At 73.0% G+C, this 55,939-nt stretch carries 51 protein-coding genes and 1 pseudogene (1 of these 52 cut by a window edge); 23 read left to right on the top strand and 29 right to left on the bottom strand.

Annotation, left to right across the window (positions count from 1 at the left end; all coding sequences use genetic code 11):
- Window positions 1-489, top strand: the final stretch of a protein-coding gene (locus E4U92_RS19745; protein WP_137301770.1) for a tetratricopeptide repeat protein. It extends 2,076 nt beyond the left edge of the window; only the last 489 of its 2,565 coding nucleotides appear in the window; its start codon lies beyond the left edge, outside the window; the stop codon is at window positions 487-489.
- A 263-nt stretch (window positions 490-752) separates the two neighbouring features.
- On the opposite strand, the gene nucS is transcribed toward E4U92_RS19745, so the two are convergent.
- Complete coding sequence (gene nucS, locus E4U92_RS19740; RefSeq protein WP_168725159.1) at window positions 753-1,424, bottom strand: endonuclease NucS; 672 nt, start codon at window positions 1,422-1,424, stop codon at window positions 753-755.
- A 330-nt stretch (window positions 1,425-1,754) separates the two neighbouring features.
- Here nucS and E4U92_RS19735 point away from each other — a divergent pair, with 330 nt between their 5' ends.
- Window positions 1,755-2,147, top strand: a complete 393-nt coding sequence (locus E4U92_RS19735) for an SCO5389 family protein (RefSeq protein WP_067237180.1) — start codon at window positions 1,755-1,757, stop codon at window positions 2,145-2,147.
- Between the two features lie 80 nt (window positions 2,148-2,227).
- Here E4U92_RS19735 and E4U92_RS19730 read toward each other — a convergent pair whose 3' ends face one another.
- Entirely contained in the window at window positions 2,228-3,256 is a 1,029-nt protein-coding gene (locus E4U92_RS19730) for an LLM class flavin-dependent oxidoreductase (RefSeq protein WP_137301768.1), read from the bottom strand.
- Between the two features lie 232 nt (window positions 3,257-3,488).
- Between E4U92_RS19730 and E4U92_RS19725 the strand changes: the two genes are divergently transcribed.
- Complete coding sequence (locus E4U92_RS19725; RefSeq protein ID WP_137301767.1) at window positions 3,489-3,824, top strand: ATP/GTP-binding protein; 336 nt, start codon at window positions 3,489-3,491, stop codon at window positions 3,822-3,824.
- 3 nt (window positions 3,825-3,827) lie between these two features.
- On the opposite strand, the gene E4U92_RS19720 is transcribed toward E4U92_RS19725, so the two are convergent.
- The 7 genes from E4U92_RS19720 to mce all read right to left on the bottom strand — a co-directional run bounded on the left by E4U92_RS19720 (window position 3,828) and on the right by mce (window position 13,686).
- Entirely contained in the window at window positions 3,828-4,700 is an 873-nt protein-coding gene (locus E4U92_RS19720) for an ABC-2 transporter permease (RefSeq protein ID WP_137301766.1), read from the bottom strand.
- Window positions 4,697-6,028, bottom strand: coding sequence for an ABC transporter ATP-binding protein (locus E4U92_RS19715; RefSeq protein WP_137301765.1), 1,332 nt, complete (start codon window positions 6,026-6,028; stop codon window positions 4,697-4,699). Before E4U92_RS19715 ends, E4U92_RS19720 begins: the two co-directional genes overlap by 4 nt.
- 125 nt (window positions 6,029-6,153) lie before the next feature.
- A complete protein-coding gene (locus E4U92_RS19710) occupies window positions 6,154-6,924 on the bottom strand; it encodes an ABC transporter permease (protein WP_137301764.1) in 771 nt (256 codons plus the stop codon).
- 2 nt (window positions 6,925-6,926) lie between these two features.
- Window positions 6,927-7,877, bottom strand: a complete 951-nt coding sequence (locus E4U92_RS19705) for an ABC transporter ATP-binding protein (RefSeq protein WP_137301763.1) — start codon at window positions 7,875-7,877, stop codon at window positions 6,927-6,929.
- A gap of 132 nt (window positions 7,878-8,009) precedes the next feature.
- Window positions 8,010-8,948, bottom strand: a complete 939-nt coding sequence (locus E4U92_RS19700) for a coiled-coil domain-containing protein (RefSeq protein ID WP_137301762.1) — start codon at window positions 8,946-8,948, stop codon at window positions 8,010-8,012.
- A 183-nt stretch (window positions 8,949-9,131) separates the two neighbouring features.
- On the bottom strand, window positions 9,132-13,013 hold the full coding sequence (gene scy, locus E4U92_RS19695) for a polarized growth protein Scy (RefSeq protein WP_137301761.1): 3,882 nt from the start codon (window positions 13,011-13,013) through the stop codon (window positions 9,132-9,134).
- Between the two features lie 232 nt (window positions 13,014-13,245).
- Entirely contained in the window at window positions 13,246-13,686 is a 441-nt protein-coding gene (gene mce / locus E4U92_RS19690) for a methylmalonyl-CoA epimerase (RefSeq protein WP_137301760.1), read from the bottom strand.
- Between the two features lie 150 nt (window positions 13,687-13,836).
- Here mce and E4U92_RS19685 point away from each other — a divergent pair, with 150 nt between their 5' ends.
- The gene (locus E4U92_RS19685; protein ID WP_137301759.1) at window positions 13,837-15,036 is read left to right on the top strand and encodes an acetyl-CoA C-acetyltransferase; all 1,200 of its coding nucleotides are present in this window, start codon (window positions 13,837-13,839) and stop codon (window positions 15,034-15,036) included.
- 62 nt (window positions 15,037-15,098) lie between these two features.
- Entirely contained in the window at window positions 15,099-16,055 is a 957-nt protein-coding gene (meaB, locus tag E4U92_RS19680) for a methylmalonyl Co-A mutase-associated GTPase MeaB (protein ID WP_137302002.1), read from the top strand.
- 84 nt (window positions 16,056-16,139) lie between these two features.
- On the opposite strand, the gene E4U92_RS19675 is transcribed toward meaB, so the two are convergent.
- The 4 genes from E4U92_RS19675 to E4U92_RS19660 all read right to left on the bottom strand — a co-directional run bounded on the left by E4U92_RS19675 (window position 16,140) and on the right by E4U92_RS19660 (window position 18,785).
- The gene (locus E4U92_RS19675) at window positions 16,140-16,616 is read right to left on the bottom strand and encodes a MarR family winged helix-turn-helix transcriptional regulator (protein WP_067237209.1); all 477 of its coding nucleotides are present in this window, start codon (window positions 16,614-16,616) and stop codon (window positions 16,140-16,142) included.
- A gap of 92 nt (window positions 16,617-16,708) precedes the next feature.
- Window positions 16,709-17,464, bottom strand: coding sequence for an AIM24 family protein (locus E4U92_RS19670; protein ID WP_137302001.1), 756 nt, complete (start codon window positions 17,462-17,464; stop codon window positions 16,709-16,711).
- 38 nt (window positions 17,465-17,502) lie between these two features.
- Window positions 17,503-18,153 (bottom strand): AIM24 family protein, encoded by a 651-nt coding sequence (locus E4U92_RS19665; protein WP_137301758.1) that lies wholly within the window; start codon window positions 18,151-18,153, stop codon window positions 17,503-17,505.
- The gene (locus tag E4U92_RS19660) at window positions 18,153-18,785 is read right to left on the bottom strand and encodes an AIM24 family protein (RefSeq protein WP_137302000.1); all 633 of its coding nucleotides are present in this window, start codon (window positions 18,783-18,785) and stop codon (window positions 18,153-18,155) included. The genes E4U92_RS19665 and E4U92_RS19660 overlap by 1 nt, the downstream gene beginning before the upstream one ends.
- Before the next feature lie 165 nt (window positions 18,786-18,950).
- Between E4U92_RS19660 and E4U92_RS19655 the strand changes: the two genes are divergently transcribed.
- Together E4U92_RS19655 and E4U92_RS19650 are read left to right on the top strand one after the other, a co-directional pair.
- Window positions 18,951-19,295, top strand: a complete 345-nt coding sequence (locus E4U92_RS19655) for a DUF3817 domain-containing protein (protein WP_137301757.1) — start codon at window positions 18,951-18,953, stop codon at window positions 19,293-19,295.
- Window positions 19,292-19,585 carry an MTH1187 family thiamine-binding protein gene (locus E4U92_RS19650; RefSeq protein WP_030187368.1) on the top strand — a complete coding sequence of 98 codons (294 nt, stop codon included), beginning with the start codon at window positions 19,292-19,294 and terminating at the stop codon, window positions 19,583-19,585. Before E4U92_RS19655 ends, E4U92_RS19650 begins: the two co-directional genes overlap by 4 nt.
- Window positions 19,586-19,647: 62 nt before the next feature.
- On the opposite strand, the gene E4U92_RS19645 is transcribed toward E4U92_RS19650, so the two are convergent.
- From E4U92_RS19645 to E4U92_RS19630, 4 genes and pseudogenes are all read right to left on the bottom strand, one after another.
- Window positions 19,648-20,301: a TetR/AcrR family transcriptional regulator gene (locus E4U92_RS19645; RefSeq protein ID WP_137301756.1), complete on the bottom strand. Its 654-nt coding sequence runs from the start codon at window positions 20,299-20,301 to the stop codon at window positions 19,648-19,650.
- Window positions 20,298-20,993, bottom strand: coding sequence for a DUF4166 domain-containing protein (locus E4U92_RS19640; RefSeq protein ID WP_137301755.1), 696 nt, complete (start codon window positions 20,991-20,993; stop codon window positions 20,298-20,300). The genes E4U92_RS19645 and E4U92_RS19640 overlap by 4 nt, the downstream gene beginning before the upstream one ends.
- Window positions 20,990-21,762: pseudogene (locus E4U92_RS19635) on the bottom strand (hypothetical protein). The gene E4U92_RS19640 and the pseudogene E4U92_RS19635 overlap by 4 nt, the downstream one beginning before the upstream one ends.
- 113 nt (window positions 21,763-21,875) lie before the next feature.
- The gene (locus tag E4U92_RS19630; protein WP_137301754.1) at window positions 21,876-22,859 is read right to left on the bottom strand and encodes an ArsR/SmtB family transcription factor; all 984 of its coding nucleotides are present in this window, start codon (window positions 22,857-22,859) and stop codon (window positions 21,876-21,878) included.
- Between the two features lie 94 nt (window positions 22,860-22,953).
- On the opposite strand from E4U92_RS19630, the gene E4U92_RS19625 reads away from it, so the two are divergent.
- The 4 genes from E4U92_RS19625 (at window position 22,954) to E4U92_RS19610 (ending at window position 27,088) form a co-directional block, all read left to right on the top strand.
- Window positions 22,954-24,312: an MFS transporter gene (locus E4U92_RS19625; protein ID WP_137301753.1), complete on the top strand. Its 1,359-nt coding sequence runs from the start codon at window positions 22,954-22,956 to the stop codon at window positions 24,310-24,312.
- 86 nt (window positions 24,313-24,398) lie between these two features.
- Window positions 24,399-24,908, top strand: coding sequence for a MarR family winged helix-turn-helix transcriptional regulator (locus tag E4U92_RS19620; protein ID WP_067237229.1), 510 nt, complete (start codon window positions 24,399-24,401; stop codon window positions 24,906-24,908).
- A 66-nt stretch (window positions 24,909-24,974) separates the two neighbouring features.
- A complete protein-coding gene (locus tag E4U92_RS19615) occupies window positions 24,975-25,313 on the top strand; it encodes a DUF3817 domain-containing protein (protein ID WP_137301752.1) in 339 nt (112 codons plus the stop codon).
- Window positions 25,314-25,387: 74 nt separating this feature from the next.
- Entirely contained in the window at window positions 25,388-27,088 is a 1,701-nt protein-coding gene (locus tag E4U92_RS19610; protein ID WP_137301751.1) for a coenzyme B12-dependent isobutyryl-CoA mutase large subunit, read from the top strand.
- Between the two features lie 12 nt (window positions 27,089-27,100).
- On the opposite strand, the gene E4U92_RS19605 is transcribed toward E4U92_RS19610, so the two are convergent.
- A complete protein-coding gene (locus tag E4U92_RS19605; protein ID WP_137301750.1) occupies window positions 27,101-27,721 on the bottom strand; it encodes a TetR/AcrR family transcriptional regulator in 621 nt (206 codons plus the stop codon).
- A gap of 254 nt (window positions 27,722-27,975) precedes the next feature.
- On the opposite strand from E4U92_RS19605, the gene E4U92_RS19600 reads away from it, so the two are divergent.
- From E4U92_RS19600 to E4U92_RS19585, 4 genes are all read left to right on the top strand, one after another.
- Complete coding sequence (locus E4U92_RS19600) at window positions 27,976-28,947, top strand: tetratricopeptide repeat protein (RefSeq protein ID WP_168372458.1); 972 nt, start codon at window positions 27,976-27,978, stop codon at window positions 28,945-28,947.
- Between the two features lie 645 nt (window positions 28,948-29,592).
- Window positions 29,593-30,225 (top strand): DUF6230 family protein, encoded by a 633-nt coding sequence (locus E4U92_RS19595; RefSeq protein WP_137301749.1) that lies wholly within the window; start codon window positions 29,593-29,595, stop codon window positions 30,223-30,225.
- Between the two features lie 121 nt (window positions 30,226-30,346).
- Window positions 30,347-30,991: a DUF6114 domain-containing protein gene (locus E4U92_RS19590; protein ID WP_137301748.1), complete on the top strand. Its 645-nt coding sequence runs from the start codon at window positions 30,347-30,349 to the stop codon at window positions 30,989-30,991.
- Window positions 30,981-32,474: a hypothetical protein gene (locus tag E4U92_RS19585; RefSeq protein ID WP_137301747.1), complete on the top strand. Its 1,494-nt coding sequence runs from the start codon at window positions 30,981-30,983 to the stop codon at window positions 32,472-32,474. The genes E4U92_RS19590 and E4U92_RS19585 overlap by 11 nt, the downstream gene beginning before the upstream one ends.
- 104 nt (window positions 32,475-32,578) lie before the next feature.
- Here E4U92_RS19585 and pyk read toward each other — a convergent pair whose 3' ends face one another.
- From pyk to pta, 3 genes are all read right to left on the bottom strand, one after another.
- Window positions 32,579-34,009, bottom strand: a complete 1,431-nt coding sequence (gene pyk / locus E4U92_RS19580) for a pyruvate kinase (RefSeq protein ID WP_137301746.1) — start codon at window positions 34,007-34,009, stop codon at window positions 32,579-32,581.
- A 73-nt stretch (window positions 34,010-34,082) separates the two neighbouring features.
- Window positions 34,083-35,303, bottom strand: coding sequence for an acetate kinase (locus E4U92_RS19575; RefSeq protein WP_137301745.1), 1,221 nt, complete (start codon window positions 35,301-35,303; stop codon window positions 34,083-34,085).
- Window positions 35,300-37,390 (bottom strand): phosphate acetyltransferase, encoded by a 2,091-nt coding sequence (gene pta, locus E4U92_RS19570; protein WP_137301744.1) that lies wholly within the window; start codon window positions 37,388-37,390, stop codon window positions 35,300-35,302. Before pta ends, E4U92_RS19575 begins: the two co-directional genes overlap by 4 nt.
- Window positions 37,391-37,579: 189 nt before the next feature.
- On the opposite strand from pta, the gene E4U92_RS19565 reads away from it, so the two are divergent.
- Window positions 37,580-38,605, top strand: a complete 1,026-nt coding sequence (locus tag E4U92_RS19565; RefSeq protein ID WP_137301743.1) for an ATP-dependent 6-phosphofructokinase — start codon at window positions 37,580-37,582, stop codon at window positions 38,603-38,605.
- A 12-nt stretch (window positions 38,606-38,617) separates the two neighbouring features.
- On the opposite strand, the gene E4U92_RS19560 is transcribed toward E4U92_RS19565, so the two are convergent.
- The 3 genes from E4U92_RS19560 to E4U92_RS19550 all read right to left on the bottom strand — a co-directional run bounded on the left by E4U92_RS19560 (window position 38,618) and on the right by E4U92_RS19550 (window position 41,788).
- Window positions 38,618-39,343, bottom strand: a complete 726-nt coding sequence (locus tag E4U92_RS19560) for an XRE family transcriptional regulator (RefSeq protein ID WP_373311574.1) — start codon at window positions 39,341-39,343, stop codon at window positions 38,618-38,620.
- A 109-nt stretch (window positions 39,344-39,452) separates the two neighbouring features.
- Window positions 39,453-40,151, bottom strand: coding sequence for a response regulator (locus E4U92_RS19555; protein ID WP_137301742.1), 699 nt, complete (start codon window positions 40,149-40,151; stop codon window positions 39,453-39,455).
- A complete protein-coding gene (locus E4U92_RS19550; RefSeq protein WP_137301741.1) occupies window positions 40,148-41,788 on the bottom strand; it encodes a sensor histidine kinase in 1,641 nt (546 codons plus the stop codon). The genes E4U92_RS19555 and E4U92_RS19550 overlap by 4 nt, the downstream gene beginning before the upstream one ends.
- Window positions 41,789-41,959: 171 nt before the next feature.
- Here E4U92_RS19550 and E4U92_RS19545 point away from each other — a divergent pair, with 171 nt between their 5' ends.
- Window positions 41,960-43,351 (top strand): cation:dicarboxylate symporter family transporter, encoded by a 1,392-nt coding sequence (locus E4U92_RS19545; protein ID WP_241681780.1) that lies wholly within the window; start codon window positions 41,960-41,962, stop codon window positions 43,349-43,351.
- Between the two features lie 83 nt (window positions 43,352-43,434).
- Here the strand turns inward: E4U92_RS19545 and E4U92_RS19540 are convergent, their stop codons facing one another.
- A complete protein-coding gene (locus E4U92_RS19540) occupies window positions 43,435-43,731 on the bottom strand; it encodes a DUF7489 domain-containing protein (protein ID WP_137301740.1) in 297 nt (98 codons plus the stop codon).
- A gap of 155 nt (window positions 43,732-43,886) precedes the next feature.
- Window positions 43,887-44,513, bottom strand: coding sequence for a TetR/AcrR family transcriptional regulator (locus tag E4U92_RS19535; RefSeq protein WP_137301739.1), 627 nt, complete (start codon window positions 44,511-44,513; stop codon window positions 43,887-43,889).
- A 194-nt stretch (window positions 44,514-44,707) separates the two neighbouring features.
- Between E4U92_RS19535 and E4U92_RS19530 the strand changes: the two genes are divergently transcribed.
- The 5 genes from E4U92_RS19530 to E4U92_RS19510 all read left to right on the top strand — a co-directional run bounded on the left by E4U92_RS19530 (window position 44,708) and on the right by E4U92_RS19510 (window position 50,760).
- Complete coding sequence (locus E4U92_RS19530) at window positions 44,708-46,495, top strand: MFS transporter (RefSeq protein ID WP_137301738.1); 1,788 nt, start codon at window positions 44,708-44,710, stop codon at window positions 46,493-46,495.
- Between the two features lie 173 nt (window positions 46,496-46,668).
- Entirely contained in the window at window positions 46,669-47,589 is a 921-nt protein-coding gene (locus E4U92_RS19525) for an ADP-ribosylglycohydrolase family protein (RefSeq protein ID WP_137301996.1), read from the top strand.
- A gap of 29 nt (window positions 47,590-47,618) precedes the next feature.
- Window positions 47,619-48,005: a MerR family transcriptional regulator gene (locus E4U92_RS19520; RefSeq protein ID WP_137301737.1), complete on the top strand. Its 387-nt coding sequence runs from the start codon at window positions 47,619-47,621 to the stop codon at window positions 48,003-48,005.
- Window positions 48,006-48,007: 2 nt separating this feature from the next.
- Window positions 48,008-48,322: a thioredoxin family protein gene (locus E4U92_RS19515; RefSeq protein WP_137301736.1), complete on the top strand. Its 315-nt coding sequence runs from the start codon at window positions 48,008-48,010 to the stop codon at window positions 48,320-48,322.
- 194 nt (window positions 48,323-48,516) lie between these two features.
- On the top strand, window positions 48,517-50,760 hold the full coding sequence (locus E4U92_RS19510; protein ID WP_137301735.1) for a HelD family protein: 2,244 nt from the start codon (window positions 48,517-48,519) through the stop codon (window positions 50,758-50,760).
- A 49-nt stretch (window positions 50,761-50,809) separates the two neighbouring features.
- Here E4U92_RS19510 and glgB read toward each other — a convergent pair whose 3' ends face one another.
- On the bottom strand, window positions 50,810-53,419 hold the full coding sequence (gene glgB / locus E4U92_RS19505; RefSeq protein WP_229862848.1) for a 1,4-alpha-glucan branching enzyme: 2,610 nt from the start codon (window positions 53,417-53,419) through the stop codon (window positions 50,810-50,812).
- Here glgB and E4U92_RS36685 point away from each other — a divergent pair.
- The gene (locus E4U92_RS36685; RefSeq protein WP_168725158.1) at window positions 53,382-53,987 is read left to right on the top strand and encodes a hypothetical protein; all 606 of its coding nucleotides are present in this window, start codon (window positions 53,382-53,384) and stop codon (window positions 53,985-53,987) included. The genes glgB and E4U92_RS36685 overlap by 38 nt on opposite strands.
- 14 nt (window positions 53,988-54,001) lie before the next feature.
- On the opposite strand, the gene E4U92_RS19495 is transcribed toward E4U92_RS36685, so the two are convergent.
- Window positions 54,002-55,390 (bottom strand): maltokinase N-terminal cap-like domain-containing protein, encoded by a 1,389-nt coding sequence (locus tag E4U92_RS19495; RefSeq protein WP_137301734.1) that lies wholly within the window; start codon window positions 55,388-55,390, stop codon window positions 54,002-54,004.
- A gap of 110 nt (window positions 55,391-55,500) precedes the next feature.
- Window positions 55,501-55,939, bottom strand: a 439-nt coding sequence (locus E4U92_RS19490; protein ID WP_174863944.1) for an alpha-glucosidase C-terminal domain-containing protein, incomplete at its 5' end; no start/stop codon positions are given.

Genomic DNA, 55,939 nt, shown 5'->3' with positions numbered 1-55,939 from the left:
ACCGGCCTCGACGACGGCAACCCGGGCACGGACACCCCCGGCGACGACACGGGGACCGGCGACACGGGCCTCGCCACGAGCCGCCCCACGGACCCGGGCCCCGACGGCACCCTCGGCACGTCGGACGACCCGACCCCGACGGGAACGACGGAGCCGACACCGGGGACGAACAGCCCCTCGGGCACCCATGACACCCCGACCCCGTCCGCGTCCCACAGCACGTCCCGGCCGCCGTCCGGACATCCGTCGACCTCGTCCCCGTCCACCCCGACCGGCACCCCGAGCGGCTCGTCGACACCTCCGACGAACACCCCGTCCGACTCGGGCACGCCGACCGGGAGCCCGACGAGCAACACCTCGGCGACGGCGGGCGGCGCGGTCACCTCGGTGCCGACCGCTTCCTCGGGTTCCTCGGGCAGCGCGCCCGAGGACGGCGCCGGGACACCTAGCCCGGCGGGCTCGTCAGGGTCCGGCGAGCCGGTGATCTAGGGGGTGTCTCGGGCCGCCACGCGGAGGGCCGGCCGCGGGGGCCGGCCGCGAGGCCCGCGAGCCTCGCCCGGCCGTCGGCGCCGCCCGCCCCGCGGCGGCGCACCACGGCCCCGGGCCCGTTCGGCACCCGCCGGGCACCGTCACCGTGGCGGAGCGCAGTCTCGGCGACAGGGTGAGCCGCGGACACGGTGGGTCGGCACAGCGGCCGCCGGGAACCGGGCGGTCCGCTGGACGGGCCGTCAGGGGGCGCGCCGCGTGTCCGGTCAGAACAGCCGCAGTTTGTCGTCCTCGATGCCGCGGAGGGCGTTGTAGTCCAGGACGTGGCAGCCGATGCCGCGGTCCGTGGCGAGGACGCGGGCCTGGGGCTTGATCTCCTGGGCCGCGAAGATGCCGCGCACCGGCGCGAGGTGCGGGTCGCGGTTCAACAGCTCGAGGTAGCGCGTGAGTTGCTCCACGCCGTCGATCTCGCCGCGCCGCTTGATCTCCACGGCCACCGTGCGGCCCTCGTCGTCCCGGCACAGGATGTCGACCGGGCCGATCGCCGTCATGTACTCGCGGCGGATCAGCGTGTAGCCCTCGCCGAGGGTGTCGATGCGGTCGGCGAGCAGCTCCTGGAGGTGCGCTTCCACGCCGTCCTTGATCAGGCCCGGGTCGACGCCCAGTTCGTGCGAGGAGTCGTGGAGGACCTCCTCCATCGTGATGATCAGCTTCTCGCCGGCCTTGTTGACGACCGTCCACACGCCCTCGTCGTCGCCGGTGCCCTCCTTCAGCGTGCAGGGCGGCGACATCCAGTTCAGGGGCTTGTAGGCGCGGTCGTCCGCGTGGATCGAGACGCTGCCGTCCGCCTTGACCAGGATCAGGCGGGGCGCGGTGGGGAGGTGGGCGGTGAGCCGACCCGCGTAGTCGACGGAGCACCGGGCGATGACGAGACGCATGGTCGGCAACGCTACTCGACACCCCGGGCGGCGCGCGATTCGCCTCCGCCGCCCCGCATGCCCCGTCACCCCCGTCGCCGGAACGCGTCCCCGCCCGTCCCGCCGATCACTCCCTTTCCTCCCTGTACACGGACGTTTCGGGTGTGGCCGATTGTGTGCCTACCTGGGGTTCCCTTTGTTCGCATTCTCCTGGTGCCGCTCCCGGCAGTTGCCTACGGTGGGAACGGGAGGTCGCGATGCGTGTACTCAGCGTGCGCGTGTTGTCTGTGTGGCGGTCTCCCTTTCCCTGTCCGGCAACCCCTGTTCTTCCGGGGTGCGAGAGGAGAACCCATGTCGCTCGACGTCTCACCGGCCCTACTCGAACAGGCCGAGCGAGGCGAGGTCGACGACGCAGCCTTCGTCGACTGCGTCCGGACCTCCCTGCCCTACGCATGGGAGATGGTCAGCTCCCTGGTGGCCCAGCTGAAGGTCGACGGCGGTCCGTTCGCCGACAACCAGACGCCCCCGCCGGACGAGCAGGCACGCGGTCAGCTGCTGCGAGCGCTCGCGAGTGACGCGATACGCGGCGCCCTGCAGCGGCACTTCGGTGTACGGCTGGCCTTCCAGAACTGCCACCGGGTGGCGGTGTTCCCGCTGGACCCCTCGGTCGACGAGACGCTCACCCGCTTCACCTCGGTGCGCAGCCAGTTGCTGAACCAGTCCCCGGAACTCCGGGACTGCTGACGCGGACCCGTCGCTTGCCGCCCCCGCCCGGGGGGTGCCGCCAGTACGGGAGCGGCAAGCGTCCCTCGGCGCGGGGGAGTTCACCCCAGCCGGGGCAGCACCTCGGCGCCCAGCCGCCGCACGTTCTCCTCCGTCGCCGCCAGGTCGCCGGAGCCCTCCACGAGCAGGGCGAAGCGGGAGATGCCGGTGCGCTCGCAGGTCGCGGCGAGCCGGTCCGCGCACACCTCGGGCGTACCCACCGGGTGCAGCCCGCAGAGGAGTTCGGTGTAGGCCACCGGGTCCCGCATCCGGCGGGAGCGGCCGTCCACCGTGACGTGCGCGTCGAGCCCCTGCCGCAGCCAGCCCGGCATCGCCTTCACGAGCGTCTCCACGGCGTCCGTGCGCCGGTCCGCGATCTGGCAGACGCCCGCCGACACGTGGGCCGCGCCGCGGATCTCGTCCGCGGACCGTCCGGCCGCGCGCGCGTGCTGCCGCCACAGGGCGACCATCTCGGCCTTCTCCTCGTCCCCGACGTGCATCCCGAGCAGCATCGGCAGCCCCCGCTCGGCCGCCAGCCGCACACTCGCCGGCGAGGTGCACGCCACGACCACCTCCGGCCCCGCGGTGTCGGTCAGCGCCTCCGACGGCCGGGGCACCACGGGCACCTCGCGGAAGCGGAACCGCTCGCCGTCCGCCCCGACCCGGGCCTCGCGCAGCCAGCGCACCAGCAGATCGAGTGATTCCGGGAACCCGGACTCGTACGCCGCGAGACCGCTGCCGAACACCTCCAGGTCCACCCAGGGCCCGCCGCGCCCCACGCCGAGCGAGAAGCGGCCGCCGCTCGTCAGGTGCAGCAGCGCGGCCTGCTCGCCGAGCGCCACCGGGTGGGCGGTGGACAGCACGCTGACCGCGGTGCCGACCCGGATGCGCCGGGTGCGGCCCAGCAGCAGCGCGGCCAGGGTGACGGCGGACGGGCACGTGCCGTACGGCACGAAGTGGTGCTCGGCCAGCCACACCGACTCCAGCCCCGCCTCCTCGGCCACCTCGGCCGAGCGGACCGCCCGGTGCAGGGCCTCCCCCTGCCCCTGACCCGGGAACTGGGCCGCCAACACGAAACTTCCTACGCGCATGGCACTTTCCTGCTTCCTCGGCTCCGACGCGGAGCTCCCCCACGGGGCATAACCGTCCGACACGTGCCGAGGACACGGGCGGCGGGGGGATTTGCGGATTGTCGGGAGAACCGACCCGGATCCGGCGCCCCGGAAGGGGACTTGTGAGGGGTGACGCCCTCCGCGTACCCGGCCCGGCGCCGCGTAGGCTGGACCCGAGCCCCGCTTCCTGTATAGCCCCGAGAGGTGTCCCGTGTCCCCGCGTCGCAATCGGCCCAAGGGTGCCGACTCCGCGTCCGGCCGCAGCGCCGAGGACGACCGGGCGGGCCGCTACGGCGGCTGGCAGTCCACGGTGAGCTGGCAGGGCGAGGAGTGGAGCGTGCGGCACGTGGCCGGGGCGAGCGCCCAGGGCAAGGCGTACCGCTGCCCCGGGTGCGACCAGACCATCCCCGACGGGGTGCCGCACGTGGTGGCCTGGCCGGAGCACGCGGGCGTGGACGACCGCCGGCACTGGCACAAGGCCTGCTGGAACGCACGGGACCGCCGCACCCCGGGGGTACGGCGGTCCCGCGGCACGCCGAGGTTCTGACCGCTACACGTCGCGCTTCTCCAGCACGAAGAAGGCGAAGCCCAGCACCACCGCGGTGGCGCCGAGCGCGATCCACAGCGGGTCCCAGCCGCTGGGGCCGCTGTCGGTGAGCGACGAGGAGTAGAAGACCCCGAGCTGGCTGGGGATCGAGTACTCGAACAGCGCCTCGCGCAGGTCCTGCAGGGACTCCGAGAACATGAACAGGGCGATCACCAGCGGGGCCAGCAGCACGCCGATCATGATGGTGATGGCGCCCGCGGAGTGCCGGATCACCGAGCCGACCGCGAGGGAGACCAGGCCGAGCAGCGCCAGGTAGAGGGAGACGCCGACGGTGGCTTTGAGCCACTCGCCGCCGGACGGCTCCCGCGCCTCGGTCAGCACCGCGGTGTCGACCAGCGCGACCAGGAACGTCGACACCAGGGTCACCACGAACGCCACGGCGAAGAACACGATCGACTTCGCGGCGAGGACCCGGCCGCGCGAGGGGCACGCCACGGTCGTCGTGCGGATCATGCCGGTGCCGTACTCCGAGGCCGTGGTCAGCACGCCGAGGGTGATGACGCACATGCTGCCCAGGAGCAGCCCGAAGAAGCCCATGGACAGGGGGTTCTCGCCGTCCAGGCTGCCGTCGGAGGCGTTCGCCGCGACCAGCAGCGCGGTCATCAGGCCGATGCCGATGACCAGCAGCACGTACACGCCCAGCGTCCACATCGTGGAGCGCACGGACCGGATCTTCGTCCACTCCGAGGCGACGGCGTGCCCGAGGTGCGTGCGCACCACCGGGATCGGCGAGGTGTAGCCGGGGTACGGCGCTCCGCCCGGGGCCTGCTGGAGGACGGGCGCGGCCTGCGGCGAGGGGGACTGGGGGCTGCTCATCGGTCGTCCTCGGGCTGGGTCGGGGCGTCGTGCGGAGCGGAGGCGGCGGCCGGGGCGGCGGCGGGCGACGCCACGGGCTGCGCGACGGGCGTCGCGGGCGCCTCCACGGGGGCCGCGGGCGCCTGGGCCGGCTGCTGCGGGGCCGGCTGGGCGTACGGGTTGCCGGTGTGCGGCACCGGGCCGGTGCCCGGGGCGACGGGGGCGCCGTAGCCGGGCGCGGGGGCCGCGGGACCGCCGTAGCCGGGCGCCGGGGCGGCCGGGGCGCCGTAGCCCGCGTAGGGGCCGCCGGGCGGGGTCTGGCCGGGCTGGGGCGGCGGCGGGGCGTACCAGCCGGGCTGGCCCTGGCCGGGCACCGGCACGGGCGGCGCGGCGCCCGGCGGCAGCGGCTGCATCAGGCCGGACTTCTGGTCGGCCGTCGAGCGGTAGTCCACGGCGCCCTGCGTCATCCGCATGTACGCCTCCTCGAGCGACGCCTGGTGCGGCGACAGCTCCCACAGCCGTACGTCGGCCTCGTGGGCGATCGCGGAGATGCGCGGCAGCGCCAGTCCGGTCACGCGCAGCGCGCCGTCCTGCTCGGGCAGCACGTGCCCGCCCGCCTCGGTCAGCGCGGAGGTCAGCTTCTCGCGCTGCTGCGGCTCGCTGTCGGGGGTGCGCACCCGGGCGAAGCCCGCGGAGTTCGCCTCGATGAAGTCCCGCACGCTCATGTCGGCCAGGAGCTGGCCGCGCCCGATCACGATGAGGTGGTCGGCGGTCAGCGCCATCTCGCTCATCAGGTGCGAGGAGACGAAGACCGTGCGGCCCTCCGCCGCGAGGGCCTTCATCAGGTTGCGCACCCACAGGATGCCCTCGGGGTCGAGCCCGTTGACCGGCTCGTCGAACAGCAGCACCTGGGGGTCGCCGAGCAGCGCGGCGGCGATGCCGAGCCGCTGGCCCATGCCCAGGGAGAAGCCCTTGGAGCGGCGCCGGGCCACGTCCTGCAGGCCCACCACGCCCAGCACCTCGTCGACCCGCCGGGCCGGGATGCCGGAGAGCTGGGCCAGGGACAGCAGGTGGTTGCGGGCCGTGCGGCCGCCGTGCACGGCCTTGGCGTCCAGCAGGGCGCCGACGTGCCGGGGCGCGTTGGGCAGCCTGCGGTACGGGTAGCCGCCGATCGTCACCGAGCCCGCGGTGGGGTTGTCCAGGCCGAGGATCATCCGCATCGTCGTCGACTTGCCCGAGCCGTTCGGCCCGAGGAAGCCGGTCACGGCACCGGGCCGGACCTGGAAGGACAGGTTGTACACAGCGGTCTTGTCGCCGTAGCGCTTGGTCAGGCCGACTGCTTCGATCATGCTCCGCACCCATCGAAAGGTTCAGGACAGCGGGCGCACGCGCCCCCGTAAGGGTTAGGAGGATATCCAGCCGCTGACGGTTCCGCCCAAGGGGAAGTAAAACCCCGGCGTCCGGGGCCGCCGGGTCACGCGTCCCGCTTCTTCAGCAGCACGAGGCCGCCGAGCAGCGCCGCGAGCACCCACAGCCCCATGATCCCCAGCCCGCCCCAGGGCCCGTACGGGGTGTCGTCGTCGAGCGGGGTCACCACCTGCATGATCTTGCTGCCGGCCTGGTCGGGGAGGTACCGGCCGACCTTCTTGGTCGCGCTCACGTTGCCGAGGATGGTGGAGATCAGGAAGAAGAACGGCATCAGGATGCCCAGGGAGAGCATCGGCGAGCGCAGCATCGTGGCGACGCCCATGGAGAACACGGCGATCAGGGTCATGTAGAGACCGCCGCCGATGACCGCCCGCAGCACCCCGGGGTCGCCGATCTGCGCCCGGTGCGGGCCGAGCATCGCCTGGCCGAGGAAGAACGCCGCGAAACTGGTCGCCAGGGCCACCACCAGTGCCAGCCCCGTGGCCACCGCGATCTTGCTCAACAGGAACGAGGCGCGCTGCGGCACCGCGGCGAGCGAGGTGCGGATCATGCCGGTGCTGTACTCGTTGGAGACCACGAGCACCCCGAACACGATCATCGCGAGCTGCCCGAGGCTCATCCCGGCGAAGCTGATGAACGTCGGGTCGAAGGACAGCCGGTCCCGCCGGCTCATGCTGTCGAACTCGTTCTTCGACAGCGCGGAGATCAGCATGCCGAGCGCGATGGTCACGACCACGGCGAGGGACAGCGTCCACACGGTGGACGCGACGGAGCGGATCTTCGTCCACTCGGACCGGACGACCTGGGTCACCGCCATGCTCAGCCCTTCTTCCAGTCGTCGCCCCACTGCGGCGCCGACGGCGCGTCGCTGTGCGCGTGGTACTCCACCGACTCCGCGGTGAGCTGCATGAACGCCTCCTCCAGCGACGCCTGCTGAGGACTCAGCTCGTGCAGCACGACGCCGTGCCGGGCGGCCAGTTCGCCGAGCTGCTCCGCCTTGCCCCCGTCGACCTCCAGCGCCCCACCGCCCGCCTCCACCACGGTGACGCCCGCCTCGTGCAGCACGTCGAGCAGCCGCTCGCGCTGCGGGGTGCGGACGCGGACGTAGGAACGGGAGTTGCGCGCGATGAAGTCGGCCATGGAGGTGTCGGCGAGCAGCCGGCCCTGGCCGATCACGACGAGGTGGTCCGCGGTGAGGGCCATCTCGCTCATCAGGTGCGAGGAGACGAAGACGGTGCGGCCCTGCGCGGCCAGGGATTTCATCAGGGTGCGGATCCAGTGGATGCCCTCGGGGTCGAGCCCGTTGACCGGCTCGTCGAACATCAGGATGCGCGGGTCACCGAGCAGCGCCGCGGCGATGCCGAGCCGCTGGCCCATGCCCAGCGAGAAGCCCTTGGCCTTCTTCCGGGCGACCGCGGTCAGGCCGACCGTGTCGAGCACCTCGTGCACCCGGGCCCGGGGGATGCCGTTGCTCTGCGCCAGGCACAGCAGGTGGTTGAAGGCGCTGCGGCCGCCGTGCACGGCCTTGGCGTCGAGCAGGGCGCCGATGTACGTCAGCGGGTCCTTGAGCTGGTCGTAGTGCTTGCCGTCGATCCGTACGTCACCCGCGGTGGGCCGGTCCAGGCCCAGCATCATGCGCATGGTGGTGGACTTCCCGGCCCCGTTGGGCCCGAGGAAGCCCGTGACGATGCCGGGTCTGACGGTGAAGGTGAGGTCGTTCACCGCCATCTTCCCGCCGTACCGCTTGGTCAGCCCCTCGAGCTCGATCATGCGGCCACGCTATGACCCGCGTTCGCCCGATGCCACCCGGGCGGGTGGAGGGAGACCGGCTTCGGCCGCGACGGCCGGGTACGACGAAGGCCCGCGCCCCCGGGAGGGAGGCACGGGCCCACGGTCGGTCGTTTACCGCGTCTGCTGGGCCGGGACCCCGCGGGAGATCGGCTCGTCGTCCGTGGCCGGCGTGCCGGCCGCGGCCACCGCGGCGCCGGTCAGCGTGGCGAGCATCTCGCGGACGTTCGTGAGCTGGGCGTTGATGGAGTCGCGACGGTTCGTCAGCGCCGCCAGCTCGCGCTCGGATTCCGAACGGATCCGGTCGGCCTTGGCGTTGGCGTCGGCCACGATGTCCTCGGCCTGGCGCTGGGCGGTCTCCACCGTCTGGCGGGCGCGGCGCTCGGCGTCGGTGCGCAGCTTCTCGGCCTCCAGGCGGAGCTGCTCCGCGCGGTGCTCGATCTCCGCGAGGCGCTTCTCGGCCTTGGCCTGACGGGACGCCAGGTCACGCTCGGACTGCTCGCGGCGCTTGGCGAGGTTCGTCTCGAAGTCGGCGGCGGCCTGCGCGGCCTTGGCGCGGGTCTCCTCGAAGAGGGCGTCGGCCTCCTCGCGCTTGGACTGCGCGTCCTTCTGGGCCTCGGAGCGGAGCTGCGAGGCGTCGCTCTTGGCCTTCTCGACGATCCGGACGCCCTCGTCCTCCGCCTTGGCCTTGCGCTCCGCGGCGAACGACTCCGCGTCGTTGCGGACCTGCTGGGCCGCCGACTCGGCGAGCTCGCGGTGCTGCTCGGCCGCGCGGCGGGCCTCCTCGCGCAGGTCCTTGGCCTCTTCCTCGGCCAGCCGGAGGATCTTCTCGACGCGTGCGCCGAGACCCGCGTACGACGGCTCCGCGTCGCTGACGGCGGCCTGGGCGTTCTGCGTCTCGAGGTGGAGCTCCTCGATGCGCTTCTCCAGGGCGGTGATGCGGGCCAGAGCACTGTCACGGTCGGAGACGAGCTTGGAGATCCGTTCGTCCACCTGAGCGCGGTCGTACCCACGCCGCACAAGCTCGAAGCCGTAGGGGGAAGTGTCGCTCATGGGGTTCCTGTCGAATGAGACCGGTGAGGTGATAGGTGGAATCCTAGGCGCCGATGCGGTGTGTCATCGAGCGGATGCAGTTTTGATCTGGAGAATGACACCCCTTTAGGGTGGCTCGCCGCCGGACGGCTTGCCAATGACGTGGGCAAAGGCCCCAGACTTCAACGGAATGGGCATCCACCGCTAGTTCTCCGGCGACTTGCCACCCGATCGGGGGGCGCCGACCGTCGCGCCGGCCTTGACCCCGCCGTCCTTGCCGGCCGCCGGCGCCTCGAACGACTCCAGCGCCTCCAGGACGTCCTGCACCCGGGAGATCTCGGCGTTGATGTCCTCGCGCCGGCGCACCAGGATCTCCAGCTCGCGCTTGCCCTCCTCGACCGTGCGCCGGGCCTCGCGGATCGCCTCCGCCTTGAGCTCCTCGGCCTCCCTGACCAGGGTGGCCTTCTTCTGCTCGGCCTCCTTCAGGAGCCCCTCGGCCTTCTTGACCGCGGCGATGCGCACCTTGCCCGCCTCGGAGTTGGCCTCCGAGACGATCTCCTTGGCCTTCGCCTGCGCCTTGGCGAGCTGCTCCTCGGCCGCCTTGATCAGCGCGTCGCAGCGGTCGCCGGTCGACTTCATCGTCTCGGCGGCCTCCCGGCGGGCCCGCTCGTGCAGCTCCTCGATCTCGGACGTGAGCCGCTCGCGCAGCTCCTCCGCCCGCTCCCGGATGGCCGTCGCGTCCCGGCGGGCCCCGACCAGCAGCTCGTCGGCGTCCGTACGGGCCTTCTCCACCAGGGAGTTGCCCTCCACGGTCGCCTCGGACACGATCCGGTCGGCCTCCGTGCGGGCCGCGCCGACCATCGTGTCGGCCTGCGACTCGGCGTCCGCCGTGGTCTTCAGCGCCTGCTGCTGGGCCTCGGTGAGCAGCTTGTCGGCCTCGGCCGTGGTCTCGGAGATGAGCTTGTCGACCTGCTCGGCGGCCTCCGAGCGGCGCTTGTTGGCCTCCCGGCGCGCCTCGTCCAGCGTGCGGTCGGCCTCCTGGCGCGCGGAGTTGACGAGGCGTTCGGCCTCGGTGCGCGCCTCGGTGCGCACCCGGTCGGCCTCGGTGCGCAGCCGCTCCGCGTGCGCCTGCGCGGAGCCGACCGTCTCGGCGGCCTCGGCCCGCAGCCGCTCCGCCTCGTCGGTGGCCTCCCCGATGAGCTGCTCGGCCCGGGCGACGGAGTCGGCCCGCACCCGCTCCGCCTCGGCGGCCGTCTCCGACTGGAGCCGCTCGGCCTCGGCGAGGGTGTCGTTCTGCAGGCGCTCCGCCTCGGCGCGCGCTTCGGTGATGAGGGTGTCCGCCTGGGTCGCCGCGTCGGAGCGGATCCGGTTGGCGTCCTCGCGGGCGTCCGCCCGGGTGCGCGCGGCGGCCTGGTCGGCCTCGGCGAGCGCGTCCGAGGCCTCGGTGCGCACCCGCTGGGCGTGCGCGGACGCCTCCGAGCGCAGCCGGTCGGCCTCCGTGATCGCCTCCCCGACGGTCCGCTCGGCCAGGGCCTTGGCGGCCTCGGTCTCCTCGCTCGCCTCGCGCCGCAGCCGGGTGGCGTCCTCGCTGGCCCGCTCCCGCTCGGCGTAGGCGTCGGCGCGGACCCGGTCCGCCTCCTCCTCGGCCTCCCGGCGCGTGCGGTCCGCCGCGTGCTCGGCGGCGGAGCGCAGCCCGGCGATCTCCTCCTGGGCCTGCTCGTGCAGCCCGGCCACCGAGTCGCGCACCTGCTGGGCGTGCAGCTCGGCCGCCGACACCATCTCGGTGGCGCGCCGGTCGGCCTCCTCCACCAGGCGGATCGCCTCGGCCTGCGCCTCCTCCACGCGGGTGCGCGCCGACGCCAGCAGCTCCTCGCTCTGCTCGCGGGCCCGCTCGCGCTCCTGGTCCGCCTCCTGGCGGGCGGCGCCGAGCAGTTCCTCGGCCTCCCGCCGGCGGCGGGCGGCCTCCTCCTGGGCGGCGGCCAGCGTCTCGGACGCCTCGGCGGCCAGCCGCTCGGCGGCGGCCTGGGCCTCGGCGCGCACCCGGTCGGCGGTGTCCTGGGCCTCCGACTTCAGCCGCTCGGCCTCCCCGGCGGCCTCCGAGCGCAGCCGTACGGCGACGGCCTCGCCCTCGGCGCGCGAGGCGGACGCGTCGGCGGCGGCCTCGTCGCGCAGCCGCTGGGCCTCGGCCTCGGCCTGCTCCTGCAGCGCGCGGATCCGCTCGGCGGCCTCCGAGCGCAGCCGGTCGATCTCCTCGCCGGCCTCGTGGCGGATGCGGGCCGCCTCCTCGCGGGCCTCGGTCAGCGCCTGCTCGGCGGAGGCCAGCCGGGTCTCGGCCTCGCCGTGCAGCCGGGTCAGCTCGGCGGCGGCCTCGGCCTGCCGGGCCTCCACGGCCCGCTCGGCCTCCTCGCGCAGCTCGCGCGCGGCCCGCTCGGCGTCCGCGGTGAGCGCCTCGGCCTGCTCGGCGGCCTCGGCGCGGTGGCGCTCGGCCTCCTTGCGGGTGCGCTCCAGGGTGTCCTCGGCCTGCCGGCGCAGCGTGGTGGCGCGCTCGATGGCCTCGGTGCGGACCTTCTCGCTGTCCGCCGTCGCCTTCTGGCGCAGCTCGTCGGCGTCCGCCTTGGCCTTGGCGAGCAGTTCCTCGGCGGTCCTCGCCGCCTCCTCGATCTGCTGGACGGCCTCCTTGCGGGCCTCCGCGCGGATCTTCTCGCCCTCGGCGACCGCGTCCGAGCGAAGCTGCTCGGCCTCGCCGCGCAACCGCCGTGCCTCCTCCTGGAGTTCGACGGTCTTGGCGCGGTACTCCTCGGTGTCGTCCTTCGCCGCGCCCTTGAGCTGCTCGGCGATGTCGTGCGCCTCGGCGCGCAGCCGGTCCGCCTCGGCCTCGGCCTCGGAGCGGATCCGCTCGGCCTCCTCGGCGGCGGCCCGGGTGGTGCGCCGGGCGTCCTCCTGCGCCTTGTTGAGGACGTCCTCGGCGGTCCTCGCCGCCTTCGACAGCTGGGTCGCGCTCTCCTCGGCGGTGATCGTGCGGGCCTTCTCGGCGGCCTCGGCGACCAGCTTCTCCGCCTCGGCGCGCGCGTCGGCGAGGGCCTGCTCGGCCTCCGCCTTGGTGACCTCGGCCTCCTTGGTGGCCTCCTCGACCAGCCGGGCGACCTGCTCCTTGGCGGTCCGGGTACGCGTCTCGTTGGCGGCCTCGGCGGTGGTGAGGGCCTTGGCGGCGGCCTCCTTGGCCTCGGCGAGGACCTTCTCGGCCTCGGCCTGCGCCTTGCGCAGCGCCTCCTCGGCCTCGGTCATGCGCTGCTCGGCGGCGCGGCTGAGCTCCTGGGCCTGGCGGCGGGCGGTGTCGGACTCGCTCACCGTGGAGGAGCGCAGCGCCTCGGCGTGCTCGGTGGCCTCCTGGGCCTGGGTGGAGGCCGCGTTCAGCAGGCGCTCGGCGTCCGTGCGGGCGCGGCGCAGGATCTGCTCGGCCTCGGTGCGGGCCGACTCGGCCTCGCTCTGGAGCCGCTCGCGGGCCTCCCGGGTCAGCCGCTCGGCCTCGGCGCGGGCGGCCGCCATGGCCTGCTCGGCCTCGGCGCGGGACTCCTCGAGCAGCCGGCGGGCCTGCGACTCGGTGCGGGCGCGGAGCTGCTCCGCCCACGCCACGTTCTCGTTGACGTGCGACTCGACGGTCTGGCGGCGCTCGGCGAGCTCCTGGTCGAGCTGCTGGCGCCGGGCCACCGCCTCGGCGTGCAGCTCCGCCTGGAGGCGCGCGGCCTGCTCGGCGTGCTCCTGGAGGATGCGCTGGGTCTGCGCCCGGGCCTGGCTCAGCTCGCGCTCGGCGTCGGCGCGGATCTGGTCGGCCTGCATCTGCGCGTTGCGCAGCAACTGCTCGGCCTGCCAGCCGATGTCGCCCCCCTCGAAGGAGGGCCGGGACATGATGGTGCGCCGCGCCTCGTGCAACTTGGCGCGCAGCACCTCGACCTGGTAGCCGAGGTCCTCGGCGTGCTGGATCGCCTTTTCCCGCTCGGTCTTCAGCCGCTTCATCTCGGCTTCGAACCGAGTGAGGTGGTCGACGTCAGCCGCCGGCTCCCGCTCCTGGCTCTCGTAGCCCCGCACTGCGCGGTCCCATCCGTCCCCTGGTCGCAAGCATTCCAACGAGCCTCGTCCATCCGCCGGACGGGGCCCCCGGGGGAATGGTGTCAGATCAACGGCGGAACCTGGGCTGCTGCCCGCCGCTCGTACCCCCGAAACCCGGACCCCGGCACGGTCCCGCCGTCGCGGACGGGACCCGGTCGCCCGCGTGGTGGCGACGACCGCCCCCAACCCTACCGGCCCTTATGTACGAGGGTCAGTGCTCAGCCGACTCAACAGGGGCCGAAGTGACCAGTTCTGTCAGGACTCCGTGGCAGTCCTTGGGGTGCAGGAAGGTGATCCGTGACCCCATGGAGCCGCGCCGCGGCTCTTCGTAGAGCACGCGCACGCCCTTGTCCCGGACGGACGCGGCGTCGGAGTCGACGTCCGCCGTGCCGAAGGCGATGTGGTGCACCCCCTCGCCGTTCTTGGCGAGCCACTTGGCGACGGTGGAGTCCTCGCGGGTCGGCTCCAGGAGCTGGAGGTAGGAGGAGCCGCCGTCGGAGGTGTCGTTGATCTTGAGCATGGCCTCGCGCACGCCCTGCTCCTCGTTGACCTCCTCGTGGAACACGGTGAAGCCGTAGGTCGAGGTGTAGAACTCGACGGTCGCGTCGAGGTCGTGGCAGGCGATCCCGATGTGGTCGATTCGCGTCAGCATGGATTCAGTGCAGCGCCCATGCCCTGGTTACGCAACGTGCGCGCGATCACACCGATGGCCCGATGACGCCGTGGACCGCACGTCAGTACATTCGAAGTAAACCCTCGTTCACTCCTCGGCCCGTGCAGGCCGGTAAGGGGATCGCAGCTCATGTCTTCTGCAACGAACACCTCTGTGATCGTCGCGGGCGCGCGCACGCCCATGGGCCGGTTGCTCGGCTCGCTCAAGTCCTTCTCCGGAGCCGACCTCGGCGGCTTCGCGATCAAGGCCGCCCTCGACCGTGCGGGGATCGGCGGCGACCAGGTGCAGTACGTGATCATGGGGCAGGTGCTCACGGCCGGGGCGGGGCAGATCCCGGCACGCCAGGCGGCGGTCAAGGCGGGCATCCCGATGAGCGTCCCGGCGCTCACCATCAACAAGGTGTGCCTCTCGGGCCTGGACGCCATCGCCCTGGCGGACCAGTTGATCCGTGCGGGTGAGTTCGACGTCGTGGTGGCCGGCGGCCAGGAGTCCATGACCAACGCCCCGCACCTGCTGCCGAAGTCCCGCGAGGGCTTCAAGTACGGCGCGGTGCAGATGCTCGACGCCATGGCGTACGACGGCCTGACCGACCCGTGGCAGAACATCCCGATGGGCGAGTCCACCGAGACGCACAACAGCCGCCTCGGCATCGGCCGCGCCGAGCAGGACGAGATCGCCGCGCTGTCCCACCAGCGCGCCGCCGCCGCGCAGAAGAACGGCCTGTTCGAGGCCGAGATCACCCCGGTGGAGATCCCGCAGCGCAAGGGGGAGCCGGTCGTCTTCAGCAAGGACGAGGGCATCCGCCCGGAGACCACCGCCGAGTCGCTCGGCAAGCTGCGCCCGGCCTTCACCAAGGACGGCACCATCACCGCCGGCTCCTCCTCGCAGATCTCCGACGGCGCCGCCGCGGTGGTCGTGATGAGCAAGGCCAAGGCGCAGGAGCTGGGCCTGGAGTGGATCGCCGAGATCGGCGCCCACGGCAACGTGGCCGGCCCGGACAACTCGCTGCAGTCCCAGCCCTCCAACGCCATCCTGCACGCCCTGAAGAAGGAGGGCCTGGAGGTGTCGGACCTGGACCTCATCGAGATCAACGAGGCGTTCGCCGCGGTCGCCGTGCAGTCAATGAAGGACCTCGGCGTGTCCACGGAAAAGGTGAACGTGAACGGTGGTGCGATCGCCCTGGGTCACCCGATCGGCATGTCCGGCGCCCGCCTGGTGCTGCACCTGGCGCTGGAGCTCAAGCGGCGTGGCGGCGGGGTCGGCGCGGCGGCGCTGTGCGGCGGCGGCGGCCAGGGCGACGCGCTGATCGTCCGGGTGGCCAAGGCGTAACCCTCGCCGCCCGCTGTACCACCGACGTACGACCGTACGACCTCTTCGTGAACGGAGCTGTGATGCAGGACGTCTCCTCGCTGGTCGCCCAGGCCAGGGAAGGCCGGCCCCGGGCCGTGGCCCGGCTGATCTCCCTGGTCGAGGGGGCGTCCCCGCAGCTCCGTGAGGTCATGGCGGCGCTGGCCCCGCTGTCCGGCAACGCCTACGTGGTGGGCCTGACCGGCTCGCCCGGCGTCGGCAAGTCCACCTCGACGTCGGCGCTGGTGAGCGCCTACCGGCGGCAGGGCCGGCGGGTCGGCGTCCTGGCCGTCGACCCCTCCTCGCCGTTCTCGGGCGGCGCGCTGCTCGGTGACCGGGTCCGGATGTCCGAGCACGCCTCCGACCCCGGGGTCTACATCCGCTCGATGGCGACCCGGGGCCACCTGGGCGGCCTCGCCTGGGCGGCGCCGCAGGCGATCCGGGTGCTGGACGCGGCGGGCTGCGACGTGGTCCTGGTGGAGACCGTGGGCGTGGGCCAGTCCGAGGTGGAGATCGCCTCGCAGGCGGACACCTCGGTGGTGCTGCTCGCCCCCGGCATGGGCGACGGGATCCAGGCCGCCAAGGCGGGCATCCTGGAGATCGGCGACGTGTACGTCGTCAACAAGGCGGACCGGGACGGCGCCGACGCCACGGCCCGGGAGCTGAACCACATGCTGGGCCTCGGCGAGGCCCGCGGCCCCGGCGACTGGCGCCCCCCGATCGTCAAGACGGTGGCCGCGCGCGGGGAGGGCGTCGACGAGGTCGTGGAGGCGCTGGAGAAGCACCGGGCGTGGATGGAGGAGCACGGGGTGCTGGCGGAGCGCCGGCGCGCCCGGGCCGCCCGGGAGGTGGAGACCATCGCGGTGACCGCGCTGCGGGAGCGGATCGGCGACCTGCACGGCGACCGCCGCCTCGGCGCGCTCGCCGAGCGGATCGTCTCGGGCGACCTGGACCCCTACCGGGCAGCCGACGAACTGGTCGCGGGCCTCACCCAGGGCTGAGCCCGCGCACGGCCCGGACGTGCCGACAGGCGGGCCTCCTCGAGGAGGCCCGCCTGTCGTTCTTCCCTGCCGCCGGTGCGCCGCTCAGGGGCGTCCCCGCTGCCCGCGCAGGTGGTCCGCGATGGGCCGCAGGGCCTTGTCCAGCTCCGCCAGGGCCTCGGGGGAGAGCAGGTCGATGAAGTGCCGCCGCACGGACGCCACATGGTGGGGCGCGACCTTCTTCATCGTCTCCATGCCGTGCTCGGTGAGGACCGCGTAGAGTCCGCGACGGTCGGACTCGCAGTTCTCCCGGCGCACCAGGTCGGCGTTCTCCATGCGGGTGATCTGGTGCGAGAGGCGGCTCTTCGACTGGAGGGTGGCGGACGCGAGGTCGCTCATCCGCATCCGGACGTCCTCCGACTCGGAGAGATTGACCAGGATCTCGTAGTCGTTCATTGTCAGGCCGAACGGCTGCAAGTCCTTCTCGAGCTGGTAGGTCAGCAGTCGGTTGACCTCCAGGTGGGTGCGCCAGGCGCACTGCTCCGCATCCGTCAGCCAGCGCGTGGCCGTCTCGGTCTCCATGAATGAAGTCTACCTAAAATGTTGAAAGGCGAACTATTGAGGGTGGTGTGACGGTGCGCACGCGTTCGATGTCACACTCCGCAGACTACCGCTCACAGCCCGAAGCGACGCTGGAGGTCTCCGAGCTGTCCGGGAAGGCGCGGTGCCCCCGCCTGCGGTCCCTGGGGGCCGTGACCCCCGCCGCCGCCGGGCACTCCCGCCTGCTGCGGGGTCCCTCCCGTGGCCTGCTCCGCCATCAGCGTCTCGGTCGACTGGAGCAGCACCGTGCCGGCCCCCACGAACTCGAACTGGTGCTCCTCCCCGGAGGCCCCGCCGAGGCCCGTCAGCGCACGTAGACCGCCCATTACGCCGGTCATGTACTGGTGGTCGTAGTGGTGGCACGGGGAGGGGCAGTCGGCCCAGCCGACCAGCGCCTGCGGATCCACCCTGAGGGGCGGTTCCATGAACACCACCGGACCGTTGGACGCGGCCACGAACTTTCCGGTTCCGATGAGCGTCAGGAAACCCGGCACGATCGATTGCTTCAGCGACAAGCTTGGCTGAAAAGCGAGCAGGTTGCCCGAGCGAATGGTCAGGTTGCCGTTCTCCAGGTCGTACGAGTTCACGTCGAAGGCCCGGTCGGCGAGGAGCATCTTGCCCGATCCCTCGGCCACCACCCAGTCGCTCGCGTGCAGAGGCGAATGGAACGACGTGCGCACCAGACGGTCGAGACGGCCGTGTCCGATGCCGTTGAACTCGATCGCCCCGTAGTAGGCGATCATCTTCCCCTTCTGCAGGAACCACTGGCTGCCCTTGAGCTCCACGCAGAACGTGTAGGAGTTGACGTTGTCGTCGACGGGCAGCGTCATCGGGTCGTACACCGTCGGCCCCGCGCCGTAGTGGGTGGTCACAGCTTCTCCTCCGACGCCTGGACGTACACCACGCCGCTGCCGCTCAGCTCCAGTTGGAACGCCTCGCCCGAGCCGCGGCCCACCATGTCCCGCCAGCCGAGCGCGGTGGACAGCCTGTTGCGCACGTCGCCGTGGTGGGCGACGTACGCCTGCGGGTCCACGTGCACCGGGCGCTGGGGGGTGATCGGGACCTCGAAGACACCGCCGTGCGCCATGACGGCCACCGCGCCGTGCCCCTTCAGGGTGGTGGTGAACAGCCCCTGGCCGCTGACCTGCCCGCGGACCATGCCCATCACCCCGCCCTGCGAGCCCAGGAACATCGTGCCCTGCTGGAGGGTGCCCTCGAAGGCGAGCAGCCGGTCGGCCTCCACGTAGAGGGTGTCGCCGGTGAGGGTGATGAGCTGGACGTGGTGGCCGCCGTGCCCGAACAGGACCGTGCCGCTGCCCTCGACGGTCATCAGGGGCGTGTCCTCGTTGGCCAGGCGCCGCCCGATCATGGACATCACGCCGCCCTGGCCGCCCTGCAGGTTGGGCGTGAAGGACACCTCGCCCCGGTACGCCAGCATGGCGCCGCGCTGGCTGAACAGCCGCTGCCCCGGCACCACGGTCGCCTCGATCATCTTGGAGTTGATCTCGCGGAAGGCCATCACACGTCCCCCGCGATCGTGTTGCGCTCGCTGGGCTGGACGTAGACCAGGCCGTCGCCCTCGAAGCGGATCTGGAACGCCTCGCCGCCGCCCTCCCCGAGGAACGTGCGGAACGTCACGCCGGACTGGAAGGACTGCCGCAGGTTCCCCTGGTGCGCGACGTACGCCCCCGGGTCCACGGACAGCGGGTACTGCGGGCTGACCCGCAGGACCACCGCCGGGCCGTCGGACGTGATCGCCGCCTGCCCGTGCCCCTCGACGGTGGTCGTGAACAGCCCGTTGCCCTGCGAGGCGCCGCGCAGGCCGGTGAACGTCGTCCCCGTCCTCAGGCCGGCGTCCGTCGCGAGCAGGTTGCTCGACTCCACGTACAGCTTGTCCCCCCGGAGTTGGACGAGGTTGATCTCGGAGGCCCGGTCCGCGAACCAGCACGTGCCCTGCCCCCTCACCTCCATCACGGTCATCTGCTCGCCGGTGAGACGCCGGGTCACCATCCCCCGCAGCCCCTCGCCGCCGCCACTGAGCTTCTTGAAGTCCATTTGTCCGTCGTACGCGACCATCGAGCCGTTCTTGGCCTTCACGGCATCCCCGGTCATGTCGACGGCGAGGACCTTGCTGCCTTGCAGTCGGAACATCGCCACGCTGCGAAAGGTAGCCGCCGGGCGGGTGGAGCGAACAGGGTCCGTGGGTGGAGACCGACCCTGAGCGCACCCCCAGGGCCGCGGTTTGCCACAATGGACGAACGCTTGTGCGTGCGTTCACAAACGCCCGACCGCCGACGCTCCCACCGAAGGTGACCCGTGGACCTCAAGACAGCCGCCGCCCTCCGACGCCTCCGCCTGGTCTCGGCCCCCGAGGCCGTGTCCTTCCTGATCCTGCTCGTCTGCTCCGTGCTGAAGCGGACCACGGACTTCAACGCGGTGCCCGTGATGGGCGCGGTCCACGGCGTGCTGTTCGTCCTGTACGTGGTCTTCTGGGCCGACGCCTGGAACCGCGCCAGGTGGCCGCTGGGCACCGCCGCGCTCTACTTCGTGCTCTCCGTGCTGCCGACCGGCGGCTTCTTCGCCGAGCGCAAGCTGCGCCGGGAGGCCGAGGACGCGGTCATCGCCGCCCGCGCCCGCAAGGAAGGGGTCGTCAACGCATGATCGTCGCCTTCTCCGTGACGCCGCTGGGCGTCGGCGAGGACGTGGGGGAGTACGTCGCCGACGCCGTGCGCGTGGTCCGCGAGTCGGGCCTGCCGAACCGCACCGACGCGATGTTCACGTCCGTCGAGGGCGAGTGGGACGAGGTCATGGACGTCGTCCGGCGCGCCGTGGCGGCGGTCGAGGCCCGCGCCCCGCGCGTGTCGCTGGTGCTCAAGGCGGACATCCGCCCCGGGGTGACCGACGGCCTCACCTCCAAGGTGGAGACCGTCGAGCGGCACCTGGCCGGGTAGCGGCCGTCCCACAGCCCGGCGGGGGCCGGCGCGGGCCGTCGCGCCGGCTCTCCCGGGCGCCCTCAGCGGCGTGCCGAGGCCCGGCGCAGGTACTGCCGCACCGCCCGCTGGGCCACCGGTCCCAGCTCCTCCAGCGCGCCGAGCAGGAAGCCGAGCTGCTCCAGGGCGTCCAGGGCCGCCGTGGCGCCGGCCGCGTCCGCGCCCTCGTACAGTTCGATGCCCACGAAGGACGCGGCGACCGCCCGCGCCAGGCCCGGCGGGTCGGCGTGCTCGCCGAGCGGGGTGCCGGCCAGCACCCGGGTCAGCACGCGCTCGATCTCCGCGATCCACAGCTCCAGGCCCGCCGCGGTCGCCGGGCCCAGCACCGCGTGCGTCTGGGCGCCCGCCAGGAGCTGGCCGAGCAGGGCGACGTGGCCCTCGGCCCGCTCCTCCTCGTGGATCCGGCGGCCCACCGCGAGCAGCTCGGTCAGGGACGACACGGCCGCCAGGCGGTCGCGGTAGCGGGACACCGACTGCTCCGCGCCGTAGCGGCAGGCGGCCGCGAGCAGCTCGTCCACCGAGCCAAAGTGGTAGAAGACCAGCGCCTGGTTGACGCCCGCCGTCGCCGCGATCGTGCGCGCCGAGGTCTTCGCGATGCCCTGCTCGGTCAGGGTGCGCAGCGCCCCCTGGAGCAGCTTGGCCTTCGTCTCCTGCGCCTTCGCCGTCTCGGGACTCACGCCCGCGCCTCCTCCCGCACCGGCCGCAGCCCGGGGCGCACCCCGCGGCGGCGCACGTCCGCGTACGTCGCCGTGAACGAGCCGTCGTAGCCGAACAGCGGGCCGACGTACCGGTTGACCACCCGCACGCTGATCCGGAAGCGGCCCCGCCGCTCGTCGAAGGACTCGCGCACCTCGGCCGTCGCCCCGAGCAGCCCGGGCACGCGCACGTCCAGCGGGCCCTCCCGGAAGCGGTGCTCGCCCGAGCGGATCAGCAGCGAGCCGTCCGGTTCGGCGCGCAGGTGCAGCTCGCTGGCGAGGTGCTGGTGGGTGCCCAGGTAGTCGAGGACGCGGTCGCCCTTGGGGCTGAGCACCATCTGGGCGTCGAAGCGGCGCGGGCCGCCGGGCAGGTCGAAGGTGCGCACGAAGCTCACCGTCTCACGGCCGAAGGAGTCGGCGTACGGCACGTTCTCGATGACGAACGGGATCCGGCGGCCCGCGCGGGGCACCAGGATGTGCCGCGTGGCGCCGAGCGCGAGGAACGGCTTCACGAACGCCCCGCCGTGCCAGATCCGGTCCATCACCCCCCGCCCCACGCACGCCTCGCCGCTCGCCAGGCCCACCGAGAAGCGGCGGCGCAGCTCCGGGTGCAGACGCTCGAAGCCGGCTCCCATCGCCGTGCGGAACAGCGAGGCCGCGGCCTGGCCGGTCATCGGGGCGTCTCCAGGGTGCGCAGCACGCGCGGCGCACGCACGCGTGCCGGGGACCGGCGCTGACAGCGGCGGGCGGCCGGTGTGCCCGGCAGGGGCGGCGCGAGCAGTGCCACGCACACCGCGACGCTCAGCAGCAGGGGGCACAGGTACGCCAGCGACGCGGCGAACGGTCCGAACCACCCGAGGGACGGCTCCAGGCCCACACCTGTGCCCGCGACCACCAGGACCAGTGCGCGCACCGCCAGCTCCGTCAGCCAGCGCGCCAGCGCGCGCTCGGGCGTGGTGCCCCGCTCCAGCCACAGCCGCAGCCGGTCGAACGACCAGGCCGTCGCCCAGCCCATGAGCGGCCGCAGGAGCAGGCGGTCGGCGACGGCGCCGAGGCGGCCCCAGCGCGGCCGGTAGTCGTAGCCCGTCAGGAAGCGCACGCCGTCGCCCTCGGGCACGTAGCGCCAGTAGCCGCTGCCCTCGGCCAGCAGCGAGAGCGGGTGCGGGGAGGCGAAGCGCAGCGCCGAGGTGCGGGTGCCGTCCGGGCGTTCCCGTTCGCCGGCCGAGACGCCGGTGCCGGCGACGGTGAGGAAGGGCAGCACGCGCGTGGCGTACCGGAAGCGCTGCGGCTCGCCCTCCGCGCGCGCGGGAGGTACTCGATCCGGGTGAACCGCAGGTCCCAGCGCTGGTGCGCGGCGGGGTCCTGGGTACGGGCCCACAGGTCGTCGAGGCCGGCGCGGATGCGCGCCTCGACGTAGAGCCCCCGGCGCTCCTGTCGTCGCATGCGGATGTCCCCCTGTCCGAGCGGGTTTGAGCGATCGCTCAAACCGTCGGCATGACCGTACACCCGTTTGAGCGACCGCTCAAAGAGTGTGGACGGCGCGGGCCGGCCTCCGCTCAGCCGCCGCCCGACGCCAGCGCCATCCCGAGCGGCGTCCGCTCGTACAGCACCTGGTGCCCGTACCGCCGCGCGGCCAGCAGGCCCGCGTCGCGCAGCACCGTCAGGTGGGCGGACACCGAGGACGGCGCGAGGCCCAGGCGGTGGGCCAGGGCGGTGGTGGTCGCCGGGTCGTCCAGGGCGGCCAGCACGGCCGCCCGGCCCCGCCCCAGGAGCCGTACGAGCGCGTCCCCGCCCCGGTCGGCCGCCTCGGTCCACAGCCCGCCCACGCCGCGCGCCGGGTAGACGAGCGTCGGCTGCCAGGGCGGGTCGAAGCCGCTCACCACGTCCGGCCAGACGAAGACGCTCGGCATCAGCACCAGCCCCTGGCCGCCCAGGTGGCGCTCGTGCCGGCCGCCGGACCCGACGGTGAGCGTCCCCGCGTCCCAGCCGCAGCGCCGGTTGATCTCCGGCAGCACGCCCCCGAGCCCGACCTCGGCCAGCCGCCGCGAGTGGAAGGCGATGTCCGCCTCCAGCAGCGCCCGCAGCCGTGGCCAGTCCGGCGCGACCAGGGTGTGCCAGATCCGCTCCAGCAGGTCGGCCAGCTCCCGGACCATGCCCTGCGGGTCGGCGAGCCAGGCCCGGCCCTGCGGCGAGTCCAGTGCGCCCGGGGTGTCGGCGAGCGAGCGGGCGGTGTCCTCGCGGGCGGCCCCGGGGTCGGCGGCCCGCACCGCGGCGATCTCCTCCGCGAAGGAGGCCGTCGGCCCGATCGGCGGCGGGCACAGCCAGTCCGGGGAGTGGCCGCGCCGGGGCATCAGCAGCCACAGCCCGGACAGGTCCAGCGCCCGGACCGCGGCACGGTGGCGGCGCAGCCAGGGCAGGTGGTAGCCGTGCCGCTCGGGCCGCTTGAGGGTGCGCGCGGCCTCCTGCGTCTCCCACAGCGGGGACACGGCGAACCGGCAGCGCAGGAAGTCCTCCTCGCCGAAGTGCAGGTAGGACGGCATCGGACCCCCCCGGACGCGACGGAGAAGCGGCCGATGATTCGGCCAGGGCCGAAAGACTACGGCCGGCCCCGGCGCGCGCCGCACGCTGCTGCCCATGTCCGAGAAGCCGTCCCCGCGGGCGGACGTCCGCGAGCACCCCGTCGCACCCGCCCCCGCCCCCGCGAGCCCGCCCCCGGCCGGCTACGGCCGCGTCTTCGCCGTCCGGGAGTTCCGGACCGTGTTCGCGGCGCACCTGCTGTCCATGCTGGGCGTGATCGTCGCCGAGATCGCGCTGTCCGTCCTCGTCTACGACCTCACCGGGTCCGCGCTGCTCAGCGCGCTCACCTTCGCGCTCGGCTTCCTGCCGTACGTCGTCGGCGGCACCCTGCTCGCCGGGGTCGCCGACCGCTTCCCGGCCCGGCGGGTGCTGGTCGTCTGCGACCTGGTGTGCGCGGCCTGCGTCGCGCCGATGGCGGCGCCCGGCGCGTCCATCGGTGTCCTGCTGGCCCTGCGCTGCTGCCTGGCGACGGTCTCGCCGGTGTTCTCCGGGACCCGGACGGCGACCCTCGCGGACATCCTCGGCGACGGCGACCTGTTCGTCCTCGGCCGCTCCCTGCTGCGCATCACCGCGCAGAGCGCCCTCCTCGTCGGCTACGGCCTCGGCGGCCTCCTGCTCACCGTGGTGGCCCCGCGCCAGGCGCTGCTCATCACGGTGGCGACCTTCCTCGCCTCGGCCGCGCTGCTGCGCCTGGGCACCGCCCGCAGGCCCGCCCGCGCCCACGACGGGAGCAGCCTGGTGAAGGACTCGCTGCGCGGGGCCCGACAGGTCCTGGCGCACCGGCGGGTGCGGGCGCTGCTCCTGCTGTTCTGGATCCCGCCGGTGTTCTCGGTGGTCCCGGAGGCGCTGGTCGCCCCCTACGCCGACGACCTCGGCGCCGGCTCGACCGGCCTCGGCCTGCTGATGTGCGCGCTGCCGGTCGGCACGATCGCCGGGGAACTGCTCGCCGGCGCCCGGCTGCGTCCCGCGGCCCGGGAGCGGATCGCGCTGCCGCTGGTCTGCGTGACGCTGCTGCCGTACCTGGGCTACGCCCTGCGGCCCGGTCTCGTGGGGTCGCTGCTGCTGCTCGTGGTCGCGGGAGCGGGCTCGGCGTACACGCTGGGCCTGGACCAGTGGCTGGTGCGGGAGGTGCCGGACGAGGTCAGGGGCCGGGCGATGACGCTGCTCACGGCCGGTCTCATGACGTTCCAGGGCGTCGGGATGGCCCTCGCGGGGGTCGCGGCCGAGCTGGTGGGGGTGCGGGCGGCGGTCGCCGGCGCGGGGGTGCTGGGCACCGTGTGCTGCGCGGCGCTGGCACTGGAGGCCCGCAGGACGGAAGCGGGGGCCGGACGCCGTGGGGCGCGGGGACGGGCGGCGCGACGGCGTGAGGGGCGGGGGCCGAGTGACCGGAAGGCGCCGGAGACGGGCACCGGGTGACCGAAAAGCACGCGGGACGGAAGCCGGGCGACCGAAAGGCGAGACGGGGCTGACCACCATATGACCGCCGGGTAGGGTCTGGTGCCGTGCCGAAGCCCCTCAGTCTCCCGTTCGACCCCATCGCCCGCGCCGACGAACTCTGGAAGCAGCGCTGGGGAAGCGTGCCGGCCATGGCCGCGATCACCTCGATCATGCGGGCCCACCAGATCCTGCTGGCCGAGGTCGACGCGGTGGTCAAACCGTACGGCCTGACGTTCGCGCGGTACGAGGCACTGGTCCTGCTCACCTTCTCCAAGGAGGGCGAGCTGCCGATGTCGAAGATCGGCGAGCGGCTCATGGTGCACCCCACGTCGGTCACCAACACGGTGGACCGCCTGGTGCGGTCGGGCCTGGTGGCCAAGCGTCCCAACCCCAACGACGGGCGCGGCACGCTCGCCGTCATCACCGACAAGGGGCGCGAGGTCGTCGAGGCGGCCACCCGCGACCTGATGGCGATGGACTTCGGCCTCGGGGCGTACGACGCGGAGGAGTGCGGGGAGATCTTCGCGTTGCTGCGGCCCCTGCGGGTCGCGGCGCACGACTTCGACGAGCAGTAGCCGGCCCGTCCGCCCACGTGCGGCCCGGCGGAAGATCGCCCGAAACGGGCGGTTACGCTCGTCGGCATGAAAAAGAGCGTGCTGACCCGCTACCGCGTCATGGCCTACGTCACCGGTGTGCTGCTGGTCCTGCTGACGCTGGGCGTCATCGCCAAGTACCTGCTGCACATCGACGGCGCCGACGGCTTCACCACGGCCGTCGGCATCGCGCACGGCTGGCTCTACGTCGTGTACCTCGTCGTCGCCTTCGACCTGGGCTCCAAGGCGAAGTGGCCGGTCAAGAAGCAGCTGTGGGTCCTGCTCGCCGGGACGATCCCCACGGCCGCGTTTTTCGTGGAGCGCAAGGTCAGCCAGGAGCTGGAGGCCCGGGTCGCGCAGGACGCGCCCGCGGTCGCCAAGGCCTGACGCGGACCGCCGTACGCGTGCGTGCGGCGGTCTCCCATCGACATTTACTTGGACGTCCTAGTAAATTCGACGGTATGGACGCTGACGCCATCGAGGAGGGCCGCCGTCGCTGGCAGGCCCGGTACGACGCCGCACGCAAGCGCGACGCAGACTTCACGACGCTCTCCGGCGACCCCGTCGAGCCCGTCTACGGCCCCCGGCCGGGGGACGCCTACGAGGGGTTCGAGCGGATCGGCTGGCCCGGTGAGTACCCCTTCACCCGGGGGCTGTACCCGACCGGCTACCGCGGGCGGACGTGGACGATCCGGCAGTTCGCCGGGTTCGGCAACGCCGAGCAGACCAACGAGCGCTACAAGATGATCCTCGGCAACGGCGGCGGCGGGCTCTCCGTCGCCTTCGACATGCCGACGCTCATGGGCCGCGACTCCGACGACCCGCGCTCGCTCGGCGAGGTCGGCCACTGCGGCGTCGCCATCGACTCCGCGGCCGACATGGAGGTGCTGTTCAAGGACATCCCGCTCGGGGACGTCACCACCTCCATGACCATCAGCGGGCCGGCCGTGCCCGTCTTCTGCATGTACCTGGTCGCCGCCGAGCGGCAGGGCGTCGACCCGGGCGTGCTCAACGGCACCCTGCAGACGGACATCTTCAAGGAGTACATCGCCCAGAAGGAGTGGCTCTTCCAGCCCGAGCCGCACCTGCGCCTCATCGGCGACCTCATGGAGTACACCAGCGCGCGCATCCCCGCCTACAAGCCGCTGTCCGTCTCCGGCTACCACATCCGCGAGGCCGGCGCGACGGCCGCGCAGGAGCTGGCGTACACGCTGGCGGACGGCTTCGGGTACGTGGAGCTCGGACTGAGCCGCGGCCTGGACGTCGACGTCTTCGCGCCGGGCCTGTCCTTCTTCTTCGACGCGCACCTGGACTTCTTCGAGGAGATCGCCAAGTTCCGCGCGGCGCGCCGCATCTGGGCCCGCTGGATGCGCGACGTGTACGGCGCGCGGTCCGAGAAGGCGCAGTGGCTGCGCTTCCACACCCAGACCGCGGGCGTCTCCCTGACGGCCCAGCAGCCGTACAACAACGTCGTGCGGACGGCCGTGGAGGCCCTGGCCGCGGTGCTCGGCGGCACCAACTCGCTGCACACCAACGCCCTCGACGAGACCCTCGCGCTGCCCTCCGAGCAGGCCGCGGAGATCGCGCTGCGCACCCAGCAGGTGCTGATGGAGGAGACCGGCGTCGCCAACGTGGCCGACCCGCTGGGCGGTTCGTGGTTCGTCGAGCAGCTCACGGACCGCATCGAGGCCGACGCGGAGAAGATCTTCGACCAGATCAAGGAGCGCGGCCTGCGGGCGCACCCGGACGGGCAGCACCCCATCGGCCCGATCACCTCCGGCATCCTGCGCGGGATCGAGGACGGCTGGTTCACCGGTGAGATCGCCGAGTCCGCGTTCCGCTACCAGCAGTCCCTGGAGAAGGGCGACAAGAAGGTCGTCGGCGTCAACGTGCACACCGGGTCGGTCACCGGGGACCTGGAGATCCTGCGCGTGAGCCACGAGGTGGAGCGCGAGCAGGTGCGGGTGCTGGCCGGGCGCAAGGCGGCCCGCGACGAGACCGCGGTGCGCGCGGCGCTGGACGCGATGCTCGCTGCCGCACGCGACGGGTCCAACATGATCGGGCCGATGCTCGACGCGGTGCGCGCCGAGGCGACGCTCGGGGAGATCTGCGGGGTGCTGCGCGAGGAGTGGGGGGTCTACACCGAGCCGGCGGGCTTCTGACCCGCCCGCGGGTCAGGACGGCGCCGTCAGGCCCCGCAGCAGGATGTGGGTGAAGCCGCGCACCCACTCCTCGTCCGCCGGGCGGCCGCTGACCAGGGTGCGGTGGACCACCGCGCCCGCGACCATGTCGAAGATGAGGTCCACCGTGCGGGCGGACTCCTCCGGGTCGGCCTCCGGGGGGAGTTCGCCACGCTGCTGGGCGCGCGAGCGCCCCTCGAGCACCAGGCCCTTCTGCCGGTCGACGATGGAGGCGCGGATCCGGGCGCGCAGGGCGTCGTCCCGGGTCGCCTCCGTCACGACCGCCATCAGCCCGCTGCGCGCCTCCGGGCGGGCCAGGATCGCCGCGAACTGCAGCACGACGCCCTCGATGTCGGCCGCGAGGCTGCCCCGGTCGGGCAGGCACAGCTCGTCGAAGAGCTCGGCCACCGCGTCGACGACCAGTTCGTTCTTGCCGGACCAGCGCCGGTAGAGGGTCGTTTTGGCCACTCCCGCGCGCGTGGCGACATCGCCCAGCGTGAGCTTGGACCAACCCAGTTCGACCAGAGCCTCCCTGGTCGCGGCCAGGATCGCGGCGTCCGCGGCGGCGCTGCGGGGGCGGCCGGGACGGGCGGCGGCGGGGCTGCGGCTCTGCATCCTCCGACCATAACCGGCCGGATGGGCGGCGTCGTGAGGGAGATCACCGGGAAGTGGTGTGCCGGGAGCCCGGCATGGCATTACGCTACGACTCGTAGCGAAAGCGTGGCGGCGTTCTCGCTCGGCGCCCGTGCCGGACGTACACGGGCCATGACCACGCAGGACCAGGCCGGACCGATGAGGCGCGAGGGTGGGGACCCGGCGCCCGGCACCGGCGTTTTCCCGCACACGCGCGGACGGGGGAGGATAGACGCATGCAGCCACGGAACATGTCCATGAGCGGAGTCGTCGACCTCGCCGCGGTGAAGGCGGCCCAGGAGGCCAAGGCGAAGGCGGAGCAGGCGCGCGCCGAAGCGGCCCGCCAGGGCGGTGCGGGGGCCGTCTCCCCGGCCGACCTCGTCATCGACGTCGATGAGGCGACCTTCGAGCGCGACGTCCTCCAGCGGTCCGCCGAGGTGCCCGTCGTCATCGACTTCTGGGCCGAGTGGTGTCAGCCCTGCAAGCAGCTGAGCCCGGTCCTGGAACGGCTGGCCGTCGAGTACAACGGCCGCTTCCTGCTCGCCAAGATCGACGTCGACGCCAACCAGATGCTGATGCAGCAGTTCGGGGTGCAGGGCATCCCGGCCGTCTTCGCGGTCGTCGCGGGGCAGGCGCTGCCGCTCTTCCAGGGGGCCGCCGGCGAGGCGCAGATCCGGGAGACCCTCGACCAGCTCGTCGCCGTCGCCGAGCAGCGCTTCGGCCTGACCGGCCTCACCGTCGACCCCGAGGCCGAGCCGGGCGCGCACCCGGCCCCCGAGGACCGGGCCGGCCCGCACGACGGCCTCCTCGAGGCCGCCGTGCAGGCGCTGGACGCCGGTGACCTGGGCGGCGCGGTACAGGCGTACAAGAACGTCCTCGCCGAGGACCCGGGCAACACCGAGGCCAAACTGGGCCTCGTCCAGGCCGAGTTGCTCCAGCGGGTGCAGGGACTCGACCCGCAGCGGGTCCGCCGGGACGCCGCCGAGAAGCCGGCCGACCCGCAGGCGCAGATCGCCGCCGCCGACCTGGACCTGGTCGGCGGTCACGTGGAGGACGCCTTCGGGCGGCTCATCGACACGGTGGCGCGCACGGTGGGTGACGACCGGGACGCCGTACGGGTGCGGCTGCTGGAGCTGTTCGAGGTCGTCGGAGCCGACGACCCGCGGGTGGCGGCGGCGCGCCGGGCCCTGGCCCGCGCCCTGTTCTGACCGTCCCGGGGCCCGCCCGTCGCACCGAGTGACGAAACGTCAGGGCGTGCGGAACGGGGCGGAAGTCCCGCCGACGGGGCCGCGGCGGCCGCGCTTTGCCAAATCTTGGCAATCGCGGCCGCTGTTACTTGCAGTAAGTCAGGGGCGTTGATCTGTCGGGTTCTGTCCAGCGATCAACAGTTTTGTTCTGGCCTCTCTTGCCACCCTGCGTCGCCGGGCGAGACCTCTGGGTCGTCCTACGGTTATCGCGCCGTTACTAGCGAGTAACGAACCCCCTTGTGCCCGGCGCGAGAATGCACCACGATCGGCCACGCTCGGTCCCTTCCCGCACCCGACCGCCAATCGGGTCACGGGACTTCCTGGGTCCCCACCGAGCAGAGCCGGCGACAGTGGAGCCGGCTCTTGGACAGGGGGGTCTTCGCTTCCCGCGAAGCCTGTCCAAAAAGGTTGTGCGTGATGCGTGTCAGGCGCGACCAGTGGATGTCGCTCGGGGGTGATCGCCGGTGATTCGGGTGCGGTGCACGTGCCTCCGAGTACGGGCGCTCTCCTTTCCGAGGACGTAGCACTTCTCCCATCCCTGCCCGGCCGAGCCGCCGTCCCGGGGGCGAGCCGACGCAGGAGATGTACGTCCGAGAAGGAGGAAATATGGAGTCCCAGGTGCGTGGCGGGACCAGATGGAAGCGGTTCGCTGTGGTCATGGTGCCCAGCGTTGCCGCCACCGCGTGCATAGGCATCGCCCTCGCGCAGGGCGCGCTCGCCGCGTCGTTCAGCGTGTCCGGGCAGTCGTTCAAGGTCTCGGCCGACAAGCTCGTCGGCACGGGCTTCTCGCAGTACGGCGCCATCGACTCGGGCTACACGCTCGACGGCAAGAAGACGGCTCACCCCGTCGCCGTCTCGGCGTTCAAGTCCGCGTCGATCACCAACATGTGCCAGTCGGTCGTCACGCCGAACATCCCGCTGCTCGGCTCGGTCAGCCTCACGCTGAAGGCCGGCGGGGGCGGCACGCCGGTCGAGGCGGAGAACCTGTACATCGACGTCGACGACCTGAGCGCCGACGCGACGTTCAAGGGCATCGACATCGGTGTGGCCGGCAAGGACCTCAACAAGGGTCCGGGCATCAAGGACGGCGACTCGGCGAACCCCTACGGCTTCGCCCAGCAGGCGGAGTCGGCCACGCTGACCGACGTGAAGCAGACGGCGTGGGCGACCACCGCCGGAACCTTCAAGCTCAGCGGCCTGAAGATGTCGCTGTCGACGGGTGTCAAGGAGTGCTACTAAGCACCTCCTGACGGGCGGGGGAGCCGGTGGCGCCCCCGCCCGTCCACTCTCCCCCCGGGGAGTCCCACGCACCCCCCTCCCACCACCACAGCAACAACGCCGCACCAGGGAGCTGTTTTCCATGAGCGCCGAGACTCCTGCCGCATCCGGCCAGTTCACCCGCCGGAGGCTGCAGTTCCGCGCCTGGCGGGGCACGCGGCCGTTCTGGGCCGGCCTGTTCGTCCTCCTCGGCGGACTCCCCATCGCCTACTTCCCGTACGCCCACCTCCAGGTCGGGCACCTGACGCTGGCGATGGCCACCACCGCGGGCGCCGGCTCCCTGATCATCGGCGTCCTGCTGGTCGTCCTGGGCGTCAGCCTGTGGTTCCAGAAGCACGTACGGGTCTTCGCGGGCACCGCGGCGATCCTGCTGGCCCTGGTCTCCATCCCCGTGTCCAACCTCGGCGGCTTCCTGATCGGCTTCCTGCTCGCCCTCGTCGGCGGCGCGATGGCCATCTCCTGGTCGCCGGGCGCACCGCCCGCGCCGGAAGGCCCGGGAGCCGTGCACACGGCGGGCGGCGCCCCCGAGGGCGCGATCCCCCCGGCCGGACCGGGCGTCCCCCCGGCCGCGCCGTACGACGCACAGCAGCAGCCGCCGGCCGTCGACTTCGGCAAGCCCGCGCACGGCGACGCGGGTCCCACCCAGGCCCACCCGGCCCTGGGGGCGCACGATCTGTCAGGAACGAGCCCGGCCAACGGGGCGAACGGGAGGCACAGTGCCGGCTGACGAGGTGACCCACGGGACCGAGGTGGACGTGTCCCGTGAGAGAACCGGGCCCCGCCACGCGGCACCCAAGAAGCCGCTGTTCACCAGGTTCCACATGCCCGCCGGCAAGGCGATAGCCCTGGCCGCGATGCCGACCGCCGTCCTGATGGGGATGGGCTTCACGCCCACGCTCGCCAACGCCGACGACCAGCCGGCGTCCAAGAGCCTCACCGTCGACGAGTACAAGGACTGCGTGGCCGCCCTGGAGGGCGCGAGCGCCTCCTCCTCGCCGTCGCCGTCCGCCTCCGCGAGCGAGAGCCCGTCCGCGGACTCCCAGGACGGCAAGGACGGCAAGGACGGTTCCACCGGGTCGCAGGACGGCTCGGGCAGCTCGGCCGGCTCTGCGGGCTCTTCTGGTTCGTCGGGTTCAGCGGGTTCAGCGGGTTCGTCGGATTCAGGTTCCGACGACACCGCCGCGCCCCGCCCGTCCGCCACCTCCGAGGCGGCGAAGACGCCCGAGAAGTCCTCGACGGGCTCGACCGGCTCGTCCTCCGGCACCTCCGGTGCCGCGGCGGCCACGCCTAGCCCCTCGGCGACCCAGGGCGGCGGCCTGCTCGACACCATCGGCGACGCCCTGGGCGGCCTGCTCACCGGCGGCTCCCACTCCTCGTCCACCGCGACCCCCTCGCCGTCCGAGACCGCTCCGGCGAGCGGCGGCGGCAGCGGGGACACCACGTCGGGGGCCGGCGGCTCGTCCGGGTCCACCGGCACCTCGGGCTCGTCGGGTTCCTCGGGTACGTCCGGCTCCTCGGGCGCGGGCTCCACCGGCTCGAACTCCGGCTCCTCGGGCGCGGGCTCCACCGGCTCGAACTCCGGCTCCTCCTCGGGCAAGGGCTCCGTCAAGGACACCGCCGGCGCCGTCACCGACAAGGTGAAGGACACCGCCGAGGGCACCGCCGAGGACGCCGAGGACAAGAAGGACGCCACGGCCTCCCCGAGCCCGTCGGACAGCGCGTCCGCCGCCGCCGAGGACTGTCCCGCCGCCACCGACGACGAGGGCGGCGTCGACAACAAGCTCCTGGTGCCGGACGACCCCTGGTACCTGGAGGCCAGCTCCCTGCTGCTCAAGGGCGCCGACTACCAGGGCGTCGTCGAGGTGCGCACCGCCGACGGCACCAAGAAGAAGGCGCTCAAGTACGTCATCTCCGGCGGCACCGACATCGGGGACCTGCACCAGCTCGTCAAGGACAAGCAGTCCGGCAAGACGTACCACGTCCAGGCCGGCAAGGGCACCACGTCCACGATCCGCGACGGCGACACGGTGATGTACACCGAGAGCATCTCGGGCAACCTGTTCGGCCTGATCCCGGTCACCTTCACGCCGGACAGCCCGCCGCCGCTGAACATCCCGCTGATCTACTTCACCAACGTGAAGGTGACGCAGGCCGGCCAGTTCGGCGGCACCCTGCACATCCCCGGACTGCACCAGTACGCGACCGGCTGAGCCGACCCTCGAGACCCGTCCGGGAGCCGCACACGCCTGAGGGCGCCCCCTGATCCAGGGGGCGCCCTCAGCGCCGTACGGAAGGGCCTGCGGCCCGCGTGGGGTCAGGCGCGGCCGGTGCTGCCCAGGTGGTGCACCCGGACCATGTTGGTGGTGCCGGCGACGCCGGGGGGCGAGCCGGCCGTGATGATCACGACGTCGCCCTCGCTGAACCGGCCCAGCTTGACGACCTCCTGGTCCACCAGGTCGACCATCTCGTCGGTGCTGTTGACGAACGGCACCACGTGCGGCTCCACGCCCCAGCTCAGCGCCATCTGGTTGCGGGTGCCCTCGTCCGTGGTGAACGCGATGATCGGCTGGGCCGCGCGGTAGCGGCACAGCCGGCGCGCGGTGTCGCCGGACTGCGTGAAGGCGATCAGGGCCTTGCCGCCGAGGAAGTCGGCGATCTCGCAGGCCGCACGGGCGACCGAACCGCCCTGCGTGCGCGGCTTCTTGCCCGGCACGAGCGGCTGCAGGCCCTTGCTCAGCAGCTCCTCCTCGGCCGCCACGACGATCTTCGACATCGTCCGGACGGTCTCGATCGGGTACGCGCCCACGCTCGACTCGGCGGACAGCATGACCGCGTCGGCGCCGTCCAGGATCGCGTTGGCCACGTCGGAGGCCTCGGCGCGGGTCGGACGGGAGTTGGTGATCATCGACTCCATCATCTGGGTCGCCACGATCACCGGCTTGGCGTTGCGCCGGCACAGCTCGATCAGGCGCTTCTGCACCATGGGGACCTTCTCGAGCGGGTACTCGACGGCCAGGTCGCCACGGGCGACCATCACGCCGTCGAACGCCATCACGACGTCCTCCATGTTCTCCACCGCCTGCGGCTTCTCCACCTTGGCGATGACGGGGACGCGGATGCCCTCCTCGTCCATGACGCGGTGGACGTCGGCGACGTCCTTGGCGTCCCGCACGAAGGACAGGGCGACCAGGTCGCAGCCCATGCGGAGGGCGAAGCGCAGGTCCTCGACGTCCTTCTCGCTCAGCGCGGGCACGTTGACGGCCGTGCCGGGCAGGTTGATGCCCTTGTGGTCGGAGACGACGCCGCCCTCGATGACGATGGTCCGCACCCGCGGGCCCTCGACGTCCAGGACCTTCAGCTCGACGTTGCCGTCGTTGATGAGGACCTGGTCGCCCCGGGCGACGTCGCCGGGCAGACCCTTGTAGGTGGTGCCGCAGATCGTCTTGTCGCCCGGCACGTCCTCGGTGGTGATGGTGAACTCGTCACCGCGCACCAGCTCGACGGGGCCCTCGGCGAAGGTCTCGAGACGGATCTTGGGGCCCTGGAGGTCGGCGAGCACACCGATGGCCCGGCCGGTCTCCTTGGCGGCGGCACGGACCCGGTCGTACCGGCCCTGGTGCTCGGCGTGGGTGCCGTGGCTGAAGTTGAAGCGGGCCACGTTCATGCCCGCCTCGATCAGCGCGACGAGCTGTTCATGGGAGTCGACCGCGGGGCCGAGAGTACAGACGATTTTCGAACGGCGCATGGGGCGATCCTATCGGTTTGTTTCGCTCCGGAATATTCCGTCTGGCGGAAGATACAAATGGGCGTGCTGGTGCTCAGGTGTTCTTTCCGACCAGCGCATAGGTCTGTGTCGCGATCTCCAGTTCCTCGTCCGTCGGCACCACGGCGACCGCCACCCGCGCGGCGTCGGGCGAGACGATCCGCGGCCGGTCGCTCCGCACGGCGTTGCGCTCCGGGTCCACCGCCAGGCCCAGGCCCTCCAGGCCCGCGACGGCCGCCTCCCGCACCGGGGCCGCGTTCTCGCCGACCCCGGCGGTGAACGCCACGGCGTCCACCGTGCCGAGAACGGCGTAATAGGCGCCGATGTACTTCTTCAACCGGTGCACGTAAATGTCGAAGGCGAGTGAGGCGGCTTCGTCGCCCCCGTCGATCCGCCGGCGGATCTCCCGCATGTCGTTGTCCCCGCACAGACCGAACAGACCGCTCCTCTTGTTGAGGAGAGTGTCGATCTCGTCCATGGACATTCCGCCAACACGCGCCAAATGGAAGATGACCGCCGGATCCAGATCACCGGAGCGCGTACCCATCACCAGCCCCTCCAAAGGCGTCAGCCCCATGGAGGTGTCCACGCAGCGGCCGCCCCGCACGGCCGACGCGGACGCGCCGTTGCCCAGGTGGAGCACGATCACGTTGACGTCCTCGGGCGCCCGGCCCAGCAGCTCGGCGGTCGCCCGGGAGACGTACGCGTGCGAGGTGCCGTGGAAGCCGTAGCGGCGGATGCGGTGCCGGTCGGCGATCCTCGGGTCGATCGCGTACCGCGCCGCCGACTCCGGCATGGTGGTGTGGAACGCCGTGTCGAACACCGCGACCTGCGGCAGGTCCGGGCGCAGCGCCCGCGCGGTGCGGATGCCCGTGAGGTTGGCCGGGTTGTGCAGGGGCGCGACCGGGATCAGCCGCTCGATCTCGGCGATCACCGCGTCGTCGACGACGGTGGGCTCGGTGAAGAACATCCCGCCGTGCACCACCCGGTGCCCGATCGCGGCCAGGTCGGGGGAGTCCAGGCCCAGACCGTCCCGGGAGAGCTCCTGCGCGACGGCCTTCAGCGCGGCGTCGTGGTCGGCGATGGGGCCCTCGGCCTCCCGCACGTCCCCGCCGGACGCCAGCGGGGTGTGCTTCAGCCGGGAGGTCTGCTCACCGATCCGCTCGACGAGGCCCGCCGCCAGCCGGCTGCCGTCGCGCATGTCGAGCAACTGGTACTTCAGCGACGAGGAGCCGGAGTTGAGGACGAGGACGCGCGTGCCGCGGGTGCCGGTCACTGCTGGGCTGCCTTCTCGAGCGGGGACTGGGCCTGGATCGCCGTGATGGCGACGGTGTTGACGATGTCCTGGACCAGGGCGCCCCGGGACAGGTCGTTGACCGGCTTGCGCAGCCCCTGGAGCACCGGGCCGACCGCGATCGCGCCGGCCGAGCGCTGCACGGCCTTGTAGGTGTTGTTGCCGGTGTTCAGGTCCGGGAAGATCAGCACGCTCGCCTGCCCGGCCACCTCCGAGCCCGGCAGCTTGGTGGCCGCGACGGTCGGCTCCACGGCCGCGTCGTACTGGATCGGCCCCTCGATCTTCAGGTCGGGCCGGCGCTCGCGCACCAGCTCCGTCGCCTCGCGCACCTTGTCGACGTCCGCGCCGGAGCCGGACGTGCCGGTCGAGTACGACAGCATCGCGATCCGCGGCTCCACGCCGAACTGCTCGGCCGTCGCCGCCGACTGGATGGCGATGTCGGCGAGCTGCCGGGCGTCCGGGTCGGGGTTGACCGCGCAGTCGCCGTAGACGAGGACCTTGTCCGCCAGGCACATGAAGAACACGGAGGAGACGATCGACGCCTCCGGCTTGGTCTTGATGATCTCGAACGCGGGCCGGATCGTGGCCGCCGTGGAGTGCACCGACCCCGACACCATGCCGTCGGCCAGGCCCTCCTGGACCATCAGCGTGCCGAAGTAGTTCACGTCCGAGACGACGTCGTGGGCCAGCTCCACCGTCACGCCCCGGTGGGCGCGCAGCGTCGCGTACCGCTCGGCGAAGCGGTCGCGCAGCTCGCTGGTCGCCGGGTCGATCAGCTCGCAGTCGCCGAGGTCGATGCCGAGGTCGGCGGCCTGCTTGCGGATCCGGTCGACCGGGCCCAGCAGGGTCAGGTCGCACACCCCGCGGCGCAGCAGCACCTCCGCCGCGTGCAGCACCCGCTCCTCGGTGCCCTCGGGCAGCACGACCCGCCGCCGGTCCGCGCGGGCCCGCTCCAGCAGCTTGTGCTCGAACATCATCGGCGTGACCCGGTCGCTGCTGGGCGCCGAGACCCGCCGCAGCAGGTCGGTGGTGTCGACGTACCGCTCGAACAGGCCGAGGGCGGTCTCCGCCTTGCGCGGGGTGGCCGCGTTCAGCTTGCCCTCCAGGGAGAAGAGCTGCTCGGCGGTGGGGAAGCTGTTGCCGGACACCGACAGCACCGGCGTGCCCGGGGCGAGGCGGGCCGCGAGGGTGAGGATGGCGTCGCCCGGCACCTCGTCGAGGGTGAGCAGCACCCCGGCGATCGGCGGGGTGCCGGCGCTGTGCGCGGCCAGCGAGCCCACCACCAGGTCGGCCCGGTCGCCCGGGGTCACGACCAGGCAGCCGGGGGTCAGGGCGGCGAGGAAGTTCGGCAGCATCGCCCCGCCGAACACGAAGTCCAGCGCGTCCCGCGCCAGGCCCGAGTCGTCGCCGAGCACCACCCGCGCGCCGAGCGCGTGGCTGATCTGGGCGACGGTCGGCGCGGACAGCGCGGGCTCGTCGGGCAGCACCCAGCAGGGGACCGGCAGCCGGCCCGCGAGCCGCTCGGCGAGGGCCTCCCGGTCCTCGCGGGCCACCCGGTTGGCGACCATGGCGAGCACGTCGCAGCCCAGGCCGTCGTAGGCGCGGAAGGCGTTGCGGGTCTCGGCCAGCACCGACTCGGCGCTCTGCTTGCGGCCGCCGACCACCGGGATCACCGACGCGCCGAACTCGTTGGCCAGCCGGGCGTTCAGGGACAGCTCGTCCGGGAGCTGGGTGTCGGCGAAGTCGGTGCCGAGGACGAGGACCACGTCGTAGTCCCGGGCGACCAGGTGGAACCGGTCGACCAGCGTCGAGACCAGCTCGTCGGTGCCCCGCTCGGCCTGCAGGACGGACGCCTCCTGGTAGTCCATGCCGTAGACGGTCGCCGGGTCCTGGGACAGCCGGTAGCGCGCACGCAGCAGGTCGAACAGCCGGTCCGGGCCGTCGTGGACGAGCGGGCGGAAGACGCCCACCCGGTCGACCTGCCGGGTCAGCAGCTCCATGACCCCCAGCTCGACGACCTGGCGGCCGTCGCCGCGGTCGATACCGGTGACGTACACGCTGCGCGTCACGTGCGCTCTCCGTTCCCTCTCCGTCACGAACATCGCCCACCGAGGTGAGCAGAACCCTCTTGACAGTACCCCCGGGCCCAGTTAAGGCGCCCGTCAGTCCGGGCCGGTGGCTCGCCGCACCGGTCCGGCGGGCATGAAAGAATCGGTCGCGGCTCACCGGTCCCCACAGCGAGCAGGAGACACAGCACGATGCGCATCGGAGTTCTCACCGCAGGCGGCGACTGCCCCGGCCTGAACGCAGTGATCCGGTCGGTCGTGCACCGAGCGGTCGCGCACTACGGCGACGAGGTGATCGGCTTCGAGGACGGCTACGCGGGACTGCTGGACGGCCGTTACCGCGGCCTCGACCTCAACGCGGTCAGCGGCATCCTGGCGCGCGGCGGCACCATCCTCGGCTCCTCCCGGCTGGAGCGCGACCGGCTGCGCGAGGCCTGCGAGAACGCCTCCGACATCATGCGGGACTTCGGCATCGACGCCCTCATCCCGATCGGCGGCGAGGGCACGCTGACCGCCGCGCGCATGCTGTACGACGCGGGCCTGCCGGTCGTCGGCGTCCCGAAGACGATCGACAACGACATCTCCTCCACGGACCGCACCTTCGGCTTCGACACCGCCGTCGGCGTCGCCACCGAGGCGATGGACCGCCTGAAGACGACCGCCGAGTCCCACCAGCGCGTGATGGTCGTCGAGGTCATGGGCCGCCACGCCGGCTGGATCGCCCTGGAGTCCGGCATGGCCGCCGGCGCCCACGGCATCTGCCTGCCGGAACGCCCCTTCGACCCGGCCGACCTGGTCACGATGGTCGAGGAGCGCTTCTCCCGCGGCAAGAAGTTCGCCGTCATCTGCGTTGCCGAGGGCGCCCACCCCGCCGAGGGCACCATGGACTACGGCAAGGGCGAGATCGACCAGTTCGGCCACGAGCGCTTCCAGGGCATCGGCACGGCCCTGGCGTACGAGCTGGAGAAGCGGCTCGGCAAGGAGGCCCGCCCGGTCATCCTCGGCCACGTCCAGCGCGGCGGCACGCCCACGGCCTACGACCGCGTCCTCGCCACCCGCTTCGGCTGGCACGCGGTGGAGGCCGCGCACCGGGGCGAGTTCGGGCGGATGACCGCGCTGCGCGGCACCGACATCGTGATGGTGCCGCTGGCGGAGGCGGTCACGGAGCTGAAGACGGTGCCCAAGGACCGGATGGACGAGGCCGAGTCGGTCTTCTAGGAACTCCGTCCCTCAGGCTTCGTACGGGTCCGGGGCGCCCTCCGCCCCGGCGGTCGACCAGAAGGTCGCGACGATCCCGTCGAGGTACGCGCGTCCCGCGGCGCTGGAGTCGGCGGTGCCGCCGCCCCAGCTCAGGGTGGCGGCCATGTGCCCCTGGTAGTCCTGGTGCAGTTCCTGCAGGGTGCGCTCCAGGACCCGCCGGTCCAGCGGCACGATCCGCGCCACCGGACGCACGTACGCCTGCCAGCGCGACTCCACCGCCCGGCGCAGCAGTTCGGCGAGCTGCGCCTCCCGGCCCGTGACGGTCACCAGGTCCGGCAGGGACAGCGCGAGCACCTGCGCGAGGGCGGCCGTCTGCCGTTCGGTGCCGCGCCACGGTCCGCCCTCCTCCGCCCGCAGGTACGCGGCCAGCGGCAGCCCGGCGGCCCGGGCGACGTCCTGCGGGGCCAGGGAGCGGGCCACGCGGTGCTCGCGCAGGGTGCGGGGCCGGCCGATGAGTTCACCGGGGGAGCACCACAGCACCCCCGCGAGCGCGGTGAGTTCGGAGCTGTCCGGGGTGAGCGTGCCGCGCTCCCAGGCCATCACCAGGTCCGGGGTGGCGTGGGCGAGGCCGTAGGAGACCCGCAGGCCGTGGGCGACGTGGTCGGGGCCCATGCCGAGCGCCGCGCGCAGGCGCCGGGCCGCGAGGCCGTCGAACGGCGGGCCCGGCCGGGACGGGTGGGGTGAGGGTCGGTGCACGGGGGCCACCGTAGGGGCGCCCACGAGAGGTGACCACGGTCTGTTCCGACACAATCACCGCTTGGAGGAACGTACGGCGGCGCGTGGCGTCCGGTGGGCGCCCCGCGCCTCAGCGTGCGGCGCCGGCCCCCGGCACCCACCGGTACACCAGCTCCGGCCGCCCCACCTGCCCGTACAGCGGCCTGCGTTCGGCCCGGCCCGTCTCCACCAGGTGCTCCAGGTAGCGGCGGGCGGTGATCCGGGAGATGCCCACCGCCTCGGCGACCCCGGCCGCGGTCATCCCCTCCGCCGCCCGGCGCACCGCTCCCGTCACCCGCTCCAGCGTCGGCCCGCTCAGCCCCTTGGGCAGCGCCACGGGTCCGGGGGCGCGCAGCGCCGCCAGCGCGCGGTCCACCTCGTCCTGGCCGCTTGCCTCGCCGGCCGCGCCGCGGAACTCGGCGTAGCGCACCAGCCGGTCCCGCAGCGTGGCGAAGGTGAAGGGCTTGAGCACGTACTGCACCACGCCCAGGGAGACGCCCTCGCGCACCACGGTCAGGTCGCGCGCGGAGGTCACCGCTATGACGTCCGCCCGGTACCCGGCCGCCCGCAGCGAGCGCGCGAGCTGCAGGCCGTGCCCGTCCGGCAGGTGCAGGTCGAGGAGCAGCAGGTCGACCTCCGTGCGGTCCAGCAGCCGCCTGGCCTCCGCGCCGGTGTGCGCCTTGCCGACCGCGACGAAGCCCGGCACCCGGCCCACGTACAGCACGTGCGCGTCCGCGGCCACCGGGTCGTCCTCGACGACCAGGACCCGGATCGGCTGGTCCCCCGTCACGCGCCGCCTCCCCTCACCCGCGCGGAGGGAACGGCCGCCCGCAGCGGCAGCCGCACCACGAACTCGGCACCGCCCCCCTCGGCCGCGGACACCGACAGGTGCCCCGCGTGCCGGTGCACGGCCTGCCGCACCAGGGCCAGTCCCAGGCCCCGGCCCCCCGGACCGGACGGCTTGGTGGAGAAGCCGCGCTGGAAGACCAGGTCGGCGTGGCCGCCGTCCACCCCGGGCCCGGTGTCGGCGACCTTCAGCACCAGCTCACCGTCGGGTGCCCGCGTCGCGTACGCCGTCACCGTGACCCGCGCCCGCGTGCTGCCCTGGGCCGCGTCCACCGCGTTGTCGACGAGGTTGCCGAGGATCGTCACCAGGTCCCGGGCCGACAGGCTCTCCGGGAGCACGCCGTCGTCGAGGCGGCTGTCCCCGGAGACCACCAGCTCCACGCCCCGCTCGTTGGCCTGGGCCGTCTTGCCCAGCAGCAGGGCGGCCAGCACCGGTTCGCTCACCGCCGCGACCACCTGGTCGGTGAGCGCCTGCGCCAGCTCCAGTTCGGCCGTGGCGAACTCCACCGCCTCCTCGGCCCGGCCCAGCTCGATCAGGGAGACCACCGTGTGCAGGCGGTTCGCCGCCTCGTGCGCCTGGGAGCGCAGGGCCTGGGTGAAGCCCCGCTCGGAGTCCAGCTCGCCCATGAGGGACTGCAGTTCGGTCACGTCCCGCAGGGTCGCGACGGTGCCGCGGCGCTCACCGCCCGACACCGGGGAGGTGTTGACCACCAGCACCCGGTCGGCGGTCAGGTGCACCTCGTCCACCCGTGGCTCCGACGACAGCAGCGCCCCGGTCAGCGGCGCGGGCAGCCCCAGGTCCGCCACCGAGCTGCCGACCACGTCGCCCGCCACGCCCAGCAGCTCGCGCCCGCCGTCGTTGATCAGCGCCACCCGGAACTGCCCGTCCAGCATCAGCAGTCCCTCGCGCACCGCGTGCAGGGCCGCCTGGTGGTAGTCGTGCATCCGGCTCAGCTCGGTCGCGTTCATGCCGTGGGTGTGGCGCCGCAGCCGGGCGTTGACGACGTACGTCCCCACCGCGCCGAGGGCCAGCGCGCCCGCCGCCCAGCCGACCAGCGCCGTCACCTGGCCGCGCACCCGCTCGCTGATCGCCTCGACCTTGATGCCGGCGCTGACCAGGCCGATGATCCGCTTGTCGTCGTCCTCGATCGGGGTGACGGCGCGGACCGAGGCGCCGAGGGTGCCGGTGTAGGTCTCGGTGAAGGTCTCGCCGCGCAGCGCGCGCCCGGTGTTGCCGAGGAAGTGCCGGCCTATCTCCGACTCCACCGGGTGCGTCCAGCGGATGCCCCGCGGGTCCATGATCGTGACGAAGTCGACGTCCGTGTCCCGCATGACGCGCAGCGCGTACGGCTGGAGCTCCCGGCTGGGGTGGGGGGTGCGGATCGCCGCGCGGACCGAGGGGGAGTCCGCGACCGCGCGGGCCACCGCGGTCGCCTGCCGGCCCGCCGCGTCCTGCGCCTGCCGCTGGTCGCTGACGTACATGAACAGCGCGTATCCCGTGACGACGACCGCGATCAGCACGGCCTGCACGGCGAAGAGCTGGCCGGCCAGGCTGCGGGGGCGGGGGAGCGGGATGCGCATGCGGTCAGTGTGCCCCTGACCTCCGCCGCGCACTAAATGGCCTGCGGCGTGAACTCAATGAACGGAAGGGTGACCGCCCTCACAGGGGCAGCCATAGTCACGGCTATCCCCCACAGCCCGGACGTGAGCCGCACGCCGGTGATGCCGACGAAGACGTCAAGGAGGGCAGCCGTGGCCGCCAGCACCCCCGATACGGCACCAGCCGCTCCCGCCGCCCGGCGGGACCGCACCCACTACCTGTACATCGCGGTGATCGTCGCGGTCGCCATCGGCATCGTGGTCGGTCTCGCCGCCCCCGACTTCGCCGTGGAGCTGAAGCCGATCGGCACCGGGTTCGTGAACCTGATCAAGATGATGATCTCGCCGATCATCTTCTGCACGATCGTGCTGGGCATCGGGTCGGTCCGCAAGGCGACGAAGGTCGGTGCCGTCGGCGGTATCGCGCTGGTCTACTTCCTGGTCATGTCGCTGGTCGCGCTCGCCATCGGCCTGGTCGTCGGCAACATCCTGGAGCCGGGCACCGGGCTCGCCGTCACGGACGCGGTGAAGGAGACCGGCCAGGCGCAGGTCTCGCCGGAGGCCAAGGACACCACCGAGTTCCTGCTCGGCATCATCCCGACCACGATCGTGTCCGCGTTCACCGAGGGCGAGGTCCTGCAGACCCTGCTGGTCGCCCTGCTCTGCGGCTTCGCGCTGCAGGCCATGGGCAGCGCCGGGCGGCCGGTCCTGCGCGGCGTCGAGCACATCCAGCGGCTGGTCTTCCGCGTCCTGGCCATGATCATGTGGGCGGCCCCGATCGGTGCCTTCGGCGCCATGGCCGCGGTCGTCGGCTCGGCCGGCGTGGACGCGCTGAAGAGCCTCGCCGTGCTGATGCTCGGCTTCTACGTGACCTGTTTCCTCTTCGTGTTCGTCGTCCTCGGCGCGCTGCTGCGGGTGGTCGCCGGGCTGAACGTCCTCACCTTCTTCAAGTACCTGGGCCGCGAGTTCCTGCTGATCCTGTCCACCTCCTCCTCCGAGTCGGCGCTGCCGCGGCTCATCGCGAAGATGGAGCACCTGGGCGTCAGCAAGCCCGTGGTCGGCATCACCGTGCCGACCGGCTACTCCTTCAACCTCGACGGCACCATGATCTACATGACCATGGCGTCACTGTTCATCGCCGACGCCATGGGCACGCCGATGTCGGTCGGCGAGCAGATCCCGCTGCTGCTGTTCCTGCTGGTGGCCTCGAAGGGCGCCGCCGGTGTCACCGGCGCGGGCCTGGCCACCCTGGCCGGCGGTCTGCAGTCGCACAAGCCCGCCCTGGTGGACGGCATCGGCCTGATCGTCGGCATCGACCGCTTCATGAGCGAGGCCCGCGCGCTGACCAACTTCGCGGGCAACGCCATCGCGACCGTGCTGGTCGGCACGTGGACCAAGGAGATCGACAGGGAGCGCGTCGGACGCGTCCTCGCCGGTGAACTCCCCTTCGACGAGAAGACCCTGCTGGACGACCACGCGGCGGCACCCGCCACGGACGCACCCGAGCAGCACGAGGACGGCGAGAAGGAACTCGCCCGCGCCTGACCCCGGACGCCCGCCCTCCCCGACTCCGGATGCCCGGCCCCGCCTGAACCGGGGCCGGGCATCCGGCTCTTGCGGCCGCTCCGTCACACCGAGCGCTCCGGCCAGCGTCTGCCCCACTCCTTGACCACGCGGTCGCCGACGTCGAGCGAGCGGTACGTGCTGCCGTTCACCTCGATGCTGAGCTCGCGTCCCTCGTCGGTGCGGATGCGCATCACGTAGCGGCCCGTGGGGCCGTAGGTACCGGTCGACGTGCTCACCCCCCGGCCGATGACCTCCCCGGTGTAGGTCTCCTTGCTCTCGGCGAACCCGCGCGCGGCGATCATCGCCAGGACCAGGGCGAGCGGGCTGAAGGTGAGGAGCAGGACGACGGTGTGCGGCATGGGCGACCCCCCTGCGTCGGCGACGGCAAGAACCGTCCACGGCAGCGTACCGGCCCGGTCGGCGACAGCCCAGGAGGCTTGCACAGAGGGGGAGTTGGGCCGCAGTGCGGGGTGAGGGGCGGCGGCTCGTGGCCCGGGCCGGACCGGCGGGGCCGTCACGCGGGTGAGGAGCTGACCTCCGACACCAGTGCCGCGGCCGCCGAGGCGGGCATGCCCGCCGCTGTCAGTACCGTGACCGCGGCGGAGCGGCCCGCCTCCCGCGTGCCCAGCAGGCCGTCGTTCACCGCCTCCATCAGCGCGAACAGGATCTGTTCGTGCACGTACGCCAGCGCCGGGGCGGGCAGGGCCGAGGCGAACGTGCCCTCGTCGAGGCCCTGCTGGAGCAGCCGCACGCTGTTCTCCCGCACGGGGGAGAGGCGTTCGCGGATGCCCTGCATGGTGACCGTGCGCTGGGCCAGCGCGACCAGCAGGCGGTAGCGGTCGGCGATCTCCCACACCGACAGCACCGAGCGGGCCACCGCCTCGGCCGGGTCGGCCACGCCCTCGCGGCCCGCGGCGTGCGCGGCGGCCAGCGCCTCCACCGCGTCGTCGACGAGCGTGCTGATCAGCGCCTCCCGGCTCGGGAAGTGGCCGTAGACGGTGCGCCGTACGACACCGGCGGCGCGCGCGATCTGGTCCATGGACGCGTCGGGGTCGCGCAGCAGCTCGGCGAGGGCGACGTCGAGGATGCGGCGCCGGTTGAGGTCGGCGCGGCTGGTGTTACCCGTGGTCATGACGGCCATTGTGCCCGCCCGTGGCCGCGGCACCCGCCCGGCGTTCCCCGTCCTTCCCTCCCTCGTGCTCCCGCCCCCACCCCGCTACTTGCACAGTGCTGTGCAACGGGCGTACATTGCACAGTGTTGTGCAATTACCCAGTGGTGTGCACTCATCGGCCGCACCCCGCCGTGTACCCGTCACGAGGAAGGCGATCCCTGCCATGCGACTCGTCGCGAACGAACCGGTCGAGAGGATGGAACGGCCCTACGCCCGGCGCTGGTGGGCGCTGCTCGTCCTCTGCCTGAGCCTGCTGATCATCGTCATGGCGAACACCGCCCTGACGGTCGCCGCGCCCGACATGACCGCGGACCTCGGTCTGTCCAGCGCCGACCTGCAGTGGGTCATCGACGGCTACACCGTCCCGTACGCGGCGCTGATGCTGCTGCTCGGCGCGATCGGCGACAAGTACAGCCGCCGCGGGGCGTTGGTCCTCGGGCTGCTGGTGTTCGCCGGCGGGGCCGTCGGCGGCTGGCTGGCCGACAGCTCGACGCAGGTCATCGCGGCCCGCGCCGTCATGGGCGTCGGCGCGGCGCTCATCATGCCCGCCACGCTCTCCCTGCTCGCCGCGACCTTCCCGCGCGCCGAGCGCGCCAAGGCCATCACCCTGTGGACCGCCACCGCCGGCCTCGCCATCGCCGCCGGCCCGCTGGTCGCCGGGGCGCTGCTGGAGCACCACGGCTGGTCCTCCACCTTCCTCATCAACGTGCCGGTCGCGGCCGTCGCCCTGGTGGGCGCCTTCGTCCTCGTCCCGCCGTCGCGGGCCGGGCACCACGACCGGATCGACTACGTCGGCGGGCTGCTGTCGGTGGTCTGGATCGGCTCGCTGGTCTACATGATCATCGAGGGCCCGCACTTCGGCTGGGGCGCCAAGGCCGTCACCGCTGCGGTCGTCGCGGGCGTGGGCCTGGTCGCGTTCGTCCTGTGGGAGCTGCGCCACCCGCACCCCGTGCTGGACGTCCGCCGCTTCGCCGACCGCCGCTTCGCGGGCTCCAACCTCGCCGTGGCCCTGTTCTTCCTCGCCGTCTTCGGCGCCTTCTACTACCTGACCCAGCACCTGCAGTTCGTCCTCGGCTACGACGCCTTCGACACCGGCCTGCGCATGCTGCCGCTCGCCGGCGCGGTCTTCGCCGGCTCGGCCCTGACCGGCTACCTCACCCCGCGCGTCGGCATGAAGTGGACGGTCACCGCGGGCATGGTCGGCGGCACGGTAGCCCTCGCCCTGCTCACCCGGGTCGACGCGGGCTCGTCGTACGGCGACTTCCTCGCCCCGCTGATCGTGCTGGGCCTGGCCATCGGCCTCGCCCTGTCGCCCTGCACCGACGCCATCATGGGCGCCTTCCCGGAGTCCGAGCTGGGCGTCGGCGGCGCCGTGAACGACACCTCGCTGGAGCTCGGCGGCTCGCTCGGCATCGCGATCCTCGGCTCCCTGCTCGGTACGTCGTACTCCGACCACCTCGGGAACGCGGCCCGGGGCGCCGACCTGCCCGCCGGCACCCTCGCCACCGCCCAGGACTCCGTGGGCGCCGGGTACGCGGTCGCCGAGGGCGTCGGGCACAAGGCGCAGCAGCTCGCCGCGCAGGCGGCACAGGCCACCGACCCGCGGCAGGCGGCCGAGCTGAAGGGCCAGGCCCAGCACCTGGCCGGGGCCGCGCGGCAGATGACCGACGCGGTCGCCTCCTCCTTCTCCGACGCGGTCGCCCACACCAGCCTCGTCGGTGCGGTGATCCTGGGCGCCGGCACGCTCCTGGTCGCCCTGCTGCTGCCGCGCAAGGCCCGCCAGGAGGGCACGACCGGCGCGTCGCAGGGCCCGGACACGGCCCGGGGCGCGGACCAGGGCAACGCGGCGCAGGACGAGGACCGGCAGGACGGCACCGCGCCCGGCGAGCAGGTCGGCGAGCGGCCCGGCAAGCAGTCCGGCAAGCAGTCCGGCACCGCCCGCCTCGGCTGAACCGGCCGGTCCCCGCTGCCCCCGGGGGCTGCCCGTCCTCACCGGCCTCTTGCCCGCCTCCACCAGCGTGCCGCGCCTGTTCAGGGCGCGGCACGTCGGCAGGAGGCACCGGGGGAGGGCAAAACCGGCGGCCAGGACAGCCGTCGCGCTGCGATACTGCGCGGGTGATCAACATGCCTGCCGCCGTGCTGGATTCGCTGTACGGGCTCGCCTTCGGCGACGCGTTCGGCGACCGCTGGTTCGCGATCCTGCGCAAGGACGGGCCGGCAGCCCTGCAGGCGCGGACGCTGCCCGGGGAACCGCTCTGGCGGTGGAGTGACGACACCGCTCAGGCGATCGTGCTCGTCCGGGAGCTCGCCGAGGGCGCGGGCACCGTCGACCAGGACCGTCTGGCCCTGCGCCTCGCGGCGGCCTACGCCGAGGACACGCACCGCGGCTACGGAGCCTCGATGCACGACGTGCTGCGCCGCATCGGGGCGGGCGAGCCCTGGCAGGACGTGGTCGCCGGACAGTTCGGCGGCCAGGGCTCCTGGGGCAACGGCGCGGCCATGCGCACCGCCCCGCTCGGGGCCTGGCACGCTGCCGACCTCGATGCGGTCGCCGAGCAGGCCGCCCGCCAGGCCGTGGTCTCGCACCACCACCCGGAGGCGGTCACCGGAGCGGTGGCGGTCGCCCTGGCCGCGGCGCTGGCGACCCGCAGCCGGGGCGGCCCCGTTCCGGCCGGACCGGACTTCCTGCGGGCGGTCGCCGAACGGCTCCCCGACAGCGACGTGCGGTCGGGCGTGCGGATCGCGGCCCGGATGCCGGAGCGCACCTCGGTGCGGCACGCCGCGGAGGTGCTGGGCTCCGGCTACCGGATGTCGGGGCCCGACACCGTCCCGTTCGCCCTGTGGTGCGCGGCGGGGCACCTCGACGACCTGCAGGAGGGCCTGTGGGTCACGGTCGCCGGGGAGGGCGACATCGACACCACCTGCGCCATCGCGGGCGGGGTCATCGCCGCCCGCACCGGCGTCGCCGCCCTTCCTCCCGCCTGGCACGAGGCCCTCGAACCGCTGCCCCCGGTCGACCGGGCCCCGCGTCCGTCCTTGCCTTGACGTCGGCGTCAAGTCGTACGGTCGGGGACATGCGAATCGGCGAACTGGCCGCACGGACCGGCACCACGACGCGGACGCTGCGCTACTACGAGTCGCGCGGTCTGCTGCCCGCGCGGCGCGACGACCTGGGGCACCGGACCTACGACGAGAGCGACGTGGAGCTGCTGCGGCAGATCCGCACGCTGCGCGACTTCGGGTTCGACCTGGAGGAGACGCGGCCGTTCGTGGAGTGCCTGCGGGCCGGACACCCGGAGGGTGACTCCTGTCCGGCCTCGCTGGCGGTCTACCGGCGCAAGCTCGCCGAGCTCGACGCGCTGATCGGGGAGTTGCAGGCGGTGCGGGCGACGATCGCCGTGCGGCTGGCGTCGACCGACGGCGAGCCACCGTTGTGCGAACTGGGAGGACAGGAACTGTGAGCGTGACCGAGGTGACGGACGCCGATTTCGCGGCGCAGGTGATCGGCTCCGCATTGCCGGTGCTGGTGGAGTTCACCGCCGACTGGTGCCCGCCGTGCCGGCAGATGGGGCCGGTGCTCACGGCCCTCGCCGCCGAGGAGGGGGAGCGGCTGAAGGTCGTCCAGCTCGACGTGGACGCCAATCCGGAGACCACCAACCACTACAAGGTGCTCTCGATGCCGACCTTCATGGTCTTCCGTGCCGGGGAGCCGGTGAAGGCGATGGTGGGCGCCCGCCCGAAGCGGCGGCTGCTGGCGGAGATCGAGGACGCCCTCTGAGGCGTCCCCGCCGCAGCACCCCCGTCCCGGACCGGGACGAAAGAAATCCCCCGGGCGCAATTGCGTCCGGGGGATTTCTTTGCGTATATTGAATGGTTCGCGACTTAGGGAATTCCGGTCGCGGAGAAGTTCAGTGACCACAGTATATCCGGCCGGGAGCGGAATTGTCAAACACCGAATTTCCACACGGTGAAATGCGGGACGAGCAGGAATTCATCGACGAGCTGTACGCGCGCGTGGACGCCCTGCGCGGGGACACCGAGGCCGGGGTAACGGACGCGCTCGCCCAGGGCAACACCCCCATGCAGGCCCGGCTCGAACGGGACATCCTGGTCGCCGAGCGCTCCGGGCTGCTGGCCGCGCTGAACGCCGTGGACGGCTCGCTGTGCTTCGGCCGGATCGACCTGACCTCCGGCACCACCCACCACATCGGCCGCATCGGGCTGCGCACCGACGACGCCGACCGCACCCCGGTCCTCATCGACTGGCGCGCCGACGTCGCCCGCCCCTTCTACCTGGCCACCGGCCATACCCCGCTGGGCCTGCGCCGCCGCCGGCACATCAGCACCCAGGGCCGCCGCGTCACCGCCCTGCACGACGAGATCCTCGACCTCGGCGACGCCACCCGCACCGGGTACGAGGACCCGACCGGCGACGCCGTCCTGCTCGCCGCGCTCGACTCCGCGCGCACCGGCCGGATGGGCGACATCGTGCAGACCATCCAGGCCGAGCAGGACGAGATCATCCGGGCGCCGCACCGGGGCGTGCTGGTCGTCGAGGGCGGCCCCGGCACCGGCAAGACCGCCGTCGCCCTGCACCGGGCCGCCTACCTCCTCTACGAGCACCGCGAACTGCTCGCCAAGCGGGCCGTGCTCATCGTCGGGCCCAACCCCGCCTTCCTCGGCTACATCGGGGAGGTGCTGCCCTCCCTCGGCGAGACCGGTGTGCTCCTCGCGACGGTCGGCGAGCTGTACCCGGGGGTCCGCGCGACGGCGGCCGACACCCCGCAGGCGGCCGCCGTGAAGGGCCGCGCCGACATGGCCGACGTCCTCGCCGCCGTCGTCCGCGACCGCCAGGCGCTGCCCGACCCCGTCCTCACCGTCGAGCACGACCGCGAGATCCTGATGCTCGACGACGGCCTGGTCAACGTCGCCCGCGAACGCACCCGTGCCACCGGACTGCCCCACAACGCGGCCCGCGAGCACTTCGAGGGCCACCTCCTGAACACCCTCACCGAGCTGTACGCCGAGCGCGTCGGCACCGACCCCTACGACGGCTCCAGCCTGCTCGACGCGAGCGACGTCACCCAGATCCGCGACGAACTCGCCGAGAACCCGGCCGTCTGGTCGGCCGTGGACCAGCTCTGGCCGGTGCTCAGCCCGCAGCGGCTGGTCGCCGACTTCCTCGCCGCCCCCGAGGGCTACCTCGACGACGCGGACGCGGCCGCCGTCCGCCGCCCGGTGACCCGCGCCTGGACCGTGGCCGACGTACCGCTGCTCGACGAGGCCGCCGAACTCCTCGGCGAGGACGACCGCGCCGCGCGGGACCGCGCCGCGCGCGAGCGCTCCGCCCAGGTGGCCTACGCACAGGGCGTCCTCGACGTCTCCTACGCCTCGCGCACCTACGAGTTCGAGGACAAGGAGGAGGACGATCCCGAGGGGTCCGAGGTGCTGTCGGCGCACGACATCATCGACGCCGAACGCTTCGCCGAACGGCACGAGGAGGCCGACCACCGCAGCGCCGCCGAGCGCGCCGCCGCCGACCGCACCTGGGCGTTCGGGCACATCATCGTCGACGAGGCGCAGGAGCTGTCCCCGATGGCCTGGCGGCTGCTGATGCGGCGCAGCCCCACCCGGTCCATGACCCTGGTCGGCGACCCCGCGCAGACCGCGGAGGCGGCCGGCGTCGGCTCCTGGGAGGACATCCTCCAGCCGTACGTCCAGGACCGCTGGGAGCTCACCCGGCTCGGCGTCAACTACCGCACCCCGGCCGAGATCATGGAGGTCGCCGCGGCGGTCGTGCGCGCCGAGCACCCCGGCTTCGAACCGCCCGGCTCGGTGCGCTCCACGGGCGTGCGGCCCTGGGCGCGCGCCACCGCCGACCTGCCCGGCGCGGTCGCCGAGGCCGTCGCGGAGCTGACCCCCGCCGAGGGACGCCTCGCCGTGATCGCCCCACGTGACCTGCACCGCCGCCTCGCCGCCCGGCTGGACGGCGTGACGGCGGGCGCCGACCCCGACCTGACCCGCACGGTGGTGCTGCTCGACCCCCGCCAGTCCAAGGGCCTGGAGTTCGACTCCGTGCTGGTGGTGGAGCCGGCCGCGTACGGCACCAGCGACCTGTACGTGGCCCTGACCCGGGCCACCCAGCGGCTCGGTGTCGTCCACACCGGGGACCTGCCCCCGGCCCTGGCCGAGGCGCTCGCCCGGCGGGAGGGGTGAGCCGGGGACGGCCCGGGAGCGAGGACGCTCCCGGGCCGTCCCGGGCGGGTCAGGCGGGGCGCAGCCAGACCGTCGCGAGCGGGGGCAGGGTCAGGCGGATGCTCGCCGGGCGGCCGTGCCACGGGTGCGGCTCCGGCTTGACCGGGTGGGGGTTGGTGACGTCGCTGCCGCCGTAGCGGGCCTCGTCGGTGTTCAGGACCTCGTGCCAGGCCGGCACGTCGTCGGGGACACCGAGGCGGTAGTCCGGGCGCACCACGGCGGAGAAGTTGCTGACCGCGAGCAGCGGGTTGCGGTCGGCGTCGTAGCGCAGGAACGCGATCACGTTGTCCTCGGACGCGTCGCCCACCACCCACTGGAAGCCGGCCGGCTCGGTGTCCTGCTCCCACAGGGCCGGGGTGGCACGGTAGACCGCGTTGAGGTCGCGGACCAGGTCGCGCACACCGCGGTGGTCGGCCTCGGCGCCGTAGGCCGGGTCGAGCAGCCACCAGTCCGGGCCGTGCGCCTCGGACCACTCGGCGCCCTGGGCGAACTCCTGGCCCATGAAGAGCAGTTGCTTGCCGGGGTGGGACCACATGAAGCCGAGGTAGGCGCGGTGGCCGGCGCGCTGCTGCCACCAGTCGCCGGGCATCTTCGACACCAGTGAGCCCTTGCCGTGCACCACCTCGTCGTGGCTGATGGGCAGCACGTAGTTCTCGCTGTAGGCGTACACCATCGAGAACGTCATCTCGTGGTGGTGGTACTTGCGGTGCACCGGCTCGTGGCTCATGTACTGCAGCGAGTCGTGCATCCAGCCCATGTTCCACTTCAGCCCGAAGCCCAGCCCGCCGAAGCCGCTCGGGCCCCGGTGGTGGGTGGCCCGGGTGACGCCGTCCCACGCGGTCGACTCCTCCGCGACGGTCACCACGCCCGGGCAGCGCCGGTACACCGTGGCGTTCATCTCCTGCAGGAACGCCACCGCGTCCAGGTTCTCCCGGCCGCCGTGCTCGTTGGGCGTCCACTGGCCCGGCTCGCGCGAGTAGTCCAGGTAGAGCATCGAGGCGACCGCGTCCACGCGCAGCCCGTCGATGTGGAACTCCTGGCACCAGTACACCGCGTTGGCGACGAGGAAGTTGCGCACCTCGCGGCGCCCGAAGTCGAACTCCAGCGTGCCCCAGTCAGGGTGGGCCGCCCGCAGCGGGTCCTCGTGCTCGTACAGCGGGCGCCCGTCGAACTCCGCCAGCGCCCACGCGTCGCGCGGGAAGTGGGCCGGGACCCAGTCCATCAGGACGCCGATGCCGGCCTGGTGGAGCCGGTCGACCAGGTACCGGAAGTCGTCCGGGGTGCCGAGCCGGGCCGTCGGCGCGTAGAAGCCGGTGACCTGGTAGCCCCAGGAGCCGCCGAAGGGGTGCTCGGCGACCGGCATCAACTCCACGTGCGTGAAGCCCAGTTCCTTGACGTAGGCGGGGAGCTGCTCGGCGAGCTGGCGGTAGGTCAGGCCCGGCCGCCAGGAGGGCAGGTGCACCTCGTAGATGGACAACGGCGCTTCGTGCGCCGGACGTTCGGCGCGCCGTGCCAGCCACTCGGCGTCGTCCCACTCGTACTGCGAGGAGGTCACGATCGACGACGTGGCCGGCGGGACCTCGGTACGGCGGGCCAGCGGGTCGGCGCGCAGGGTGTGCGAGCCGTCGGGCCGGGCGATGTCAAACTTGTACAGCTCGCCCTCGCCGATGCCGGGCACGAACAGCTCCCACACGCCCGAGGAGCCCAGCGAGCGCATCGGATGGCCGGTGCCGTCCCAGAAGTTGAAGGTGCCGGTCACCCGCACGCCGCGCGCGTTCGGCGCCCACACCGAGAAGCGGGTGCCGCGCACGCCCTCGTGGGTCATCGGGTGCGCCCCGAGCACCGTCCACAGGTCCTCGTGCCGGCCCTCGCCGATCAGGTGCAGGTCCAGCTCACCGAGCGTGGGCAGGAAGCGGTAGGCGTCCTCGACCTCCTGGACCGTCTCCTCGTACGTCACGACGAGCCGGTAGGCCGGGACCTCGCGCAGCGGCAGCACGCCGGAGAAGAACCCGTCGCCCTCGTCGTGCAGGTCGGCCCGTACCTCACCGGCCAGCACGGCGACCGCCCGCGCGTACGGCCGGAACGCCCGGAAGAGGACGCCGTCCTCCACCGGGTGGGCGCCGAGCAGCCCGTGCGGATCGTGGTGCGTGCCGGTCAGCAGCCGGTCCCGGTCGTAGGCGGTGAGCGCGGGGGAGACGGCGGCCTCGACGGGGGTGGGTCCGGCCGCGACGGCCGCCGGCCCCTCTCCCGCGGCCGGCACCGACTCGCCCGCCACGGCGGGCGTGGGCTCAGGTGCGGCGGCCGGCGCGGTCGCCACGACCGGAGCCTTCTCGGCCGGCGTGGCCTTCTTGGCCGTGGCGGCCTTCTTGACGGCTGTGGCCTTCTTGGCCGGCGTGGCCTTCTTCGCCGTGGCGGTCTTCTTCACCGCTGTGGCCTTCTTCGCCGGGGCCGCCTTCTCGACCGGTGTGGCCTTCTTCGCGGGGGCCCGCTTGGCGGCCGCCTTCTTCACGGCCGCCTGCCCGGCGGCCGTCTCCTCGGCCACGGGCTCCTTCGCGGCGGGCGTCCTCCCGGCGGCGGCCTCCTTGACCGCGGCGGCCTTCCTGGCGGCGGTCTCCTTCACGGCGGCCGTCGTCCTGGCGGCCGTCTCCCTGACCGCGGCCGTCCCCTTGGCGGCGGCCTCCTTCGCCACCGCCGCCGTCCCCGTCAGCGGATCCGTCGTCCGGGCCGGAGCCTTCTTCGCCGTCGTCGCCTTCTTCGCCGGGGCCTTCTTCACCGCGGCCTTCTTCGCGACGGCCTTCTTCGCGACCGCCTTCTTCACGGTCGCCGTCTCCCCGGCCGCCGCCTTCACGGCGGTCCGCTTCGCCGCCGTGGTGGTCGTCTTCGCGGCCGTCTTCCCGGCCACGGGCGCCGCGGCCTTCGCCGTGGTGGTCTTCTTCGCGACCGCGGAGGTCTTCTTCGCCGCGGCCTTCTTCGCGACCGCCTTCTTCGCCACCGCCTGTCCGGCACTCTGCGCAGGCGCCGCGGAGGCCGCGGTCTTCGAGGTCTTCGCGGTCTTCGCCGGCTGCACGGCCTTCGCGATCTTCTCGGCTGTCTTCTTGACCGCCGCCTTCTTCGAGTCCTTCGGGTTCGAGCCGCTGGACGAGGGGCTGGGAGTCACGGACGAAGCCTCCTGGGCGAAGCTGAGATGACGGCTGGGGAACGGCTAGGACGGGTCCGACGCGGCGAGCCGCCGGACCGCGGAGAGCGGCACGGGGAGCCAGTCGGGACGGTGGCGGGCCTCGTAGACGACCTCGTACACCGCCTTGTCGGTCTCGAAGGCCCGCAGCAGCACCGGGTCGGTGCGCGGGTCCACGCCGGAGACCTCGGCGTATCCGGTGCAGTACGCGGCACGGCAGGCCGCCGCCCAGCCGGGCGCCGGGCTCTCCGCGGAGTGGGCCGCGTAGTCGAAGGACCGCAGCATTCCCGCGACGTCCCGCTCGATCGGCTGCGGCATCCGCCGCTCGGCCAGCGGCCGGGCCGGTTCGCCCTCGAAGTCGATTAGCGACCACTCGCCGGAGGCGGACCGCAGGCACTGCCCGAGGTGCAGGTCGCCGTGCACGCGCTGCGCGGTCCAGGTGTGGCCCTCGGCGGCGAGGTCGGCCAGCGCCGTGTAGGCGGTGCGCAGACCGGGCGCGTACGGCCGGAGCGCCGGGACCGCCTGCGCGGCCTGCTCCAGCCGCTCGATCATGCCGGCCACCAGCGGGTCCACGTGGGCGTGGCCCAGGGTGGTGGTGGGCAGGGCCCGGGCCAGCGCGGTGTGCACCTCGGCCGTGGCCCGCCCGAGGGCCCGCGCCTCCCCGGCGAAGTCCTCGTCCTTGGCGAGCCGGCGCAGTGCCAGCTCCCAGCCGTCCGCCGCGCCCTGCACGAACGGCTGGAGCACGCCGAGGACGTACGGCTCACCGCCGAGTTCGGCCTGCATCCACGCGGTCGGCGGCGGAACCCGGTGGCAGCCCTCGCGGGCCAGCGCCAGGGGCAGCTCCAGGTCCGGGTTGATGCCGGGCACCACGCGGCGCAGGAGCTTCAGGATGAACGTATCTCCATAGATGACGGACGAGTTCGACTGCTCGGACGTCACGCGGCGGGGCACGAGCCCCGCCCGTATCTCCTGGGTCGGGTCCCGGTCGCAGCGCAGGGCGCCGATCCGCGCGCCGGAGCGCAGGGCCTCCAGCAGCACCTCGGCGGGCCGGGTGTCGTACAGGGCGTCGTAGATCGTGGTGCCGGCCAGCGGACCCTCGGTCACGTGGCCGATGAGCGCGGGCGCGAGGTGCGGGGGCAGGGCCTCGCGGGCGCCGATGAGCAACTGGTAGCAGTCGCCGGGCACCGTGCCCTGGTGCGGGGCGGCCTGGTGGGCGCGCACCAGCAGGTGGTGCAGGCCCAGCGGGCCGCCGGCCGGCAGCAGCTCGGTGGCCGCGACCAGCGAGAAACCCGTGACGGGCCGGCCCTTGCCGGCGAACCAGCGCTGGCGCGGCAGCCATTCCCGCAACAACGGGTCGAGTGACGCGAGTAGGCCGGGGCCCGTCGTCAGGGTACGAGTGGTGACCGTTTCCGCCATGGCGTCACGTCCCTTCCCGGGGCGGTCGGGGTGTTATTAGTGCGTGCCCCGGGCAGGGCGGAGGAAACCGCCCTGCCCGGGGTCCGTGCCTGTGAGGTGCGTCCCTCCGCCTACGCGCCTTCCCTGCGCAGCCGGAACCAGTAGAAGCCGTGGCCCGCCAGGGTGAGCAGGTAGGGCAGCTCGCCGATGGCGGGGAAGCGCACCCCGCCGAACAGCTCGACCGGGTGGCGGCCGTGGAAACGGCTGAGGTCCAGCTCGGTGGGCTGGGCGAAGCGGGAGAAGTTGTGCACGCACAGCACGAGGTCGTCCTCGTACTCCCGCAGGAACGCCAGCACCGCCGGGTTCGACGACGGCAGCTCGGTGTAGCTGCCGAGGCCGAACGCCGGGTTCTGCTTGCGGATCTCGATCATGCGGCGGGTCCAGTGCAGCAACGACGAGGGGCTGCTCATGGACGCCTCGACGTTGGTGACCTGGTAGCCGTACACCGGGTCCATGATCGTGGGCAGGTAGAGGCGGCCGGGGTCGCTGGAGGAGAAGCCGGCGTTGCGG

The sequence above is a fragment of the Streptomyces galbus genome (assembly GCF_005280195.1).
Lineage (GTDB): Bacteria > Actinomycetota > Actinomycetes > Streptomycetales > Streptomycetaceae > Streptomyces > Streptomyces galbus.
Note: the sequence above shows the minus strand (reverse complement) of the source record. Positions and strands in the feature narration are given on the sequence as shown.

What these genes read in the sequence shown, in the direction of transcription:
- E4U92_RS19495 (WP_137301734.1), bottom strand. Translation starts at nt 55,390, where the DNA reads ATGGCGGAAACGGTCACCACTCGTACCCTGACGACGGGCCCCGGCCTA.
- E4U92_RS19670 (WP_137302001.1), bottom strand. Translation starts at nt 17,464, where the DNA reads ATGACGCTGCCCGTCGACGACAACGTCAACTCCTACACGTTCTGCGTG.
- E4U92_RS19650 (WP_030187368.1), top strand. Translation starts at nt 19,292, where the DNA reads ATGATCGTCGCCTTCTCCGTGACGCCGCTGGGCGTCGGCGAGGACGTG.
- E4U92_RS19610 (WP_137301751.1), top strand. Translation starts at nt 25,388, where the DNA reads ATGGACGCTGACGCCATCGAGGAGGGCCGCCGTCGCTGGCAGGCCCGG.
- E4U92_RS19705 (WP_137301763.1), bottom strand. Translation starts at nt 7,877, where the DNA reads ATGATCGAGCTCGAGGGGCTGACCAAGCGGTACGGCGGGAAGATGGCG.
- E4U92_RS19685 (WP_137301759.1), top strand. Translation starts at nt 13,837, where the DNA reads ATGTCTTCTGCAACGAACACCTCTGTGATCGTCGCGGGCGCGCGCACG.
- E4U92_RS19630 (WP_137301754.1), bottom strand. Translation starts at nt 22,859, where the DNA reads ATGCCGTCCTACCTGCACTTCGGCGAGGAGGACTTCCTGCGCTGCCGG.
- E4U92_RS19715 (WP_137301765.1), bottom strand. Translation starts at nt 6,028, where the DNA reads ATGATCGAAGCAGTCGGCCTGACCAAGCGCTACGGCGACAAGACCGCT.
- mce (WP_137301760.1), bottom strand. Translation starts at nt 13,686, where the DNA reads ATGCTGACGCGAATCGACCACATCGGGATCGCCTGCCACGACCTCGAC.
- E4U92_RS19535 (WP_137301739.1), bottom strand. Translation starts at nt 44,513, where the DNA reads ATGGCCGTCATGACCACGGGTAACACCAGCCGCGCCGACCTCAACCGG.
- nucS (WP_168725159.1), bottom strand. Translation starts at nt 1,424, where the DNA reads ATGCGTCTCGTCATCGCCCGGTGCTCCGTCGACTACGCGGGTCGGCTC.
- E4U92_RS19605 (WP_137301750.1), bottom strand. Translation starts at nt 27,721, where the DNA reads ATGCAGAGCCGCAGCCCCGCCGCCGCCCGTCCCGGCCGCCCCCGCAGC.
- E4U92_RS19720 (WP_137301766.1), bottom strand. Translation starts at nt 4,700, where the DNA reads ATGAGCAGCCCCCAGTCCCCCTCGCCGCAGGCCGCGCCCGTCCTCCAG.
- meaB (WP_137302002.1), top strand. Translation starts at nt 15,099, where the DNA reads ATGCAGGACGTCTCCTCGCTGGTCGCCCAGGCCAGGGAAGGCCGGCCC.
- E4U92_RS19625 (WP_137301753.1), top strand. Translation starts at nt 22,954, where the DNA reads ATGTCCGAGAAGCCGTCCCCGCGGGCGGACGTCCGCGAGCACCCCGTC.
- pyk (WP_137301746.1), bottom strand. Translation starts at nt 34,009, where the DNA reads ATGCGCCGTTCGAAAATCGTCTGTACTCTCGGCCCCGCGGTCGACTCC.
- E4U92_RS19565 (WP_137301743.1), top strand. Translation starts at nt 37,580, where the DNA reads ATGCGCATCGGAGTTCTCACCGCAGGCGGCGACTGCCCCGGCCTGAAC.
- E4U92_RS19675 (WP_067237209.1), bottom strand. Translation starts at nt 16,616, where the DNA reads ATGGAGACCGAGACGGCCACGCGCTGGCTGACGGATGCGGAGCAGTGC.
- E4U92_RS19660 (WP_137302000.1), bottom strand. Translation starts at nt 18,785, where the DNA reads ATGTTCCGACTGCAAGGCAGCAAGGTCCTCGCCGTCGACATGACCGGG.
- E4U92_RS19700 (WP_137301762.1), bottom strand. Translation starts at nt 8,948, where the DNA reads ATGAGCGACACTTCCCCCTACGGCTTCGAGCTTGTGCGGCGTGGGTAC.
- E4U92_RS19525 (WP_137301996.1), top strand. Translation starts at nt 46,669, where the DNA reads ATGCCTGCCGCCGTGCTGGATTCGCTGTACGGGCTCGCCTTCGGCGAC.
- E4U92_RS19550 (WP_137301741.1), bottom strand. Translation starts at nt 41,788, where the DNA reads ATGCGCATCCCGCTCCCCCGCCCCCGCAGCCTGGCCGGCCAGCTCTTC.
- E4U92_RS19615 (WP_137301752.1), top strand. Translation starts at nt 24,975, where the DNA reads ATGAAAAAGAGCGTGCTGACCCGCTACCGCGTCATGGCCTACGTCACC.
- E4U92_RS19590 (WP_137301748.1), top strand. Translation starts at nt 30,347, where the DNA reads ATGAGCGCCGAGACTCCTGCCGCATCCGGCCAGTTCACCCGCCGGAGG.
- E4U92_RS19595 (WP_137301749.1), top strand. Translation starts at nt 29,593, where the DNA reads ATGGAGTCCCAGGTGCGTGGCGGGACCAGATGGAAGCGGTTCGCTGTG.
- E4U92_RS19665 (WP_137301758.1), bottom strand. Translation starts at nt 18,153, where the DNA reads ATGGCCTTCCGCGAGATCAACTCCAAGATGATCGAGGCGACCGTGGTG.
- E4U92_RS19600 (WP_168372458.1), top strand. Translation starts at nt 27,976, where the DNA reads ATGCAGCCACGGAACATGTCCATGAGCGGAGTCGTCGACCTCGCCGCG.
- E4U92_RS19710 (WP_137301764.1), bottom strand. Translation starts at nt 6,924, where the DNA reads ATGGCGGTGACCCAGGTCGTCCGGTCCGAGTGGACGAAGATCCGCTCC.
- E4U92_RS19520 (WP_137301737.1), top strand. Translation starts at nt 47,619, where the DNA reads ATGCGAATCGGCGAACTGGCCGCACGGACCGGCACCACGACGCGGACG.
- E4U92_RS19510 (WP_137301735.1), top strand. Translation starts at nt 48,517, where the DNA reads ATGCGGGACGAGCAGGAATTCATCGACGAGCTGTACGCGCGCGTGGAC.
- E4U92_RS19735 (WP_067237180.1), top strand. Translation starts at nt 1,755, where the DNA reads ATGTCGCTCGACGTCTCACCGGCCCTACTCGAACAGGCCGAGCGAGGC.
- E4U92_RS19540 (WP_137301740.1), bottom strand. Translation starts at nt 43,731, where the DNA reads ATGCCGCACACCGTCGTCCTGCTCCTCACCTTCAGCCCGCTCGCCCTG.
- E4U92_RS19730 (WP_137301768.1), bottom strand. Translation starts at nt 3,256, where the DNA reads ATGCGCGTAGGAAGTTTCGTGTTGGCGGCCCAGTTCCCGGGTCAGGGG.
- E4U92_RS19640 (WP_137301755.1), bottom strand. Translation starts at nt 20,993, where the DNA reads ATGACCGGCCAGGCCGCGGCCTCGCTGTTCCGCACGGCGATGGGAGCC.
- E4U92_RS19530 (WP_137301738.1), top strand. Translation starts at nt 44,708, where the DNA reads ATGCGACTCGTCGCGAACGAACCGGTCGAGAGGATGGAACGGCCCTAC.